The following is a 55,979-nucleotide window of genomic DNA, read 5'->3' as shown; positions in this document are numbered from 1 at the left end:
TGGTGGCGCGCGGGTGCTGGCATCGCTTGAGGTGGTGACGCGCTCGGGCGAGATGGTGCGCATCCAGCCCGGTGCCCTGGGGCACGAGCGGCCCGGGCACGAGCTGTTGCTCCCGCCCGAGACGCGGATATTCCTGCGCGATTGGCGGGCGGAGGCGCTTTACGGCGCGAAGACCGCCCTTGTTCCGGTGCACCGTTTGGTGGATGGCGAGTTCGTCACCTGCGTCAGTGTTGCGCAAAAGCGGGTCTTCATCCTCGGGTTCGAGAGCGAGGAGATCATCTACGTCGATGGCGTCCAGCTTGCGACCGAGCCTGTGCGCGTCGGCGCAAAGGTCTGATCGTCAGGACAGAAGCGCGCGCAGCACCTTGGGCAGTTCGTCGGGCAGATCCTCGGCGATCAGCCCGGGGCCGAAGCTGCGCGCAGCCTCGACATGGAGCCAGGCGCCGGTGCAGGTCGCGTCGAAGGGCGCAAAGCCGCGCGCCAGCAATCCGCAGATGATCCCCGCCAGCACATCGCCCGATCCGGCGGTCGCAAGCCAGGGCGCCGCGCGTTCGCCGCGCGAAAGATGAACGGCGACATCGCCTGCGGTGGTGGCGATGGCGGTTTCCGGCCCCTTGAGGAGCACCGTGCAATGCGCGCGCGAAGCGGCCTGATCCGTTGCCTCGGCAAAGGTCAGCTCCCCCGCCGTCAGCGCCGTCTCCAGGTCGGGGAAGAGCCGCGCGAACTCGCCCCGATGGGGCGTCATCACCACGTCTTTGTGCAACAGGGCAAACAGCCGTTCGGGGTCTGGCATGAAGGCCGAGATTGCATCGGCATCCAGAACCGTCGGGCGCTCACCGCGAAGCGCTGCCGGCACCATCGCCTCGGCGCGCGCGATGCCAAGGCCCGGACCAAGGCAAAGCGCGGTGATGCGCGGATCTTCCAGCATCCCGCGCAGCGAATAGGCGTCGGGCAGGCATTCGAGCATGATCGCATTCAGATGCGCCGCGTTCTCGCTGATCGCGGTTTTCGGCGCCAGTAGCGTGACCAGCCCGGCGCCAACCCGCAAGGCTGCACGCGCCGCCAGCCGCGCCGCGCCGCCCTTGCCATGCCCGCCCGCCAGAACAAGCGCGTGTCCGTGCCCGTATTTATGCGCCTCGACCTGCTTGTCGAGAGCGTTGCGCAGCGCGTCGGTCAGGATGAATTCGTTGGGCATTTGAGGCTCCGTTCGGGCGAAAGGTCAGGGCAGCGTAGCGCAGGAGTTTCAGGATTGGGTTAACAAGGGTCAGAGGCCAATATCCGTGTCGATGACGGGCACGCCAGGCGCCGGCACGCTCCGTCGGTTCCGGGCCCGTCACTGCACCTGACTCGATTGCGGCGAGTTCTGCGGCGCGCATTTGGGCGGATGTCAGAATTTCGGTCATTTTGGCGCCGAAAAAAGTTTTCAAACTGCTTGCCCTGTATGCGAAGCGATGAAAAATTAGGCATATATTGTGGAATCCCGCTGCACTCCGCATTGACCCAAGGCTACCCGATTGCGGCGCCTCAAGGAAAGTGGTCTGAGAGTGAGCGAACAACCTGACGGGGGAGTCGGCTGCATGAAAAAGGTCGAAGCGATCATCAAGCCCTTCAAGCTGGATGAAGTGAAAGAAGCGCTGCAAGAAGCCGGTATTCAGGGTCTTTCGGTGATCGAGGTCAAAGGCTTCGGCCGTCAGAAAGGCCACACGGAACTCTATCGCGGCGCCGAATATGTCGTGGACTTCCTGCCCAAGGTGAAAATCGAGATGGTGCTGCCCGACGATATGGTCGATGCCGCCATCGAAGCGATTACCTCCGCCGCCCGCACCGAGAAAATCGGTGACGGCAAGATTTTTGTCTCGCCCATTGAACAGGCGATCCGCATCCGCACCGGCGAAACCGGCGACGACGCGGTCTGAGACAGATGACATTCGGGCAACGCGCCCGTGACCCCATGCTCAAATGAAAGGGTAAAGTGACCATGAGCGATATTAAAAATGCTCTGAAGCTGATGAAGGACGAAGAAGTCGAATACGTTGATGTTCGCTTCACCGACCCCAAAGGCAAACTCCAGCACGTGACGCTGATCGTTGACGAAGTCGACGAGGACTTCTTCGAAGACGGTTTCATGTTCGACGGTTCGTCGATCGCGGGCTGGAAGTCGATCGAACAGTCCGACATGAAGCTCATCCCCGATGCGTCGTCGGTCTACATCGACCCCTTCTACGCGGAAAAAACCATGTGCGTGCACTGCACCGTGGTCGAGCCGGACACCGGCGAGCCCTATGCCCGCGACCCGCGCGGCACCGCACAGAAAGCAGAAGCCTACCTCAAGGCTTCGGGCATCGGCGACACCTCGTATTTCGGGCCGGAAGCCGAATTCTTCCTGTTCGACGACGTGCGCTTCTCGGTCGAGATGAACAAAGTTTCGTTCGAAGTCGACGCGATTGACGCGGCATGGAACTCGGACACCTCGTATGAGATGGGCAACATGGGCCACCGTCCGGGCATCAAGGGCGGCTACTTCCCGGTCAACCCGATCGACGACGCACAAGACCTGCGCGGCGAGATGCTGACCACCATGAAGCGCATGGGCATCAAGGTCGACAAGCACCACCACGAGGTTGCCTCGTGCCAGCACGAGCTTGGCATGGTGTTCGGCGGGCTGACCCAGCAGGCTGACAACATCCAGAAATACAAATACGTCATTCACAACGTGGCGCACGCATACGGCAAATCGGCAACCTTCATGCCGAAGCCGATCGCAGGCGACAACGGCTCGGGTATGCATGTGAACATGTCGATCTGGAAAGACGGCAAGCCGCTGTTCGCTGGCGACAAATACGCTGACCTCTCGCAAGAGGCGCTGTATTTCATCGGCGGTATCCTGAAGCACTCGAAGTCGCTCAACGCCTTCACCAACCCGTCGACGAACTCCTACAAGCGTCTGATCCCGGGCTTTGAAGCCCCCGTTCTGCGCGCGTTCTCGGCGCGTAACCGTTCGGGCTGCGTCCGTATTCCGTGGGCCGAGTCGCCCAAGGCCAAGCGCGTCGAAGCCCGCTTCCCCGATCCGGCAGCGAACCCCTATCTGGCATTCGCGGCCCTGATGATGGCTGGCCTTGACGGCATCAAGAACAAGATTGATCCCGGCCCGGCAATGGACAAGAACCTCTACGATCTGCCGCCCGAAGAGCTGGCTGGCATCGAGACCGTTTGCGGCTCGCTGCGTGAGGCTCTGGACGAGCTGCAGAAGGACATGGATTACCTGCTCGCAGGCGACGTGTTCACCAAGGACCAGATCCAGGGTTACATCGACCTCAAGATGGAAGAAGTGTATGCCTACGAGCACACCCCCCATCCGGTCGAATACAAAATGTACTACAGCTGCTAATCGGCACTGTCAGTGGTTCGGGAAGGGCGCCTTTGGGCGCCCTTTCTTTTTGCCGCGGCGCGGGGGCGGTGTTCACCAGATATTGTGTCGAAGGGGATTGGGCGCTACACCCTAACGTTAAGTCAGACACAAGAGGAGAGCGGCATGAGCCGAGCATTCGTATTCCCCGGTCAGGGCGCGCAGACCATCGGCATGGGCAAGGCGCTGGCCGATGCCTACGCGGGCGCGAAAGCTGTGTTCGAAGAGGTGGACGAGGCGCTCGGGCAAAAGCTCTCGGCGCTGATCTGGGAGGGCGACATTGCGGAGCTGACGCTGACCGCAAACGCGCAGCCCGCGCTGATGGCGACCTCGATGGCCGCGATGCGCGCGCTTGAGGCCGAAGGCTTTGCCGTGACGGATGCGGCCTTTGTGGCGGGGCATTCGCTTGGTGAGTATTCCGCGCTTTGTGCCGCCGGCACGCTAAGCCTGTCCGATACCGCGCGCCTTCTGCGCGTGCGCGGGCAGGCGATGCAATCGGCGGTTCCGGTGGGCGTGGGCGCGATGGCGGCTCTTCTGGGGCTTGGGTTCGAGGACGCGATGGCGGTGGCCGAAGAGGCCGCGCAGGGCGAGGTCTGTCAGGCCGCAAACGATAATGACCCCTCGCAGGTGGTTGTGTCGGGGCACAAGGCCGCGGTTGAACGCGCGGTCGAGATAGCCAAGGGCAGGGGTGCGAAACGCGCGCTGATGCTGCCGGTGTCCGCGCCCTTCCATTGCGCGCTGATGCAGCCCGCCGCTGACAAGATGGCCGAGGCTCTGGCGGGCGTCACGATGAATGTGCCCGCCGTTCCGGTGGTCGCCAACGTGCGCGCCGAAGCGGTTTCCGACCCCGAGGTGATCCGGCAATTGCTGGTCGAGCAGGTCACGGGATCGGTTCGTTGGCGCGAGAGCGTGGCATGGATGGCGGGTCAGGGCGTGACCGAGGTCTGGGAGATCGGTGCTGGCAAGGCGCTGTCCGGCATGATCCGCCGCATCGCCAAAGAGATCGAGTGCGCAGCCATCGGCGCGCCGGAAGATATTGCAAAGCTTAAAGGGTAATCCCTTTACGAAATTCAAAACCAGATCACACGAATCTGGATCAAGGAAGGATCGGAAATGTTTGATCTTACGGGAAAATCGGCGCTGGTAACGGGCGCCTCGGGTGGCATCGGCGGCGAGATCGCAAAGGCGCTCCACGCGGCGGGCGCGAAGGTTGCGCTGTCGGGGACGCGGGTCGAACCGCTGGAGGCTCTGGCCGCAGAACTGGGCGAGGGCGCGTTTGTCTGCCCCGCGAACCTCTCGTATGCGGGGTCGGTCGAGGCGCTGCCGAAAGCTGCCGCCGAGGCGATGGGCAGCCTTGATATTCTGGTGAATAACGCGGGCATCACGCGCGACAACCTGTTCATGCGGATGTCGGATGAGGAATGGCAGTCGGTGATCGACGTCAATCTGACCTCGTCCTTCCGGCTGATGCGCGGCGTGCTGCGCGGCATGATGAAGGCGCGTTGGGGCCGGATCGTGAATATCACCAGCATCGTCGGTGCGACCGGCAATCCGGGACAGGGCAACTATTCGGCGGCGAAGGCGGGCCTTGTGGGCATGTCGAAATCGCTGGCCTACGAGGTTGCGAGCCGCGGCATCACGGTAAACTGTGTCGCGCCCGGCTTTATCCAGACCGCGATGACTGACAAGCTGAACGACGACCAGAAAGGCAAGATCCTGACGCAGATCCCGGCGGGCCGCATGGGCTCGGCGCAAGAGATCGCGGCGGCAGTGCTGTATCTGTCGAGCGCCGAGGCCGGATATGTCACCGGCGCGACACTGCATGTGAATGGCGGGATGGCCATGATCTGAGGCGGTAAGCTTCCCCTGCGTCCACGGGCCGCGAATAAAGGCACGAAAAGCGTGTTGCCAACGGGCAAGACTGTGCTAGAAGCCTCTGGACGGCCGGGGGAGGAACCGCCTGCCGGCTGCCTTGCGTATGCGGGGCGCGCTTTGAACCGCTCGTAACGAGCAAGGACTGAGACAGGGCCGCAAGGTCCGCTGAGATTGAGGAACGAACATGAGCGATATCGCTGATCGTGTGAAAAAGATCGTCGTCGAGCATCTGGGCGTGGAAGAGGACAAGGTCACTGAGACCGCGTCGTTCATCGACGATCTGGGCGCTGACAGCCTCGACACCGTCGAGCTGGTCATGGCTTTCGAAGAAGAATTCGGCATCGAGATTCCGGATGACGCAGCCGAAACCATCCAGACCTTCGGCGACGCGGTGAAATTCATCACCGAAGCTTCCTGATCCCTGCGGGTCATTGAATGTCGGCGGCGTCCTTCGGGGCGCCGCTTTGCTTTTAGCCTCTTGCAAGCGGATTTTTGCCAGATCGGGCCGGGCGGGTCTTGGGGCTGACCAAGTTGTTTTTATGATGATTTTAATTGGCGTATTCGGGGCGTATAATAATCGCACGAGCAATTGCCAGACGCGTATAGGTATCCGGAAACGATGGTGTCGGCCTACAGGGTAACATATCTGATTTCCTCGGCGTTCTTGTTCGGGGCGGCGCTGCTGGCGGTTCTGGCGCTGGTGCGGCTGTGGCTCGGCCTGCCCTCGGAGGCACTGCACCCGATGGAGCAGGCGGTGCAGATCGCGTTGGTGGTTGTCTATGCCGGTCTCGGGCCGCGGGTTTCGGGGCGAAGCCGCGGCATTGTCTCAGTCGTGCTGGCCGCGCTGTTGCTGGTGCAGATCGCGAACTGGGGCGGCGAGGTGCTGGCGCTGGAAGGCGCCTTGGCGGTCGCGACCGGACCTGCGGCGATGCTGGCGCTTCTGGCCATCGCGGCACTGCTTTTCATGCAGGAAAAGGGTGTGCTGGCGCAGATGCTGGTGATGGTGGCGGTGCTTCTGGCGCTGATGGCGGTGATCTCGGAGGTCTTTGAGGTGCCGACGGTGCAAGCCCCCAATTCGATTCTTTCGGCGGGCTCGGGGCTGATGCTTGCGCTCGGTGCATTTTTGCGCAACGCGAACCGGGGCTTTTTGCGCGTGCTGCTGAGCCGTCAGTTGCTGGGCCAGCAGGTGCGCTATCTGCTGCTAAGCGCGATCCTCGGGCCGCTGGTGATCGGGCTGGTGTTCACGCAGATTTTCTCGGAATCGCTGCCTGCGGGCGCGGTCTTCGACATGATCTGGATTCTGATCCTGTTTCAGGCGCTGATGATCGCGGGGGGCGCCTACGTTGCGGCGCAACAGGACCGCACGCGCCGCAGGCTGGAGCGTAAACTGCACGATCTGGCGCTGCATGACGGGCTGACCGGTGTTCTGAACCGTGCGTCCTTTGATGAACGGTTCAAGCGGTTCCAGAAACGCGCCGATCTGATCGGTGAAGCCTTCTCGCTGGTGCTGGTCGATGTCGATTATTTCAAGAAAATCAACGACCGTGCGGGCCATGCCTGCGGCGACGAGGTGCTGCGAGAGCTGGCGCAGATCATGGCGGGGGGCTTACGCTCGGACGATGTTCTGGCGCGGATCGGCGGCGAGGAATTCGCGATCCTGCTGGGCGGGGCCGATGGAGCCGTCGCGTGCGAGGTGGCCGAGAGGCTGCGGCAGGCCATAGCCGCGCATGGCTGGAGCCATCCCGATTTGCGCGACATGCAGATCACGGCCTCGTTCGGGGTGGCCCAGTGGCAGGAGGGCGAGGGCGTGCGCCACCTTCTCGACCGCGCCGATCAGGCGCTTTACGGATCAAAGGATCAGGGGCGCAACCGCGTCACCACAGCCGCTTTGAGCATGTGAACATTCCTGTGAAAAGGCAGGCAATTCGCGGCCTTCGCGCCGATTTCCTGCGTGCAATGCGTTGCGTGCCCTTGGGGTAGCGTGTATCAGGTCAGGGACAGAATTCATCCGAAGAGGTAAGTCATGCGCCGGGTAGTTGTCACGGGTCTGGGGATGGTTTCGCCGCTGGCTTGCGGTGTCGAAGAAACCTGGAAACGTCTGTTGGACGGGCAGTCGGGTGCTGGCCCGATCACGCGGTTTGACGCGTCAAACGTGATTACCAAATATGCCTGCGAAATTCCGGTGGGTGATGGCTCGGACGGCACCTTCAATGCCGACGACTGGATGGAGCCGAAAGAACGGCGCAAGGTCGATGATTTCATCCTTTACGGCGTCGCCGCGGCTACGCAGGCGGTGAAGGATGCGGGCTGGGAGCCGGAGGACGAAGAAGAGCGTCTGCGCACCGGCGTGATGATAGGGTCTGGCATCGGCGGGCTGAGCACCATCGCGGAAACGGCTGTTCTGATCAAGGAACGCGGGCCGAAGCGCGTGTCGCCCTTCTTTATTCCGGCCTCGCTGATCAACCTCATTTCGGGGCAGGTGTCGATCCGGTTTGGCTTTAAGGGGCCGAACCACGCAGTTGTGACGGCTTGCTCGACCGGCGCCCATGCGATTGGCGATGCGGCGCGGTTGATTATGCTGGGCGATGCGGATGTGATGCTTGCGGGTGGCGCGGAAAGCCCGATCTCGGAGATTGGGATCGCGGGCTTCAACGCGTGCAAGGCGCTGTCCACCAAGGCCGAAGACCCGACCAAGGCCTCGCGCCCCTATGATGCGGATCGTGATGGCTTTGTGATGGGCGAGGGTGCGGGCGTTGTCGTGCTGGAGGAATACGAGCACGCCAAGGCGCGCGGCGCGAAGATCTACGCCGAGATTCTGGGGTATGGCCTGTCGGGCGACGCCTACCACATCACGGCGCCTTCCGAGGATGGGGATGGCGGCTATCGTTCGATGAAAGCGGCGATCGAGCGTGCGGGGCTGACGCCTGCGGATGTGGATTACATCAACGCGCATGGCACCTCGACGATGGCGGACACGATCGAGCTTGGCGCGGTTGAACGCCTGATGGGCGATGCGGCGGCGAAAGCCACGATGTCTTCGACGAAATCCTCGATCGGGCACCTTTTGGGGGCGGCGGGCGCTGTTGAGGCGATCTTCTGTATTCTGGCGCTGCGTGACCAGATCGCACCGCCGACGCTGAACCTTGATAATCCGGCGGTGCAGCCGAAGCTGGACCTTGCGCCGAACAAGGCCGTGAAGCGCGAGATCAACGTCGCGCTGTCCAATTCGTTCGGGTTTGGTGGCACCAATGCATCGCTGGTGATGGGGAAGGTCCGCGACTGATGTGGCGTAACATCGTCTCGAATTTCCTGACGATCCTGATTGTCGGGCTGGTCATGATTGCTGGGCTTGTTGCCTGGGCGCAGCGCGAATACGCGCAGCCGGGTCCGCTGGCGAATGCGGCGTGCTACCGTGTGGAGCGTGGGGCAACCATCGGGCGCGTGTCGCGCGATCTGGCGGATATGGGGGCGATTTCCTCGGCCTATATTTTCCGTGCGGGCGCCGATTACGCGAAAAAGGCGGATCAGTTGAAATTCGGCTCTTATCTGCTTGAGCCGTCGGCCTCGATGGAGGGGATTGTCGAGCAGATTACGCGCGGCGGGCCGTCGACCTGTGGCTCCGAGCTGAACATGCGGATCGGGGTGCGCGCGAATGACGCGGTGCTGCGCGAACTGGACCCGGCAACGGGTAGCTTTGTCGAGGTGGCCAAGTGGCGCCCGGCGGAGGAAGAAACGCCCGCTGCCGTGACCAAGGCGCGCGAGAAGGGCGATTTGCGCCTGCGCGTGACCATCGCGGAAGGTGTGACAAGCTGGCAGGTGGTGCAGGGGCTGAACGGGATTGAGGCGCTGACGGGCGAGGTTTCATCTGTGCCTGCGGAGGGGACGCTTGCGCCCGACAGCTATCAGATTTCGAAGGGCGATGACCGGAATGCGCTGATTGCCGAGATGGTGGGGCGTCAGGCGAAGCTGCTTGCGGACGCATGGGCCGGACGCGATGCGGATCTACCCTATCAGACGCCGGAAGAGGCGCTGGTGATGGCCTCGATCATCGAGAAGGAAACCGGCGTTCCGACCGAGCGTAAACAGGTGGCGAGCGTTTTCGTGAACCGCCTGCGTCAGGGGATGAAGCTACAAACCGACCCGACGGTGATTTATGGCGTGACCAAGGGCGAGGGCGTTCTGGACCGCGGGCTGCGCCAATCGGAGCTGAAGCGCGAAACGCCCTACAACACCTATGTGATCGAGGGGCTGCCGCCGACGCCGATCGCGAATCCGGGCGCGGCCTCGATCGAGGCGGCGATGCATCCGGACGCGACTCAGTATCTGTTCTTTGTGGCCGATGGCTCGGGCGGACATGCGTTTGCGACGACGCTGGACGAGCATAATCGCAATGTGGCCGCCTGGCGAAAGATCGAAAAAGAAAGCGCGGCGCAATAGTTAGCGTATTGATATGATTATAAAACCGGGTTTGTAGCCCGGTTTTCTTTTGAGAGCGAAATACAACCTGTGATTTTATCGCTTGACATTGCGAACGCTTTAAAGTAGAGATATGTCATGCTAGGAGAAGTGGGCAAGCGCCGGGGGGAAACTCGACGGCGTTTTTTCATTTCGCTCGTGCGGGTCCACGGCATGAGAGGCGGGTTCAAAACAGATGGATATGACTTTCCCTGAGGAGGAAGGGACGTCTTCGGTCGATATGCTGAAGGCGACGGAAGAGATGTATCGCGAGGTCACAGAGGAGCTGGCGCTGGCGATACGCAATATTCGCGAGGGTGATGTGGCAGAGGCGAAGGCGGCGCGGGCCGCGGTTCGCGATCTGCGCGCGGCGCTCCAACTGGCAATGGAAGAAAGGAATCGCGTTGAGAAACTCCGCAGAGAAGCTGCCGGGGTCGTCCGGGGCTATGCCCTCGACTTCGACGCAGCACGACTTGAGATCGGGCGCCGGCTGGCTCGCCTGCGCGACGCCTGAGGATGTTGACGAGTTTCTGGCGGGGCTGGGGGAGAATGCTCTTCTGGCCCTGCCGTGGGTGTTCGAGTTCTGGGCGCTGCCGCATCAGTTGCCCCCCAAGGGCGGCTGGAAAAGCTGGGTCGTCATGGGCGGGCGCGGTGCGGGCAAGACGCGGGCCGGGGCCGAGTGGGTGCGTGCGCAGGTTGAAGGCGCACGCCTGCTCGACCCCGGCAGGGCGCGGCGCGTGGCGCTGGTGGGGGAGACCTTTGATCAGGTCCGCGAGGTGATGATCTTTGGCGAGAGCGGGATACTGGCGTGCTCGCCCCCAGATCGGCGGCCGGTGTGGGAGGCGGGGCGCAAGCGGCTTGTCTGGCCAAATGGCGCCACCGCGCAGGCGTTTTCGGCGCATGAGCCGGAGGGGCTGCGCGGGCCGCAATTCGATGCGGCCTGGGTGGACGAGCTGGCGAAGTGGAAGCATGCCGAGGAGACTTGGGACATGCTGCAATTCGCGCTTCGGCTGGGCGAGCATCCGCAGCAGGTGATTACCACGACGCCGCGCAATGTGGGGGTGCTGAAGACGATCCTGAAGAACCCCTCGACAGTGATGACCCATGCGCCGACCGAGGCGAACCGGGCCTATCTGGCCGAGAGCTTCCTTGAAGAGGTGCAGGCGCGCTATGGCGGCACGCGGCTGGGGCGGCAGGAGCTTGAGGGTGTGCTTCTGGACGATGTCGAAGGCGCGCTTTGGACGAGCGCGATGCTGGAACAGTCACGGGTTGCGGCGTTGCCAGAAATGGACCGGATCGTGGTGGCGCTGGACCCTGCGGTCACGGCGAACAAGGGCTCGGACGAATGCGGGATCGTGGTGGTTGGCGCGGTCACCAAGGGGCCGGTGCAGGACTGGCGGGCCTATGTTCTGGCGGATTGCTCGGTGCAGGGCAAGCCGACCGACTGGGCGCGCGCCGCGATTGCCGCGATGGAGCGGTTCGGGGCTGAAAAGCTGGTGGCGGAAGTCAATCAGGGCGGCGATCTGATCGAAAGCGTGATCCGCCAGATCGACCCTTTGGTGCCGTTCAAGGCGCTGCGGGCCTCGCGCGGGAAATCGGCGCGGGCGGAGCCTGTGGCGGCGCTGTATGAGCAAGGCCGCGTGCGGCATCACCGCGGCGCGAACCTTGGCCCGCTGGAGGACCAGATGTGCCAGATGGCGGTGCAGGGCTATCAGGGGAGCGGCTCTCCCGACCGGCTGGACGCGCTGGTCTGGGCGCTGCACGAGCTGATGATCGAACCTGCCGCGCATTGGCGGCGCCCGCAGGTGCGCAGGCTGTAAACGGCTGAATATGGAACGCAAACGAGGGTCGGTTTTCCGGCCCTTTTTCTTTGCCCGAAGGCCCGCATGGGGCGCATGGCACGAGGAGACAGGAATGGTGATGAACTTCTTTCGGAAATCCGCGCCCGCACAGGTGCCCGAGGTGAAAGCCTCGCGCACGGGGCGGATTGTGGCGATGGCCTCGGGGGGCGGGCGCGCGGTCTGGGGGCCGCGCGATACCGCCAGCCTGACGCGCGCGGGGTTCAGCGGCAATCCGGTGGGATTTCGCTGCGTCAAGCTGATCGCAGAAGCGGCGGCGGCGCTGCCGCTGGTCTGTCAGGATGCCGAGCGGCGCTATGAGATCCACCCGATGATCGAGTTGATCCGCAGGCCCAATCCGGGGCAGGGGCGGGCCGAGCTGTTCGAGGCGCTGTATGGACAGATTTTGCTGTCGGGCGATGGCTATGTCGAGGCGGTTTCGGCAGAGCCGGGCCTGCCGCGCGAGCTGCATGTGTTGCGTTCGGACCGGATGAGCATCGTGCCCGGCGCGGATGGCTGGCCGATCGCCTATGATTACGCGGTCGGAGGGCGCAAGCACCGCTTTGCGATGGGCGCGGGGGCGGCTCCGGTCTGTCATATCAAGAGCTTTCACCCGCAAGACGACCATTACGGGCTGTCGCCGATGCAGGCGGCGGCGACGGCGCTGGATGTGCATAATTCGGCCAGCGCCTGGTCAAAGGCGCTCTTGGATAACGCGGCGCGGCCCTCGGGGGCGATTATCTATAAGGGCGCGGACGGTCAGGGCACGCTTAGCCCCGACCAATACGACCGCCTGGTCTTTGAGATGGAGACCCACCATCAGGGCGCGCGCAATGCGGGGCGTCCGATGCTGCTGGAAGGGGGGCTGGACTGGAAGCCGATGGGGTTCAGCCCCTCGGATATGGAGTTTCACCAGACCAAGGCCTCGGCCGCGCGGGAAATCGCGGTGGCCTTTGGCGTGCCGCCGATGCTGCTGGGAATACCGGGTGATGCGACCTACGCCAATTACGCCGAGGCGCATCGCGCGTTTTACCGCCTGACGGTTCTGCCACTGGCGACGCGGGTCACGGCGGCGGTTGCGGGGTGGCTCTCGGGGCATTTGGGCGAGGATGTGGGGCTGAAGCCCGACCTCGACCAGATCCCCGCGCTGGCCTCGGAGCGCGATCAGCAATGGAAGCGCATCGGTGAGGCCGAGTTTCTGACACAGACCGAAAAGCGCGCTTTGCTGGGGCTGCCGCCACTGGCGGAGGGCTGAAATGGCGGCGGGCGGGTCGCGGTTTCTGAAAGAGCCGTTCGAGGTTCATGAGCAGCGTTTCGAGGCAACCGAGAAGATCATGGAGCTGCAATTCTCGCAGGTCGAGAAGCGGTTGGAGAGGATCGAGATGATGATGCAGGGGCTTGAGCGGCGCTTGTGGATGACGGTCTACGGCGTGCTGGCGGTGATCCTGACACAGGCGGTTCAGGGCGTTCTGGAATATGCGCCAAAATAGGAAATAAACATGAAAACAAATGATTACGGTCTTGAGTTGAAGTTTTGCGCGCAAGAGGCGCAGCTTCGGGTGACGGGCGGGTGCAAGATCGAGGGCTATGCGAGCCTCTTCGGTCTGCCCGATCAGGGCGGCGATGTTGTCCAGCCCGGAGCCTATCGCAAGAGCCTTGAGGCGCTGCACTCGCGCGGTGGCTCGGTCAAGATGCTGTGGCAGCATGACCCGGCCCAACCGATCGGGATTTGGGATGAGATCCGCGAGGACGCGGTGGGGCTTTATGTCAAGGGCCGGCTGTTGCCCGATGTGGCGCGTGCGCGTGAAGCGGCGGCGCTGATCGAGGCAGGCGCGATTGACGGGCTGTCGATCGGCTATCGCACGGTGACGGCTGCGAAGGATGCGAAAGGCCAGCGGCTTTTGGCGGAACTGGAGCTTTGGGAGGTCTCGCTTGTGACCTTCCCGATGCTTCGCGAGGCGCGGGTCGCGGCCAAGGGGGAAACCCCGGACGCCGGTCTTTGGCGCGAACTGGCGCAGGCGTTTGACGCGGCTGCGGCTGAACTGGCGGGCCGCTGAGGCGCCCCGACCGGACCCATCTGGAAATGGAGAGACCATGACAACCGAGACGAAGGCTCGGGTCGGGGGGGCTTTGCCCGAGACCCCGGACCCCGCCACCGAGGCGAAAGCCGCGCTGAATGGATTTCTGAAAGAGATCAAAGGCTTTCAGGAAGAAGTGAATTTGAAGCTCAAGCAACAGGAAGAGCGAATGACGATGATGCAGACCAAAACCATGATTGCCGGCCGTCCGGCGCTTTCGACCGCAGCGACCGAAGAAGCCCCGCACCAGAAGGCCTTTGCGGCCTATCTGCGCTCGGGCGATGATGATGCGCTGCGTGGCCTGATCCTTGAGGGCAAGGGGCTGAATACGGCGGTGTCTGCCGAGGGTGGCTATCTGGTGGACCCGCAGACCTCGGCGACGATTTCGGGGGTGCTGAAATCGACCGCTTCGATCCGCGCGGTCGCGAATGTCGTGAATGTCGAGGCGACGTCTTATGATGTGCTGGTCGATCATTCCGAGATGGGCTCTGGCTGGGCCACCGAGACAGCCGCGCTGAGCGAAACCGCAACGCCGCAGATCGACCGGATTTCGATCCCGCTACATGAGTTGGCGGCGATGCCCAAGGCATCGCAGCGCTTGCTGGATGACGCGGCGTTCGATGTGGAGACCTGGCTGGCCAAGCGCATCGCCGAGAAATTCGCCCGTGCCGAGGCCGGCGCTTTTGTGAATGGCGATGGCGTGGACAAGCCGACGGGTTTCCTGACCCATACGGCGGTGGCGAATGACCTGTGGAGCTGGGGCAATCTGGGCTATGTCGCGACCGGCACGGATGGCGATTTCTCGGCCAGCAATCCGGCGGATGCGATTGTCGATCTGGTCTATGCGCTCGACGCCGAATACCGCGCGAATGCGAGCTTCGTGATGAACTCGAAAACCGCAGGTGCCGTGCGCAAGATGAAGGATGTCGACGGCCGCTTCTTGTGGAGCGATGGTCTGCAAGCGGGCGAACCCGCGCGCCTGATGGGCTATCCGGTGCTGATTGCCGAGGATATGCCCGACATCGGGTCGGGCGCCAGCGCGATTGCGTTTGGCGATTTTGGCGCGGGCTATACGATTGCGGAACGCCCCGAGATGCGCGTGCTGCGTGATCCCTTCTCGGCCAAGCCGCATGTGATCTTCTACGCCTCGAAACGCGTGGGTGGTGACGTGAGCGATTTCGCTGCGATCAAGCTCTTGAAATTCGCCATCGCCTGATTGGTGAACGGGGTCGGGGGGCGCTTGGCCCCCCGGGTCTGGACGGGGTGACCTGTTCAGGGCGGGCGCGGGCTGGCCGTTATCGCCTAGCTGCTCCCTCCGTCCGAGCGGTGGCGGCAGGGCTTGCGCCCGAACTGCGTAAACGTCGTGCCAATGGTGCGGCAGAATTTCCGGAGAGTTTTCATGATCTTGAAAGAGGTAACGGAGGTGCCCGTCGAGGCGCTTCCTATCGCGGCATTTCGCGAGCATTTGCGGCTGGGGACGGGGTTTTCTGATGTCGGCGCCGAGGATCTGGCGCTGGAGACTTATCTTCGCGCCGCACTGGCGGCGATTGAGGGGCGCACGAGCAAAGCCTTGCTGGCGCGCGATTTTCTGCTGCGGCTGGAGGGGTGGCGGGGTGATATGGCGCAGCCCTTGCCGATGGCGCCGGTGGTGACGGTGTCGGCTCTGCGGATGGTGTCTGTCGATGGTAGCGTGGCGGTGATCCCGCCCGAGCGCTACCGGCTGATCGAGGATATGGCACGCCCGCGTCTGGCGGCGGTCTCGGGGCTGTTGCCGCCGGTGCCGCGCGGTGGCGTGGCGGAGATCGCCTTTACGGCGGGCTTCGGGCCTGCGTGGAGCGATCTGCCGCGCGATCTGGCGCAGGCGGTGATGCTGTTGGCGGCGCAATATTTCGAGACGCGCCACGAGGCGGCGGGGGCACAGGCGGATATGCCCCTTGGCGTGCTGGCACTGATCGAACGCTGGCGCACCGTGCGCATGATCGGGGGGCGCTAGGATGGTGCCGAAACTGACACGCAGGCTGATGCTGGAGACGCCGGTGCAGGTGGCCGATGGTGCGGGCGGATTTCGCAAGACATGGGCAGAGCTTGGGCAGGTCTGGGCCGAGGTGAAGCCCGGAACCGGCGTTGAAAAGGCCGGCGAGTTTGTGACGCTGGCCTCGGTGCCGTTGAAGATCAGGGTGCGCGGCGCGCCCGAAGGCTCGCCCCAGCGGCCCAAACCCGAGCAGCGGTTTCGCGAAGGCGCGCGGATTTACCGCATTCTGGCGGTGACCGAATATGACGCGGCGGGGATGTATCTGACCTGTTTCGCCCGAGAGGAGGTGGTCGCATGAGCTATGCGGTTGCAGCCGCGCTTCAGGCGGCGGTCTATCAGACGCTTCTGGCCGATCCGGCGTTGCAGGCCTTGGTGGGGACGGCGGTTTATGACGCGGTGCCGCCCGGGACGGTGACGGGGACTTATGTGTCCTTGGGGCCGGAAGATGCGGTCGATGCCTCGGACAAGACAGGCGACGGCGCGCGGCATGACTTCGTTGTGTCGGTCGTGACCGATGCGGCGGGGTTTCAGGCGGCAAAAGAGGTGGCGGCGGCGATCTCGGACGCTTTGGTCGATGCGCCGCTGATGCTGGCGCGGGGGTCGTTGGTCGGGCTGTGGTTCGTGTCGGCAAAGGCGCGCCGCGTGCGCACCGGAGAGGCGCGGCGCATTGACCTGACCTTCCGCGCCCGCGTCGAAGGCTAATCCGGTCGCCCGCGCGGGCGGCTGGCAGTTTTACATATTTATCGGAGATAGATGATGGCGGCTCAGAACGGGAAAGACCTGCTTATCAAGCTGGACCTTACGGGGGCAGGGCAATTCGAGACCATCGCGGGGCTGCGGGCCTCGCGGATCAGCTTTAACGCGGAAACGGTGGATGTGACCTCGCTGGAAAGCCAGGGGGGGTGGCGCGAGCTACTGAGCGGGGCAGGCGTCAAATCAGCCTCAATCTCGGGGGCGGGGGTGTTCAAGGACGCCGCCACGGATGAGCGCGCGCGGCAGATTTTCTTTGACGGCGAGCGCCCCGATTTTCAGGTGATTATCCCCGATTTCGGCATCATCGAAGGGCCGTTCATGATTTCGGGGATCGAATACGCGGGCAGCCATAATGGCGAGGCGACCTACGAGGTGACGCTCGCCTCGGCTGGTGCGCTGGCGTTTGCGGCGATCTGAGATGGCGAACCCGATGGCTGGTGAGGTCGAGGTTGTGCTCGACGGGGAGCCTCATGCGGCAAAGCTGACGCTGGGCGCTTTGGCCGAGCTGGAGGCGGATCTTGGGGAAGAGACGCTGATGGCGGTGATCGAGCGTTTTGAGACGGGACGGTTTTCCAGCCGTGATGTGCTGGCGCTTTTGGTGGCGGGGCTTCGGGGCGGGGGCTGGCAGGGGCGTGGTGCAGATTTGCGCACGGTCGAGATTGCCGGTGGCCCCGTCGAGGCGGCGCGACTGGCGGCGGTGCTGCTGGCGCGGGCCTTCACCGTCCCGGGCGCGGGCGAGGCATGAGTGCGGGCGGGCTGGACTGGCCGGGGCTGATGCGGGCGGGGATCGTTGGGCTTGGCCTGAAACCGCCCGAGTTCTGGGCGCTGAGCCCGGCGGAACTTGCGCTGATGCTCGGGCAGGGAAGCGGGCCGCCCGCACTGACGCGCGCACGCCTTGAGGCGCTCTCCGCCGCATGGCCGGATCGTGAAATCAGGAAAGGACAGGAGTGATGGTCGATACCGACGGGATTGACAGCCTTGGGCGCAAGGCTGCCGAGCTGGAGCAGAGCTTCGGCAGTGCGGGCGCGATGGCGGCGGAGTTCAACGCTGAACTCGCGCGGATGCGGGAGAGCATGACCTATACCAACCGCGAGGTGCGCTCGCTTTCAACCAGTTTCGGGGGCGCGCTGCGGAACGCCTTTGATGGGGTGGTGTTCGACGGCATGAAGCTGTCGGATGCGTTGCGCTCGGTTGCGCGCTCGATGGCCGATAGCGCCTATAGTGTGGCGATGCGGCCCTTGCAGCAGGCGGCGGGCGGGGCGCTGGCCAACGGGATGAACGCGCTGTTGGGGGGGATGCTGCCGTTTGCGAGTGGCGGTGCGTTCTCTCAGGGGCGGGTGATGCCCTTTGCGAAGGGGGGCGTTGTGGCCTCTCCGACAAGTTTTCCGATGCGCGGGGGAACGGGGCTGATGGGGGAAGCCGGCCCCGAGGCGATTATGCCGCTGACGCGCGGGCCGGATGGTCGGCTTGGCGTGCAGGCCCAAGGCGGCGGGCGGCCTGTGAGCATCGTGATGAATATTTCAACGCCCGATGTGAGCGGGTTCCAGCGCTCGCACTCGCAGATCGCCGCGCAGATGGGCCGTGCTTTGGCGCGCGGTGATCGCAACCGCTGAGGAGAGACCAGATGGCATTTCATGAAATTCGCTTTCCCGCCAACCTGAGTTTCGGCTCGGTCGGTGGGCCTGAGCGGCGCACCGAGATCGTGACGCTGACCAATGGCTTTGAAGAGCGTAACAGCCCCTGGGCTCATTCGCGGCGGCGCTATGATGCCGGGGTGGGGCTGCGGTCTTTGGATGATGTGGAGCGGCTTCTGTCGTTCTTTGAGGCGCGCCACGGGCAGTTGCACGGGTTCCGCTGGAAGGATTGGGCGGATTACAAGTCCTGCGCGCCATCGGTTGCGGTGGACTACGATGATCAGGTGATCGGGACGGGGGACGGCGTGACCCGAGGGTTCCAGTTGGCGAAAACCTATGTCTCCGGCCAGCAATCCTACACCCGCCCGATCACCAAGCCGGTGCTAGGCTCGGTGAAGGTGGGGGTGCAGGGGGACCATCAGTCCGAGGCGATCGACTGGGATGTCGATCTGGAGACCGGCATCGTGACCTTCCGTGATGCACCCGCTGAAGGGGCGCGGATTACGGCAGGCTTTGAATTCGACGTGCCGGTGCGGTTCGATGCGGACAGCATCCAGGTGTCGGTGGCCTCGTTTCAGGCAGGTGATCTGCCGCAGGTTCCGGTTGTGGAGGTGCGGGTCTGATGGGTTATTCCGAAGAGCTTAAGGCGCATCTGGCAAGCGGATCGACGACGCTGGCGCGGGCATGGTCTGTCAGGCGGCGCGACGGGGTTGTGCTGGGCTTTACCGACCATGATGCGGGGATCACGTTTGACGGTATCCGGTTTGCGCCGGAAACCGGGATGACCGCGAAGGCGCTGTCGCAATCGACGGGGCTTTCGGTGGATAATACCGAAGGTTATGGCGCGCTTCGGTCCGATGCGATCTCCGAGGCCGATATTCTGGCGGGACGCTATGACGGGGCCGAGGTCCGTGTCTGGCTGGTGAACTGGGCTGATCCGGCGCAACGCGCAGAACTGTTTTGCGGAACGATCGGTGAGATGACGCGTGGCGAGGGGGCTTTTACCGCCGAGCTGCGGGGGCTGAGCGAGGCGCTGGGTGTAGAAACCGGACGTGTTTATCACGCGCGCTGTCCGGCGGTTCTGGGGGATCGCGAGTGCGGGTTCAATACGGTGCAGGCCGGGTATCGGGCCAAGGTCGCAGTGGAGAGCGTAGAGGATGCGCGCGTCTTCCGCTTCGCCGATTTTGCGGGCTTCACAGATCGCTGGTTCGAAAAGGGCCGTGCAACTGTTTTGAGCGGAGCAGCCAAGGGGCTGGTGGGCGTGGTCAAGAATGACCGGTTGCTGTCCGATGGCGCGCGGCAGGTCGAGCTTTGGCAGCGCTTCGGGGCGGAGGTGCGCAGCGGTGACATGATCCGGTTTGAGGCAGGGTGCGACCGCCGTGCCGAAACGTGTCGGCTAAAGTTTCACAACTTTCTGAATTTTCGCGGTTTTCCGCATGTTCCGGGTGACGACTGGCTGATGTCCTATCCGGTCTCGGGGCAGTCGAATACCGGCGAAAGCCTGTTCCGATGAGCGCGGGCGAAAAGGCGCTGGCCGAGGCGCGGGAATGGCTTGGGACACCCTATGTGCATCAGGCGAGTGTGAAGGGTGCGGGGACGGATTGCCTTGGGCTTTTGCGCGGTGTGTGGCGCGCGATCTATGGTGCCGAGCCTGAGCCTGTGCCCCCTTACACAGGCGACTGGTCCGAGGCTTCGCGCGAGGAACGGCTTTGGGTGGCGGCGCGGCGCCATCTGGTCGAACTGCCTGCAGCGGGCGGGGATGACTTGGGGCAGGTGATCCTGTTTCGGATGCGCGAAGGCAGTGTCGCCAAGCACCTCGGGATGATCTCTGAAACCGGCGCGGCGGCGCGGTTCATCCATGCCTACACGGGGCACGGGGTGATCGAAAGCCCGCTTTCCATCCCCTGGCGTCGCCGCATTGTGGCACGTTTCCAATTTCCAGAAGGAGCCAAGTGATGGCGACGATTTTGCTTTCTGCGGCGGGTGCCGCGATTGGCGGCGGTTTTGGCGGCACGGTTCTGGGTCTGTCGGGCGCAGTAATCGGGCGCGCGGTGGGGGCGACTTTGGGGCGGGCGATCGACCAGCGCTTGCTTGGGGCGGGCTCGCAGGCGGTGGAAACAGGCAAGATCGACCGGTTGCGCCTGACCTCGGCCTCGGAAGGGCAGACGGTCGGGCGGGTCTGGGGGCGGATGCGCGTGGGCGGCCAGGTGATCTGGGCCACCCGGTTCCTGGAGCATAAAACCACCGAGAAGGTTGGCGGCAAGGGTGCGCCAAGCGCGACCAATACCCAATATAGCTATTCGGTGAGCCTTGCGGTTGCTGTGTGTGAAGGCGAGATCTTGCGTATCGGGCGGGTCTGGGCCGACGGGGCAGAGCTTGACCCCGCGACGGTGACGATGCGCGTCTATCCGGGTTCACAGGACCAGTTGCCCGATTCGAAGATTTCCGCAGTTGAAGGGGCGGATATGGCGCCCGCCTATCGCGGGGTCGCCTATGTCGTGTTCGAGGATTTGCAACTCGCGCCGTTTGGCAATCGTGTGCCACAGTTTTCCTTTGAGGTCTCGCGCGCGGCACAGGGCGAGCTGATCCAGACGGTCCCGGACCTTGTGCGCGGCGTTCGTGGTGTCGCGCTTATTCCGGGAACGGGGGAATATTCTCTGGCCACCACGAAGGTGCGTGAAGGCAGTGCGTCATGGGTGAACGGGGTGCTGTCGGGCGATACCGTTGTCAATCAGCACGCCCCCGGAGACCGTTCCGATTTCGAGGTGACTTTGAGCGCGCTTGACGAGGAACTGCCCGCCTGTGAGGCGGTCTCTCTGGTGGTCAGCTGGTTCGGCAATGACCTGCGCTGCGGGACATGCCAGATTGCGCCGAAAGTGTCGGACGCGCAGACGGATAGCACAAATATGCCGTGGTCGGTCTCGGGTCTGACGCGCGCAACGGCAGGGGTGGTGCCGCGCCTGAATGGTAGCCCGGTTTATGGCGGGACGCCCTCTGACCAGTCTGTGATCGAGGCTATTGTCGCGATGCGGGAAAAGGGTAAGGCGGTGACCTTTTACCCGTTTGTCCTGATGGAACAACTGGCTGGAAACGGGCTGCCTGATCCGTGGAGTGATGCCGATAATCAGCCGGTTTTGCCGTGGCGGGGGCGGATTACCCTGTCGGTCGCACCTGGGCGGGATGGCTCGCCCGACCGGACGGCGATGGCGGATGCCGAGGTCGCGTCGTTTGTCGGGGCCGCGCGGGTCGGTGATTTCACGATCGGGGCGGATACTGTGTCCTACACCGGTCCCGAGGAGTTTTCGCTGCGCCGCTTTGTTTTGCATTACGCTCATTTGTGTAAACTGGCTGGCGGTGTTGATGCCTTTTGCATCGGCTCGGAGTTGCGGGCGCTGACACAAATTCGTGGGGCAGGGGATCGCTTTCCCGTGGTCGAGGCGTTGCGCGAGCTGGCGGCGGATGTGCGTGCTATTCTGGGGCCGGAGTGCAAGATCGGTTATGCCGCCGACTGGTCCGAGTATTTCGGCTATAAATCGCCCGAAGGGTTTCGCTATTTCCATCTCGATCCGCTTTGGGCCGATGAAAATATCGACTTTATCGGGATCGACAACTACATGCCGCTATCGGATTGGCGTGAGGGGGAAACCCACGCCGATGCGGATTGGGGCAGCATCTATAACCTCGATTACCTCCAGTCCAATATCGAGGGCGGCGAGGGGTTCGAGTGGTATTACGAAAACCAGGCGCACAGGGCCGCGCAAATCCGCACGCCGATAACCGATGGCGCCCATGGAGAACCTTGGATCTGGCGCTATAAGGATTTGCGCGGGTTCTGGGAGAACCACCATTTCGAACGCGTGGACGGGGGGCGGGCAAGCGAGCCAACGCGGTGGGTGCCGCGCTCGAAGCCAATCTGGTTTACCGAGTTTGGCTGTGCGGCCATCGACAAGGCGACGAACCAACCCAATAAGTTTCTTGATCCGAAAAGCTCGGAATCAAGCGTACCGCGATTTTCTGACGGGCGCCGCGACGAGCTGATCCAGATGCAATATCTGCGCGCGATGACGGACTACTGGTCGCGGGTCGAGAATAACCCGGTCTCGGATGTCTATGATGGGCTGATGATCGACATGTCCAAGGCGCATGTCTGGGCGTGGGACGCGCGCCCCTATCCGCAGTTTCCGGCCCTTTCCGGGCTGTGGGCGGATGCGGAGAATTATGCGCGCGGACACTGGATCAGCGGTCGCGCGGTTGCGCAACCTTTGGCAAGCGTTGTTGCGGAAATCTGCGAGTGTGCGGGTGCGAAACATATCGACGTTTCAGGGCTTTACGGGTTCGTCCGCGGGTATGTTGATGGCGGGGATGTTTCGGCGCGCGGTGTCTTGCAATCGCTGATGCTGGCCTACGGGTTCGAGGCGGTCGAGCGCGAGGGAAAGCTGGTGTTCAAGATGCGTGACGGGCGCGTTACGGCGTATCTGGGAGAGGATATGCTTGCCTATGGCACTTCGGAGGTTGCACTCCAGACGCAGCGCGCGCCAGAGGCAGAGCTGTCCGGTCGTGTGCGGCTGCATTACACCGAAGCCGACGGCGAGTATGGATCGCGTACGGTTGAGGCGATCTTCCCTGACGAACGTGCGGGTGAGGCCGCAGCCTCAGCGCTTCCGCTGGCGCTGACACGGGCCGAGGCGCAGCGGACGGTCGAGCGCTGGCTGACCGAGGCGCGTGTGGCGCGCGACGGGGCGCAGTTCGCTCTGCCGCCCTCGCTTGGGTATCTGGGGGCGGGGGATGTGGTCGCGCTTGAAACACCCCAGGGTGCACGACGCTACCGGATCGACCGCGCCGAACAGGCCGAGGCGATCAGCGTCGAGGCCGTGCGGGTGGAGCCTGCGGTCTATCAACCCTCGGACGAGGCGGAAGAAGAGGTGCGTGTCGCGGCATATATGCCGCCGGTTCCAGTCACTCCGATCTTTCTGGACTTGCCGTTGATGACGGGGCAAGAGGTGCCGCACGCGCCTCATGTCGCGGCCGTTGCTTCGCCCTGGCCCGGATCGGTGGCGGTCTACTCTGCGCTTGAGGATGACGGATATGCGCTGAATACCACGCTTGAGTCGGCCGCGATTGTCGGAGAGACACTGACGCCGCTAAGGGCCACGCGCACGGGGCTGTGGGATCGCGGCGCACCGTTGCGTATTCGGCTGGTGCGCGGCTCCTATTCCGGAGCGTCCGATGCGAGGGTCTTTGCGGGGGCAAACCTGATGGCGATCGGGGATGGGGTTTCCGATAGCTGGGAGCTGTTCCAGTTCGCTGAGGCCGAGCCGGTCCAACCGGGGGTTTGGGAAGTGCGGCGCAGGCTACGAGGCCAGTTGGGCACGGACGCGCTAATGCCCGAGGTCTGGCCCGAAGGTTCGGTCGTGGTGCTGATGAATGCCGCGGTCGAACAGATCAACCTCTTGCCAAGCGCGCGAAACCTTACGCGCCATTACCGGATCGGATCGGCGCTGCGTGGTTATGATGATGCGTCTTATTCCCATACGGTGCGGGCGTTTTCGGGGGTTGGTTTGCGTCCGCTCTCTCCGGCGCATTTGCGCGTGGTCGCGAACTCCTCGGGGTGGGATTTTTCGTGGCTGCGGCGGACGCGGATTGATGGCGATGCTTGGGAGGCCGAGGACGTGCCTCTGGGCGAAAGCGCCGAGCAATACCGCGTGCGGGTGCGCGATGATATGGGGGCCGTGCGCCGTGAGGTCACGCTGGGTACGCCGCTTTGGCACTATGCGGCGGCGGCGAAAGCGGGGGATGGGATTGCGGGGGCGTTCTCGGTCGAGGTGGCGCAGATTTCCGACCGCTACGGCGAGGGGCTTTCGCGGGTGGTGCAGGTTGCGGGCTGATTTTTCGGGGTTTTCACGGCATGGGCCTTCCCCTATTTCTCGCGGACCCTATGTGATAGGGTGGCCCGAGAAACACAGGAGGCGCTCATGCCCGGACCCAAAGCCAAGATTGCATCGCTGGACCCTGTCTGGTCGCGCATCTGCGACGAAGGGCGCGAGGCTGTCCGCAACGAGCCGCTTCTGGGCGCGCTGATCCATGCGGGGCTGTTGCACCATCCGACGATGGAGGGCGCGCTGGCTTATCGGTTTTCGCTGAAGCTGGCTTCGGGCGAGATGAGCGAGCAGATTTTGCGCGAGATCGCGGACGAGGCTTATCGCAAGTCGCCCGAACTCGGGAATGCTGCGCGCGCCGATCTGGTAGCGGTCTATGACCGCGATCCGGCCTGCCATCGTTTGCTGCAGCCGATCCTGTTTTTCAAAGGGTATCAGGCGCTTCAATCTTACCGGGTCGCGCATTGGCTTTGGAATGAGGGGCGCAAGGACATGTCCTATTTCATCCAGATGCGCACCTCCGAGACCTTTGGTGTCGACATCCATCCGGCCGCGAAAATCGGGCAAGGCGTGATGATTGACCACGCGCATTCGATCGTGATCGGGGAAACCGCGGTTGTCGGGGATAACGTCTCGATGCTGCACTCGGTTACGCTTGGCGGCACCGGCAAGGAAGAGGAAGATCGCCATCCGAAGATCGGCAACGGCGTTCTGATCGGGGCTGGTGCCAAGGTTCTGGGCAATATCAAGGTCGGGGATAACTCGCGTATCGCAGCAGGCTCGGTGGTCCTGGAGGATATTCCGTGCTGCAAGACGGTGGCAGGGGTGCCCGCGCGGATCGTGGGTGACGCGGGGTGCGACCAACCCGCGACCGAGATGGATCAGCTTTTGGGCAAGGGGGGGTAACCCCTCTGTCTTGCGGGTGGGTGCAGGCGGATCAACTCACGCACATACCCGAGCAGGCGCTCGGCAGATTTCGGAATGATCCGCCCGCGAGACCGCAGGATCAGATAGGGATCGACGGTAATCGGGCGGTTAAGCTCCAGCGTCCTGAAATTGGCCGAAACCGGACTTTTCAGCATCAGCTCGGTGATTTCACGCGCCATCGGGGCGATCGCATCGGATTGTGGCAAAAGCGCGAGAATCATCAGCAATGACGAGGTGGCAATGATGTTGTCGGGCCGCGTAAGGCTTTCGTCGCTAAAGGCCGTTTCGATGGCGTGGCGGATAGGGGCGCCCTGATCCTGCAAAATCCACGGAAAGTCTTGCATGGTGGCGAGCGACTGCGGTCCCTGCCCGAGGAGAGGGTGCCCGTCGCGCACCAGAAGTTGCACAATTTCGTCGCGGGCGGGTTCGATCGCAAAGTCGCGCCGGTCCAGATGGGGCGGCAGGCGCGCCAAGGCGAAATCCAGATCTCCGCGTTCAAGCAAGTGAATAAGGGTCGAGGAAGGGGCAATCTCGATCGAAATATCCAGCGAGGGCGCCTCGGATTTCAGGCGCTGGATCGCGGGCACCAGATGTCCGATGGCGGGGCCGGTAACCGAACCCACCCGCACGATCCCCCCGCGCCCTGTTTTCAGGTCATCGAAGTCTTCGGCCATACGGTCGAGATCGTGCACGAGGCGCGCGGCGTGTTGCGCCAGCAGATGCCCGGAGGGTGTCGGCTCCATCCCCTTTGGCGTGCGCTCAAAGAGGACCATCCCGAGCTGGGTCTCTAGTGCGGCGAGCATTCGCGATGCGGCAGGTTGCGTCATCTTGCAATGTAGTGCTGCAAGCTGAAGCTGCCCGCTTTCGGCAATGGCCGAGATCAGCCGTGCTTGTGCCGGACGCAGATTTTGAAGCTGATGTCCCATTTGTATTCCAGATATGATATGTAAATTTCTTATCTTGGTATTTGAGTGATATGTAAACTCCTTCTAGAAAAAGGTACGCCTCGTTCAAGGGGCAGTTTCTGGAGAGCTGGTGGAGAAGCTCTTCGTTCTGGGAGGAAATTATGAAACTTATGACTTACGCGAGCGTTCTCGCTCTTTCGTTGTCTGCTTTTGCTGCTCCGGCCTTCGCTGAAGGCAAGGGGCTGGTGGGCATTTCGATGCCCACGAAATCCTCGGCGCGCTGGATCTCGGACGGGAACTCGATGGTCGATCAGTTCACCGCTGCCGGCTACGACACCGATCTGCAATATGCCGAAGACGACATCCCGAACCAGCTTGCGCAGATCGAGAACATGGTGACGAAGGGCGTCGATGTTCTGGTGATTGCGGCGATTGATGGCACGACGCTGTCGAACGCGCTGGCGAATGCGTCGGCGGCGGGCGTTAAGGTTATCGCCTATGACCGTCTGATCCGTGACTCGGGCGATGTCGATTATTACGCGACCTTCGACAACTTCAAGGTTGGCGTGCAGCAGGCAACCACTGTGGTGGACGGGCTGAAAGCGCGCTTCCCCGAGGCCCATCCGTGGAACGTCGAGCTGTTCGGCGGCTCGCCCGATGATAACAACGCCTATTTCTTCTACAACGGCGCGATGTCGGTTCTGCAGCCGATGATCGACGCGGGCGATGTGGTGGTCCAGTCCGGCCAGATGGGTATGGACAAGGTTGGCACTCTGCGTTGGGACGGCGCGGTCGCGCAGGCGCGGATGGATAACATCCTTTCCGCCAATTACACCGACAAAGAGGTCCACGGCGTGTTGTCGCCCTATGACGGGTTGTCGATCGGGATCCTGTCCTCGCTTAAGGGCGTCGGTTATGGTTCGGGCGATCTGAAAATGCCGATCGTGTCGGGGCAGGACGCCGAAGTCCAGTCGGTCAAGTCGATCCTCGCGGGCGAGCAATATGCCACCATCTTCAAAGACACCCGCGAACTGGCCCGCGTGACCGTGGGCATGGTCAACGCGACGCTGGAGGGCGGCGAGCCGGAGATCAACGACACCTCGACCTATGACAACGGCGTCAAGGTTGTGCCTTCCTACCTGCTTGAGCCGGTTCCGGTCGATGCAAGCAACTGGGAAAGCATCCTGATCGGTTCGGGCTATTACACCGCAGACCAGATCAAGTGATCCTCCGCACTTGAGAGGGCGCCCGCGCCCGTGGTGGTGCGGGTGGCCTTTCGAGGGGACACAAAGATCGACGACCAGCCTGCGATAGTGGGCCAGAGTGAGGCGGATGCCATGACCACTCTTCTCGAAATGAGAAATATTACCAAAGAATTTCCTGGTGTTAAGGCGCTCGATCAGGTGAACTTGCGCGTTGAGGCCGGAGAGATTCACGCAATTTGCGGCGAGAACGGTGCCGGAAAATCGACGCTGATGAAGGTACTTTCGGGTGTCTATCCGGCGGGCAGCTATGACGGCGAAATCCACTATGACGGGGCGCTGGCCGAGTTTCGCACCCTGCGCGATAGCGAAGACCACGGCATCGTGATTATCCATCAGGAACTGGCGCTGGTGCCGCAGCTTTCGATTGCCGAGAACATCTTTCTGGGCAATGAGCGCGCCTCGGGCGGAGTGCTGAACTGGCGCGAGACTTTTGCCCGCACGACCGAACTTTTGCGCAAGGTCGGCCTGTCGGAAACGCCCGGAACGCTGGTCGATTCGATCGGGGTTGGCAAGCAGCAGCTTGTCGAGATCGCGAAGGCTCTGTCGAAAGACGTGCGGCTTTTGATCCTGGACGAACCCACCGCCGCACTTCAGGAAAACGACAGCCGCGCGCTTTTGGACCTGATGCTGGAACTCAAGGCGCAGGGCGTGACCTGCATCCTGATTTCGCACAAGCTCAATGAGGTGCGCTATGTCGCCGATACCGTGACGGTGATCCGCGACGGGATGACGGTCTCGACGCTGGATGCGAAGGCGGGGCTGTCCGAGGACGACATCGTGCGCGATATGGTCGGGCGCGATATGTCGCAGCGTTACCCCGAGCGTGACCGTCGGGCGGGCGATCTGCTGATGGAGGTCTCGGGCTGGAATGTCTGGCACCCTGAACACGCCGGACGGCAGGTAATCCGGGACATCTCGTTCAATGTGCGGGCGGGCGAAGTGGTGGGCATCGCGGGGCTGATGGGCTCGGGGCGGACCGAACTGGCCATGTCGATCTTTGGCCAAAGCTGGGGGCGCAATATCTCAGGCGAGGTGCGTCTGAAAGGGCAGCCGGTAGACCTGAGCGAAGTCACCCGCGCGATTGAGGCGGGGCTGGCCTATGTCACCGAAGATCGCAAGGAATTAGGGCTGATCCTCGACGAAAGCATCCGCTTTAATACCTCGCTGGCGAAACTGGAAAGCGTGTCATCGCACGGCGTGCTGGACGAGCGGCGCGAAACCGAAGTGGCCGAGCGGTATCGCAAGGCGCTAGCCACGCGCACGCCGAGTGTCTTCCAGAAGGTCGGGAACCTGTCTGGCGGTAACCAGCAAAAGGTCGTGCTGGCCAAATGGCTGTTCACCGACCCCGAGGTTCTGATTTTGGATGAACCCACGCGCGGCATCGACGTCGGCGCGAAATACGAGATTTATTCGATCATCAACGATCTCTCCGCGCAGGGCAAAGGCGTGGTGATGATCTCGTCCGAGATGCCCGAACTTCTGGGTATGTGCGATCGGATTTACGTCATGAACGAAGGCGCGTTTGTGGGTGAATTGCCCGCTTCTGATGCCTCGCAAGAGCGCATCATGTCGCTCATCGTTACGGAATGAGGGAACGGAAATGGACCACGAAACCAAAGGGTTGAAAGGCTATCTTGCAGCCCATATGCGTGAATACGGGCTTTTGTTCGCGCTGATCGCGATCATGGCGTTTTTCCAGATCGTAACCGGCGGGACACTGATGCGTCCGGTCAACATCACCAACCTGTTCCTGCAAAACAGCTACATCATCATCATGGCGCTTGGGATGCTGATCGTCATTGTGTCGGGCAATATCGACCTCTCGGTCGGCTCGGTGATGGGGTTCATCGGTGCTTTTGCTGCGGTGATGATTGTCGAGTGGAACGTGCCGGTTGCGGTGACGATCCCTGTTGCGCTGGTGATGGGGGCGCTGATCGGGGCGGCGCAGGGCTATTGGGTCGCCTATTGGAAAATCCCCTCCTTCATCGTGACGCTGGCGGGGATGCTGGTGTTTCGCGGGCTGTCCTTGTGGCTGCTGGAGGGGCAATCCGTCGGCCCGTTCCCCGGCTCGTTCCAGCTTTTGTCTACAGGGTTTGTGCCTGACCTCCTGCCGCGCGAGGCGACCGCCGCACTTGGCGAGGTTTTCGGCGCGCGCGCGTTCAACGTGCTGGCGATGGGCGTGGGGCTTATGGCGGCGGGTTTCGTGATCTGGCTTGGCCTGCGCGAGCGTGCGCACAACAAAGCCTATGGCATCAGTGGTGAACCCGCCAATTTCTTCTGGGCGCGCAATATCATCGTTCTGGGCGCGATGCTGTTCCTGACCTTCAAGCTGGCGACCTTCCGCGGGCTGCCAAACGTGCTGGTGACGATGGGCGTGCTGGTGGTGGTCTATGCCTTCCTGACCGAAAATACGGTGATCGGGCGGCGGGTTTACGCGCTTGGCGGCAATGAAAAAGCGGCGAAACTCTCAGGCATCAAGACCGAGCGCCTGACCTTCCTGTCCTTCGTCAACATGGGGCTGCTGGCCGCGTTGGCGGGGCTGATATTTGCCGCGCGCCTCAATACCGCGACGCCGAAAGCGGGCTTCGGGATCGAACTGGATGTGATTGCAGCTGTGTTCATTGGCGGGGCGTCGATGTCGGGCGGCTCGGGGAAAATCGTGGGGGCGGTTGTCGGTGCCTTCATCATGGGGGTGATGAACAACGGCATGTCGATCATGGGGATCGGTATTGATTATCAGCAGGTTATCAAAGGCCTGGTGCTGCTCGCTGCCGTTATCTTCGACGTCTACAACAAACGTAAGCAAGGTTAAGACCAATGCATCTGAGCCAATTGAAATCGGGCGGTGTGATTTGCCGCGAGGGCGAAGCTGCCCGCCTAGTTCCGGGGCGGACCTCGATCTTCGAACTGGCCTCCGAGGCTGTTGCGAAGGGGGCAAAACTGGCCGAGATCCTGCCTGCGGGCGGCGAGGCGGTGGATTTGCTGGCGTTGGCCTCGGCGGGCAAGCTTGATGTGCCGGTGCGCCATCCTGAACCGGCCCGGATGTATCTGTGCGGCACCGGGCTGACGCATCTGGGCTCGGCCTCGACGCGCAATGCAATGCACGCCGCCGCCCCCGAGCACGAGACGGACTCGATGAAGATGTTTCGTATGGGGATCGAGGGAGGCAAGCCCGCGCAGGGCGCGGTAGGGGTGCAGCCCGAGTGGTTCTACAAAGGGCCGGGCACCGAGGCGATTGCGCCGGGCGATCCGCTGGTTTCTCCTGCCTTCGCGCTGGATGGTGGCGAAGAGCCGGAAATTGCGGGGTTTTATCTGATCGGGGAAAATGGTATACCATTTCGCATAGGCTTTACGCTGGCGAATGAATTCTCCGATCATGTGACCGAAAAGATGAACTACCTCTTCCTCGCGCACTCCAAGCTGCGGCCGGCAAGTTTCGGGCCCGAGATCCTTATCGGAGAGCTGCCCGCCCATATCGAGGGGCGCTCGCGCGTCTTGCGCAATGGCGAGGCGATCTTTGATGCGCCGTTCCTTTCGGGCGAGGCGAATATGTCCCATACGCTTGCCAACCTTGAACATCACCACTTCAAATACGCGGCCTTCCGCCGCGCCGGAGACCTGCATGTGCATATGTTCGGCACGGCGACGCTGTCTTGCGGGGCAGGGGTCGTGACCGAACCCGGCGATGTGTTCGAGATTTCTGCGCCCGCCTTTGGATTGGCGCTGACCAACCCTCTTGCGACCGAAGACGGCGCGCCTGATCGCGCCGTGACGGTTCGTTCCCTCTGATTTTCTGGAGACCTAAGATGTCCGTCAACTCCTTCAAGCCCGCCCCCTGGCCGCGCCGCCTGCGTTCGCAGGAATGGTATGAGGGCACCTCGCGCGACACGATTTATCATCGGGGCTGGATGAAAAATCAGGGCTACCCGCATGATCTGTTCGACGGGCGCCCGATCATCGGCATCCTGAATACGTGGTCAGAGCTGTCGCCCTGCAACGGCATCCACATGAAAGAGCTGGCCGAGAAAGTGAAGGCGGGCGTGTGGGAGGCAGGTGGCTTTCCGGTGGAGGTGCCGGTGTTCTCGGCATCCGAAAACACCTTCCGCCCGACGGCGATGATGTTCCGCAACCTCGCCGCGCTGGCGGTAGAGGAAACCATCCGCGGTCAGCCGATGGATGGTTGCGTGCTGCTGGTGGGCTGCGACAAGACCACGCCCTCGCTGATGATGGGGGCGGCGTCGTGCGATATTCCCTCGATCGTCGTGACCGGCGGGCCGATGCTGAACGGCTATTACCGGAACGAGCGCGTGGGGTCGGGCACCCATCTGTGGAAATTCTCGGAAGCGGTGAAAGCGGGCGAGATGACGGCCGAAGAATTCCTTGAGGCCGAGCAGTCGATGAGCCGCTCGACCGGCACTTGCAACACGATGGGCACGGCGTCCTCGATGGCCTCGATGGTCGAGGCTCTGGGGATGGCGCTCTCGGGGAATGCAGCGATTCCGGCGGTGGACAGCCGCCGCCGCGTGATGGCGCAAATGTCGGGTCGGCGCATCGTTCAGATGGTGAAGGACGACCTGAAACCCTCTGATATTCTGACTAAAAACGCGTTTGAGAATGCTATTCGCACGAATGGTGCAATTGGCGGATCGACCAATGCGGTGATCCATCTGCTTGCGCTTGCAGGCCGCGTGGGGGTCGATCTGACACTTGATGACTGGGATCGCTGCGGGCGTGATGTTGCGACTATCGTCAACCTGATGCCGTCGGGCAAATACCTGATGGAAGAGTTCTTCTACGCGGGCGGCCTGCCGGTGGTTCTGAAACGTCTGGGCGAGGGCGGGCAGTTGCACAAAAATGCGCTGACGGTCTCGGGGCTGGCGATCTGGGATGAGGTGAAGGACGTCATTAACCACAACGATGACGTGATCCTGCCGCTGGAAAAGGCGCTGACGCAGCAAGGGGGGATTGCTGTGCTCAAGGGCAACCTTGCGCCGAAGGGGGCGGTGTTGAAGCCCTCGGCGGCCTCGCCCGAACTGATGCAGCATCGTGGCCGCGCCGTGGTGTTCGAGGACATCGACGACTATAAGGCCAAGATCAACGACGACGCACTTGATATTGATGAGACCTGTGTCATGGTCCTGAAAAACTGTGGCCCGCGCGGCTATCCGGGTATGGCCGAGGTCGGGAATATGGGCCTGCCGCCAAAGGTGCTGAAGAAGGGGATCACCGATATGGTGCGGATTTCGGATGCGCGTATGTCGGGAACGGCCTATGGCACGGTGGTGCTGCATACCTCGCCCGAAGCGGCGGTCGGCGGGCCTTTGGCGGTTGTGCGCGACGGCGATATGATCGAGATTGATGTGCCGAACCGCCGCCTGCATCTGGATATTTCGGACGCCGAACTGGCCAAGCGTTTGGCTGCATGGACGCCCGGTCACGAGCAAGCGGAAAGCGGCTATGCGTGGCTGCACCAGACCCATGTCGAGGGCGCGGATACTGGCGCGGATCTCGGTTTCCTGAAAGGCTGCCGTGGCAATGCCGTCGGCAAGGACAGCCACTAAACCGGACACCCCGGGGGGGGCCCCGGGCTGATACTCACGGCGGGACGCCGAAACCGAATAAGGACGATACGATGACATTCACACCTCATGGCAAGCACCTGATCGCGGGCGACTGGATTGCAACGGATATGAAATTCAGCTCGGAACCCGCGCATGGGCCCGCGCATGAATTCTCGGTCGGCACGGTCGATCTGGTGAATACGGCCTGCGAGGCGGCGGAAGAGGCGTTCTGGTCCTATGGCTATTCAACGCGCGAGGCGCGGGCCGAGTTTCTGGAGACCATCGCCGATGAAATCGAGGCGCGCGCCGCCGCGATCACCGAGATCGGCACGCAGGAAACCGGCCTGCCCGTCGCGCGTCTTGAGGGCGAGCGCGGGCGCACCACGGGGCAGTTGCGCCTGTTCGCCGGCCACATTCTGGACGGCGATTATCTGGACCGCCGCCACGATGTCGCGCTGCCCGAGCGCACGCCTCTGCCGCGCCCTGATATTAGGCTGATGCAGCGCCCGATCGGGCCTGTGGCGGTGTTTGGCGCCTCGAACTTCCCGCTCGCGTTTTCGACGGCGGGGGGCGACACGGCTTCGGCACTGGCGGCGGGCTGTCCGGTGGTCGTGAAGGGCCATTCGGCGCATCCGGGCACGGGCGAGATTGTGGCCGAAGCGATCCATGCGGCGATCAAGCGCTGCGGGGTCCATCCGGGGGTGTTCTCGCTGGTGCAGGGCGGCAAACGCGACGTCGGCACGGGGCTGGTGCAGCATCCGCTGATTAAGGCGGTGGGCTTTACCGGCTCGCTTGCGGGTGGTCGCGCGCTGTTTGATCTGTGCGTTTCGCGCCCCGAGCCGATCCCGTTCTTTGGCGAGCTTGGCTCGGTCAACCCGATGTTTTTGTTGCCCGAGGCGGTTTCCGCGCGCGGTGCCGAGATCGGCAAAGGCTGGGCCGGGTCGCTGACCATGGGGGCAGGGCAGTTCTGCACCAATCCGGGGATTGCGGTGGTGATGGCGTCTCAGGCCGATACGATTGCCGATGCGGCGCGCGAGGCGCTGTCAGCCGTGGGGGCGCAGGTGATGCTGACCGACGGGATCGCGGCAGCCTATCGTCAGGGGCGCGACCGGATTGCGGGTGCCGCAGGCGTGCGCGAGGTGCTGACCTCGATGTGCAACCAGCGCGACGCGACGCCCTATCTGTTCGTGGTGAAGGGTGCGGACTGGCTTGGCAATCACGCGCTTGGCGAAGAGGTCTTCGGGCCGCTTGGCCTGCTGGTAACGGTTGAAAACGCAGAAGAAATGCTGGCCGTTGCGCGTTCGTTCGAGGGGCAGCTGACGGCGACACTGCATCTGGATGCGGGCGACACCGATCTGGCGCGCCGCCTGATGCCGGTGCTGGAGCGCAAGGCGGGCCGCGTGCTGGCCAATGGCTTCCCGACGGGGGTCGAGGTTTGTGACGCAATGGTCCACGGCGGACCGTATCCGGCCTCGACCAACTTCGGGGCAACCTCGGTCGGCACGATGGCCATCCGCCGCTTCTTGCGTCCAGTCAGCTACCAGAACTTGCCCGAGGCGATACTGCCCGAAGACCTGTAAGGAGGGCGCAGCGTGGACGCTGTCGAGTGGATCGCCGTTGATTGGGGCACCAGCCATCTGCGTGCGTGGGCGATGGCGGGCCGTGCGGTTCTGGCCGAGGCGGGGTCTGCGAAAGGCATGGGGTCGCTTGAACCCGATGGCTTTGAGCCTGCGCTGCTGGAGCTGATCGGGCCATGGCTGGAAACGGCGCGGGTGCCTGTGCTGGCGTGCGGCATGGTCGGCGCGCGGCAGGGTTGGGTTGAGGCGTCTTACCGTGCGGTCCCCTGCGCGCCGGTCGAGGCGGGGCAAACCTGCAAGGTCTCTGCCCGCGATCAACGCGTGCGGGTTGAGATCGTGCCGGGGCTGTCGCAGGCCGACCCAGCCGATGTGATGCGCGGCGAAGAGACGCAAATCGCGGGGTTTCTGGCTGCGGAACCCGCGTTCGAGGGCGCAGCGATCCTGCCGGGCACCCATTCGAAATGGGTGCATCTGGCGGGTGGGCAGGTGCAGGGCTTTCACACCGCAATGACGGGAGAGCTGTTCTCGCTTCTTGCGACGCAATCGGTGCTGCGCCATTCGGTTGCGACAGACGGGTTTGACGCGGCGGCCTTTGATGCGGGCGTTCAGGCGGGGCTTGCGGGTGCGGCCTTGGCCGAATTGTTCGCGATCCGCGCCTCGGGTCTGCTGGCGGGAACGCGGCCCGAGGCGTCTCGGGCGCGGCTGTCCGGCCTTCTGATCGGGGCCGAGATCGCGGCTTTTGGGGCGGGCGTCTCAGAGGCTGTGGTGATTGGCGGGGCGGGGCTGTCAGCCCATTACCTGCGCGCGCTGGCTGTTGCCGGATGTAAGGCGCGGGCACTGGACGGGGCCGATCTCGTGCGCGAGGGGCTATGGTCTTTATACGAGGGGGCGACCCATGACTGAACGTAATCTGATCGCGATTTTGCGCGGGATTACTCCGGCCGAGGCGGTGCCTTGTGCCAAGGCATTGGTTGAGGCGGGGATCACCTCGATCGAAGTGCCACTGAACTCGCCTGATCCGCTGGTCTCAATCGCGGCGATGGCGCGGGCTTTCGCGGATCGTCCCGAGGTCGAGATCGGCGCGGGCACGGTGTTGACTGCGGCAGATGTGCAGGCGGTGGCGCAGGCGGGCGGGCGGTTGATCGTCTCGCCCAATTGCGACACCGAAGTGATTGCGGTGACGCGCAAAGCGGGGCTGGCCTCCTGGCCCGGCGTCTTCACCCCGACCGAAGCTTTCGCCGCGCTGGCGGCAGGGGCGAGTGGGCTGAAGCTGTTTCCGGGGGCGCAGATCGGGCCGCTGGGGCTTCGCGCAATGCGCGCGGTTCTGCCTGCGGGAACACAGGTTTATGCCGTTGGTGGCGCAGGGCCAGAGAATTTTGCGCAGTGGTTTGCGGCGGGCGCTGATGGTTTTGGCATCGGCACGGCACTTTATACGCCGGGGCTAAGTCTGGCCGAGGTTGCCACCCGCGCGCGCGCCATCGTTGCCGCTTATGATGCGGCCAAGGAGGCATGATGCAGTTCGACGCGCGGATTTGCGAATTGGGTGAGGGCGCGCTTTGGCACCCTTTGCGGGCCGAGCTGTTCTGGTTCGACATCACGGGGCGGCGGCTGCTCGCGCGCAAGCCCGGGACCGGCGCCACCCGCGAGGTATCCCTGCCCGAGATGTGTTCGGCGGCGGGCTGGATTGATGCGGAGCGCCTGCTGGTTGCCTCTGAAACCGCGCTGTTGGTGTTTGATATAGCGGCCGAAACCCTGACACCGCTTTGCCTGCTTGAGGCCGATAACCCCCTGACGCGCTCGAACGACGGGCGCGCGGACCCTTGGGGCGGCTTCTGGATCGGGACGATGGGGAAATCGGCAGAGACGGGGGCAGGGGCAATCTATCGTTTTGCCGGCGGAGAATTGCGCCGACTGGTCGGTCAGGTGACAATCCCCAATGCGATCTGTTTTGCGCCGGACAGGAGTGTCGCCTATTTCGCAGATACGGCGATTGCGCAGGTGTTCCGCGTGGCGCTGGACGGCGACGGCTGGCCTGCTGCCGCGCCCGAGTTGTTCCTCGATTGCGGACTGCTTGGGGTTTATCCCGACGGGGCTGTGACCGATGCCGAAGGGGCGCTTTGGATCGCACTTTGGGGCGAGGGGACGGTGCTGCGTATGGCCCCTGATGGCACGCTTGGCGCGCGGCTCGATCTGCCTGCGCCGCATACCACTTGCCCAGCCTTCGGGGGGGCGGATTTCACCACGCTTTACTGCACTTCCGCCACGCAAGGTCTTGATGCAGAAGCATTAAATTCCGCGCCGCAATCTGGCGCGACCTTCGCGATCATGGGCGCCGGACAGGGCCGCCCCGAGCCCGCCGTGACCCTCGTTTCTTTCGGCTCAGGAGACCAGCCATGACCTTTACCCTTGGCCTTGTCGGGCTTGGCACCATCGCACGCAACCAGCACCTCCCCTCGATCGAGGCGACGGAGGGTTTCCGCCTTGCCGCGATTGCCAGCCGCAACGCGGGGCTGGATGGGCTGCCCTGCTATCACGACATCGCGGACATGCTGGCCGCCGAGCCTGACCTTGCTGCCGTGTCGCTTTGCACCCCGCCACAGGGGCGGTTCCAGCAGGCAGTGCAGGCGATCTGCGCGGGCCGCCATGTGATGCTGGAAAAGCCTCCGGGCGCCAGTGTCTCCGAGGTCGAGACGCTGGTGCGGATGGCCCGCGCGGCGGGTGTGACGCTGTTTGCAACATGGCACTCGCGCGAGGCAGCGGCGGTCGAGGTTGCGCGTGACCTGCTGCAAACCCGCAGCCTGCGGCGCGTGTCGATTGCGTGGAAAGAGGATGTGCGCCACTGGCACCCCGGTCAGGAGTGGATCTGGCAGCCGGGTGGGCTGGGGGTGTTCGATCCGGGTATCAACGCGCTCTCGGTGCTGACGAGGATCATGCCAGAGCCGGTGCATCCGGTCTCGGCGCGGCTGGAGTTTCCGGCGAACAAACAGGCGCCCATCGGGGCAGAACTGGCGATGGTCTCGGCCTCGGGCGTGCCGGTCGATGCCGTGTTCGACTGGCGCCAGACCGGCCCGCAAACGTGGGATATACTGATTGAAACCGATGAAGGCGAGGTGCTTTTGCGCGAAGGCGGCGCGCGTCTGTTCATCGACGGGCAGGAGAATATCAGCGCACCGGATTACGAATATCGTCGCCTTTACAATCGCTTCGCCGCATTAATTGAAGCGGGTGAATGCGATGTCGATCTGGCGCCCCTACAGCTTGTTGCGGATGCGTTCTTGCTGGGTGAGCGGGTCGAGACCGAGGCTTTCCACGATGCCCCCTGAGCGCGCGCTGTTCGGCCATCTGCCTTCGGGCGAGCCGGTCGAAAGGGTCACGCTCCGGCGCGGGGATGTGACGGCGCGGATCATCACCTATGGCGCCTCGCTTCAGGCGCTCATGGTGCCTGACAAAGATGGCCGGCTCGACGACATCGTTCTGGGGCATGACGATCTGGCGGGCTATCTGAACCACCGGATGTTCTTTGGCGCCACTGTCGGGCGGGTGGCGAACCGGATCGCGGGGGGGCGGTTCACGTTGGACGGGCGCAGCTATGGCTTGTCGCAAAACGAGGGGACCACGACGCTGCACGGCGGCGCCGAGGGGTTCGATCGGCGCAACTGGCAGATCGTCGCGCTGGAGGATGCGCCCTCGGTGCGCCTGCGGCTGGTCAGCCCAGACGGCGATCAGGGGTTTCCCGGGCGCCTTGAGGTCGAGGTGGTCTATGCGCTGGAGGAGGCCGCCGACGGGGTGTCCTTAGCGATCCGCTACGAGGCGCGCACCGATGCGCCGACCCCTATCGCACTGACAAACCACAGCTATTTCGCGCTTGCAGGCAGTGCTGCGCTGGCCACGCGCCCGATGGCCGCGATCGAGGCCGATTTGACGGTGCCAGCCGCGCGCTATCTGCCGGTTGACGGCCATATGATCCCGCTCCCGCCAGAGCCCGTCGGGGCGACGCCCTTTGATTTTCGCGCGCCGCGCCCTCTGGCGGCCTCGATCCGTTCGGGGGCGGTGGCGGGCTACGACCATTGCCTTTGTCTGGATGGGCCGCTGATCGAGATGAGCGATCCTGTCTCGGGGCGGGTGCTGCGGATGCAGACCGACCAGCCAGGCGTGCAGCTTTACACCGGCAATTTTCTGGATGGCAGCGTGATCGGCAAAGCGGGCCACGCCTACCAAAAGCATGACGGCATGTGTCTGGAGGCGCAGGCATGGCCGGACCTTGTGAACGCGGCTGACCCACAGTGCGCGGCCCGCGTCATTCTGGCGCCGGGTGAGGTTTACCATGCGGCGATTGTTCTGGGCTTTGCAACCGACAGGCCGACCTCCTGACAGGGTGGGGCAACGCCGATAAAATCCAAGAGATTTTCAGGCTTTCCGGCTGTGACGGCGCGTTTCCCTCGCTCGCGCGTTAACGGATTTCCAAGCTCTTCCGACTACCTTCATTTACCGAAGTGGGTTCGGCGCGCGATTGCGTCGACTTTGTGTTGGGGCTGTGGTTCATGTGGATGACGGAACCCGGATGTGAGCAGGCTGCGCGGTGCAGGCAGGCAGGCAGGTGTGTCCACCTGCGGCCGATACTGCTGGTTTGGGGCGCCTTCGGGTCGATTTGCGCCGGCCGTGGCTCTGATCTGAGCGGGGTCTGAGATGGCGACGACCTGGGACGTATTCTACCTTGGCACAGCGCCTGCGATCGACCCGGCCGAGGGTAATGATAGCAGCGAAAACGCCTCGACGCTTGCTGGCCTGACCTACGGCGGGTCAACCGATCCACTGTTCCAGAACATCCAGACGCTTTCTCCGGGCAGCTATGGCGGTGGTCTGGCCACCTATTACGACACGAACAATTTCACGTCGAACGATACGTTCCGGATCGACGGCGGCGCGCTCCAGACCTTCGACGCGTTCGTTATTTATAACGCCACGATCACCTATGCCGATGGCACCACGGCAGCGATCACCGCTTCCGTGTTTCAGGATACCGCGGGCAATCTCTATCTCGCGCCCGAGATCTCCTATAATACCGATCAGACCGCGCTTGAGGCGGGGCCGATTGTCGCGCTCACCCTTGACAGTGTGAGCCTTTCGCCCTCCGGGATGGCGGCGGATCGCTATGCGGCCAGCTATGTTGCGCCTGTCGATGGCACCTCGGGTGCCGACAGCATGGGGCTTGGCTATACCGATGCCGATGGCGACCAGATCACCACCGGCAACGATCTGATCGATGGCGGCGCGGGCAATGACACGATCTTCGGCTCGTCGGGCAACGATACGATCTATGGCGGCACGGGCGACGACTCGATTGGTAGTTTCGCCAGCACCGATCTGGGCGATGACCTTATGTTCGGGGGCGATGGCAATGATACGATCATTGCTGGCGCCGGGAACGATACGGTCTATGGCGATGCAGGCGATGACCAGCTGTCCGGCGCGGATGGCTCGGACACGCTTTATGGTGGGGATGGCAGCGATACCTTCCTGATTACCGACGATCATGATTATGACCTGATCGTCGGCGGTGAGGGCGGCACCGATACTGACGCGATCTCGTTTGCAAACTATGCGTCCGCACTCGGGGTAAGTGTTACCTTCTCGGGCGATGGTGCGGGCGGCTATGACTACTTTGGCACCACGGGCTATGGCGACTTCTCCGAGATCGAGCAGATCTGGGGCACGAATTATGCCGACCTGATCGATGCATCGCTTGATAGCTCGGGGGTGCTTCTGGCGGGGCAGGGCGGCGATGACACGATCATCGGCGGCTCTGGCGATGACAGTTTGTGGGGCGGGGATGGCAACGACCGCTTCGATGTGGCCCAAGGCGGTTCCGATACGATCGACGGTGGCGCGGGGTATGATATTGTCGACGCCAGCGGGACTACCGACGCGAATTTTTTTGTCACCTTCACGAATATAGAGGAAATCGCCGGAAGCAACTTTGGCGACAGCTGGGGCTGGGATTCCGGTAGTGTCGTGTTTTATGGCGGAACCGGAAGCGACACCGTTTTCGCCGGAACTGGCGACGACACGATCTATGGTGGCGACGGGAATGACTCGCTCTCGGGGGGCGCCGGAAATGACAGCCTGAATGGCGGGGCGGGAGACGATACTCTTGCCGGTGGTGCCGGGGCGGATGCACTGGACGGTGGCACGGGCTTCGACACGGCCGACTATTCAGCCTCGGGCACTGCGGTCCACATCGAACTCTCTACCGGCAGCTTTAGTGGCGGGGATGCGACTGGAGACACCGCGGTCGGGATTGATGCGATCATCGGTTCCGATTTCAACGATACGCTGACCGGTTATGACGGGACATTCGACGGGGGGACGGTGTCGAACCTGCTCGATGGCGGGGCGGGGGATGACTTCCTTAGCGGTCTTGGCGGTGCGGACTGGCTGATCGGTGGGGCGGGCAACGACACGCTCATCGGTGGGGTGGGTGACGACACGTTCGTCTATTCGCTCGGAGACGGGAATGACACCATCACCGATTTCAACAGCGGCAATACGGGCACGCTGTCGGATGGCACGAGCACCAATAACGACTTTATCAACCTCACGGCCTTCTACGACAACCTTGCCGAGCTATATGCCGACCAGGCTGACGATGGCATCCTCAACCAGTCGAACACCCTTGATGCCAATGGCCGGACGGTCGACTATTCGGATAACACCTCGTTCGGCACGGGGTCGCTGACCTTTACCGGCGCGAGCGCCGACAACACCTTCTTCACCGCCGAGAACACGGGCGTCACCTGCTATCTTGCGGGCACCCGCATCCTGACCCCCGAAGGGGAGGTTGCAATTGAACGGTTGCGGGTTGGCGACAAGGTTGTCACCCGCGATCATGGGGCGCAAACGATCCGCTGGATCGGGGTTTCGCGGCTGCAATCCACGCCGGAAATTGCGCCGATCCGGATCGCAGCGGGGGCGCTTGGATCGGGGCTGCCCCTGCGCGACCTTTATGTATCTCCGCAACACCGGGTGCTGGTGCACTCGCGGATCGTGGCGCGCATGACCGGAGCGGAGGAGGTTCTGGTCGCGTCGAAAAAGCTATTACCCATGCCCGGTTTTCAGGCCATGCCCGCAGATGGGCAACTGACTTATGTGCATCTGATGTGTGACGCGCACGAGATTATCTACGCCGAGGGCGCCCCCTCCGAGACCCTGCTTCCCGGTCCGCAGGCGCGCGCGACACTCGGGCCGCTAGTCTGGGCAGAGCTTGCGGCGATCTTTCCGGGTCTGAGCGCAGAGCAGGGGGCTTTCGCTCCGGCGCGTCTTGTTCTTCGCGGGCCCAGGATCGCGCGGATGCTAGACCGCCACCTGCGTAACGCCAAATCCCTGCTCAAGGGAGAACCGGAAGGGCTTTGCGTCGAACCGGTCTCCGGTCAAGGGTAAACCCCGTCCGGTCGCGCCTGTCCGGAGGGCTCCACCTCTCCGCCGTCAACAGAGACGACCGTAAAGCCGCTGGAAGACCCCTGAAAACCATAGGTCGTTTAATCCCTTGCTCCGCGGCCGACCCGCGTTCCGTATCGTCGCAATCTCTGGTCGAGGTCTGGCGCGGGCGACAATCACCGACTGTTTGCACCATTGCCCTGATCCGGCCCAAGCCGATTGCAGGTTGCCAAAGCTGTTGGGGTCATTCTGCGGGATGAATTTCCCAGAGTGCAAAGATTGAACTGGATCATAGGCTTGTCGGGTCTTACCATCGGTTTTTGAAGCTTGCCGAGACTTCTGTTGTTGAGAGTAATGTTATGACCACCACCCTGCACCCTGTTCTTCTTTGTGGCGGGGCTGGCACGCGGCTTTGGCCATTGTCGCGCAAATCCTACCCCAAGCAATTCGTCAAACTGAGCGGAGAGGAAAGCCTGTATCAGGCGTCGGCGCGGCGTCTGACGGGGGAGGGGTTCGGCTCTCCGATGGTGATAACGGCTTCGGACTTCCGCTTTATCGTGATCGAGCAACTTGCGGCGCTCGAAATTGCGCCGGCCGAAATCCTGATCGAGCCTGCCCCGAAAAACACGGCCGCGGCGATTTGTGCCGCTGCTTTGGCACTTCATGCCCGTGCCCCCGGAGCCCTGATGCTTGTCGCGCCTTCGGATCATGTGATCCCCGATGCGGCCGGTTTCCGTGCGACCGTGCGTGCGGCAATTCCCGCCGCCGAGGCCGGGCAGCTTGTAACCTTTGGAATCCGGCCCAACCGGGCGGAAACGGGGTATGGCTGGCTTGAACTATCCGCACCAACACCGGATTTCGCGCCCGAACCGCAACCGCTTCGCAGCTTTGTGGAGAAGCCGGACGCGCAGACCGCAAAAGCGCTGCTGTCCAGCGGAATGCACCTGTGGAACGCGGGGATATTCCTGTTTTCGACACACACGATCCTTGAGGCGTTTGCCGCGTTCGCGCCCGAGGTTCTGGCTGCAACCCGCGCAGCATTCGAGGCGGCGCAGAGCGATCTTTCCTTCACCCGGCTCGATCCGGAAGCTTGGGATGATTTGCAAGATATTTCAATTGATTATGCGGTGATGGAGCGTGCTTCGAACTTGTGTGTTGTGCCCTATGCGGGGGGGTGGAGCGATCTTGGCGACTGGCAGGCTGTCTGGCGCGAGGCCGAGGCTGACGCCTCTGGCACTGTGACGTCGGGGGCTGCGACCGCGCTGGATTGCAAGGATACGCTCTTGCAGGCGACAAGCGCTGCGCAGGAGCTTGTTGGTATCGGCCTGTCGGATATTGTCGCTGTTGCCATGCCGGACGCGGTGCTTGTGGCGCATAAAGACCGCGCGCAAGAGGTCAAGCAGGCGGTTGCCGCGCTGAAGGCCAAGGCCGTGCCGCAGGCGGAAACACTTCCGCGCGATTATCGCCCGTGGGGATGGTATGAGAGCCTTGTCGTCGGCCCGCGTTTTCAGGTGAAGCGGATTGTCGTTCATCCCGGAGCGGCGCTCTCGCTGCAAAGCCATCGTCACCGGGCCGAGCACTGGATCGTTGTGGAAGGCGCGGCAAAGGTAACTGTCGATAACGAGGTGAAGCTCGTTTCGGAAAACCAGTCGGTTTATATTCCGCGCGGGGCCGTTCACCGGATGGAAAACCCGGGCAACGAGCCGCTGACTCTGATCGAGGTGCAGACGGGCGCTTACCTTGGTGAGGACGATATTATCCGCTATGAGGATGCCTATGCGCGGGGACAGGGAGCGAAAGGATAGCTCTTGCGAGGCCTGGGTGAGACAAGGGAGACGGTTATGAAAATCGAATATCTGCACACGATGGTCCGGGTGAAGGATCTGGAAAAATCGAAGACGTTTTACGAGCTTCTGGGCCTCAGGGAACGCCGCCGGATCGACAACGAGGGCGGGCGGTTCTCGCTCGTGTTCATGTGTCCGCCGGGGCAGGAGGATGGCCGTGCCGATGTCGAACTGACCTATAATTGGGATGGCGATGACGGGTTGCCCTCGGATAGCCGCCATTTCGGGCATCTGGCTTACCGCGTCGAGAATATTTACGATATGTGCCAACGGCTTATGGATGCTGGTGTCACCATCAACCGGCCCCCACGCGATGGGCATATGGCCTTTGTGCGCTCGCCCGACAATGTTTCGGTAGAGCTGTTGCAGATGGGGGAACCGTTACCGCCAGCAGAGCCTTGGGCAAGCATGGAGAATACCGGCCATTGGTAAGCGCTTTACCGGAGGCCGCTTTGGCCTTCGGCGGCCTTATCCGAACAGGATCAGGTTCGAGCGGAGGATCGCATAAAGGCAGGCCAGTCCGAACCCCGCGAACCCGCCAAGCGCAAGCCATGTCATCGACCGCAACAGCCGCGGGAGCGGCGCTTGCAGGCTGGGGATGCGCGCGAAAAACGACAGCATCCCCGCGCCAAGTCCGCTCGCCGTGCCAAGAAACAACGGCACATAAAGCGCGTAGCCGAAATAGCCGTATTCGGGTTTCAGGATGCAAAACGGGCAGTGGTGGTTCGGGTGCTCGTAGACATAGGACGAAATGACCGAAATCACCGCCATCAGCCCGACGCCGAACATGACCGCCGACAGCACCGCGAAAACCGCGTGAAACCGCCCGCTCCAGAGGCTTAGCGCCCCTGACAGGGCCACCAATACGCCGGTTCCCGCCAGCAGAACCAGCGCCATTGCGGGTGAGACCGAGGCAAGCTCGTCTGACAGCCCCTCGTTCGCGGGCACAAAGAGCTTCGAGCAACATGATGTAATCACGTCGGTTTTCAGGTTCAGGAAGTAGGTCAGTTCGGTCGCGCCATCGGCCAGCACCAGAACCGCGATACCAAGGATCGCGCCGTATTTCACTTTGGTTAACGGGTAATCGCGTGCCATTTTGTCGGCGCGGTCCAGCACCAGCCAGAGAACAGCAGCGAAAAACACCGCGATTTTCAGGTAGAGGGCAGGGAAACCATAGGGGTTCACGCCAAGTGTGCCAACCGCGCACATCGCCCCGACGAACAGCGCGGCCATCCGGTCTGCGTTGAAAACAAACAACAAAAGGGCTGCGAGTTCGGCGATCATCACCGCACCGAACAGGGTCGAGACAAGCTCGGTCATGCGCTCGCGGCGCAATTGCGCGGGGCCGGTGTCGGACAGGTTCCAGCGCCGCAAAACCGTAACCGCGAACCCCGAGGACCAGAGCGCCACCAGTGCCGCCAGCGCCGCGACCAGCAAAAGCGCGAGGATTGGGACGCGGAAGATCATGACTGCGCCCCGGCAAGCTGCCCGTCGCGCATCTCGATAACGGTGTCTACGGCCTCGGCCGCCCAGATGCGCGGGTCATGCGACGTCATCACGATGGTCCGGCCCTCGGCGCGCAACTGCCCGAGCAAGCCCAAAAACCGGTCTGCCAGCGCGGTATCAAGGTTCGCCGTCGGTTCGTCCGCAATCAGGATCGGTGCGTCGTTGATCAGGGCGCGGGCAATCGCAGCGCGTTGGGTTTCGCCGCCCGACAGATGCTCGACCGGCATAAGCGCCTTGTCGCCCAGATCGAGCGAGGCCAGCCGCTCCATCGCGCGGGCGCGGACCTGCGTGTTCGGCTCGCCCAAGGGGGCGGCGGGCAGCATGACATTTTCCAGCACACTCAGCCCGCGGATCAGGTTAAAGCGCTGAAAAACAAAGCCGAAACTGGTGCGGCGCAGTTCTGTCTGGAACCGCTCGGGCAGGCCGGACACGGCCTCGCCGTTCAGGAACACGCGCCCCGAGGTCGGGCGCGCCATGCAGCCGATAATCGACAAAAGCGTGGTTTTGCCAGATCCGCTTGGCCCTTTCAGCACGGTGATTTCGTTTTTCGCGATGCTCAGATCAATGCCGCGCAGCGCCTGCACCTCGTTCGGGCGGCCCTCGTTATAATGCTTGGTGACGGCGTTCAGGGTAATCATCTTGGCACCTCAGCGCATGATGGCGTCAGGGTCGGCCGAGGCCGCGCGCCAGATCGGCACAAGGGTCGCGGCGACATAGGGCACAACGGTCAAAAGGGCGAGCGAGACAAGCTGTAGCGCGTCGATATGTGGCGTCAGGCGGAACTCGGGGTAGATCACGGCCCAGCCTTGCAAGACGGGGGCGAACAGCTTGCCTCCAAAGATGAAGACATGAGTGTAAGCCGCTGTTGTTCCGAATAAAAATGCGCCGACTGACACCAGTAATCCTTCCCAAAGCTTCATCGAAATCACATCGCGCGTGTCCCAGCCGATTGCCTTCAGGATGCCGATTTCGCGCGCCTCTTCGGCAGACAGCCCCGAGGCTTTCTCGGCGGCGAAAATCGCGAATGCGAGGATGGAAATCCCGGTCAGTGCCGCCAGCAGCCCCTCACGCCAGTCGAACAGTTTCTGATAGGTGCGCAGGATGTCATCGCGCGAGACAAAGCGCATCTCGGGAAGGTCGCGGCCTGCTTTCTCGACGATCTTGGCCACCTCGTTCGGGTTACGGATCGTGGCGACGACATCGGTGTAAAGCCCCTCTTCGATGCCGAAGAAGTCGCGGAAATCGGCCTCGTTCATCAGCATCAGATCCGCCGTCATCAGAGCCGAGTCCGTGCCGAAGGTGCGCGCCACATCGAAACGCTGTAAATCACCCACAAAGCGCGACAGAAACAGTGCGGCGCCCTCGAAGGTGAAGCCCCGCGCGCGCGGGATACCCTCGCCCAGAATGACATGGCGGGGCGGCGGGACCAGCTCGGGGTCGTTTGGGACCATCACGGTGTAATTCGCGCCGCTCACCCGGTCGTAGTAATAGCCCCAAAGCCGCCCGTGCGCGCCGCGAACGCCGCGGATCGCGGCGATGGTGTCCACCGTTTCGGCGCCGATTAGGTCCTGGCGGCCAAGGATCAGGCGTTGCACCGTCAGTTCGGGCGCGTCTTTCAGGACCAGCGCGGCCTCGTTGCGCATCGCGGTCGAGAAGAACATCACCGAGGCCAGCAGGAACACGACCAGCGCGTAAACCACGATCAGGGCTACGTTTTTACCTTTGCGCCGTGCCAGTGCAGACAGCGTGTAATCGGCAAGAGAGCGTTGGCGGTTCCACCAGCTATTCATCTGGAGATCTCCTCCGGCGTAAGACCAAGCGCGGTCTGCGGCGGAATGTCGGGGCGCGGCATCAGCGTGCCCGAAGGGAAGTGGTCGAACCCCGCCGGATGGTCCTGAAACGGCGTGTTCAGGTCCGCCAGCGAGGGGTGGCGGGTGTAGCGCGCCTCGGTGAAAAGCGCGATGTCGGTCAGGCCAAGCGCGCGGGTGATGTCGGCCTCTTGCGCAAGCCGCGCCGCATCCGCGCGCCGCGTCAGGGTGGCATGGGTCAGCTCAAGCGCCAGCACGCCCGCCAAAAGCGCAAGGGCGATGAAAACAGGAGTGCTGGGGCGGGCGGGCGTCATTCAAAGCGCCCCTGATCGAGATTGGCCAAAAGCGCGGGTGTGACCTCGGCAAAGGTCAGCAGAGCCTTGCCCTTATGGTCGCGCATGTATTCCTCGGCGTCGGCCTCGTTCAGAAGCGGCACAAGTTCGTGCCCCATCGGGCCAAGCACATCCGACCCCACCGCGTATAGCGCGGCTGTCGCCTCGATCCGCTCGATCCCGTAGTAATCGGTCACGCCCATGCCGGTGATCTGCGCGGCGGTGCGGCCTTGTGCGTATTTCGGCATGTCATTGAGGTATTTGAAGAAATCCTTGGCGCCGTCAAAGTGATCCGCTGATCCGTCGTCAAAGGCGACGGTGGCGATCCATTCGGGGTATTTCGCGACAAACATGCCGCAGACGGGGCAAATGTTGCCGGGCGCCGGTTCGGGCAGGTCGATGCGCGGCGCATCCGTGGCGCGCGCGCGGGCAGGCAGCATCATGCTGGCGGCAGAGACGCCCGCCAGAAGGCCCAAAGCCCGGCGCCGCGATGGGTGGTGATTGCACATGAGGGTATCCTTTCCGCTAGGCGGGCTGGCGCCCGAAAACGCCAGCCCGACAAAGGGTTATTGCGCTTTCTTCGCGGCTGCGCGCTTTTCGCCACGGCGTTTGCGAATAGCGATCGTGTCTTTTGCCATATCGGCATAGGCCAGCGTCAGCGCCTCGTCGAAAGACACGAGTTTCGCATTCGGACCCGCCGCAGCCTTGGCCTTTTCGGCATCGGTAAAGGCGAATTTCGACACCGCCGTCATCGTGCCCATCTTGTCGGGATCGACGACATAGGTCATCGCCAGCGCGTCACCAAGCGGCTTCATATCGCCGTCTGCGCCTGCGTCGCCCGCGTAAATCTTGACCGGCCCCTGATCCATGTTCAGCGACAGCGAGATCGCCGCGCAATGCAGCGAGCAGGTGCCGTCCACCGTGTCGTTTGCATAAACGATCAGGTGGCGGCTGTGGCTGAACATCTGGCGCATCATGCCGCAGTAGGGGCAGCGCGGGTATTTCTCGAACTCGCCGTTCAGCGGATCGGTATCGGTTTTCAGAAACCGCGTCAGGCCGTTTTCATCGGTCCATTGCATCGGGCTGAGCGGTTTCATGGCGGTTTCGGCCAGTGCGCCGGTGGCGGCAAAGGCAAGGCCGGTCGAGGTGGTCAGCAGAAAATCACGACGTTTCATGGTATTCCTCCATCTCACGCGGGCCACGCGGGAACGCAGCCTCGGGCGAGGGGTAAGTTTCGGGTTTTGTTTGGAAATCAGCGGAGAGCGTTGGGAAACGCTACCGCAAGGGACGCGGATCAGGCGAGGGGAGGGCCGCGGATTTCCGGTCTGATACTGCGGGCCTGTGCGGGAATGTGCTGATCGACGAGGGCATATGCGACCGGCACGATCACAGGGGCGGCAGCAAGGGCGACCGAAACCTCTGAGGGGTCATCGAAGCTGCAAACACTGGCCGAGGAGCAGACCGCGCAAGAGGCGGTCTTGCTGGTGGCCGGTTCGGTGGGCGCTTGCACCGGGCGGCCATCGGGGGTGACCCAGATGACACCTTCTCCGGTACAGATCTGCAAAAGGCCAAGGCGCGCCTCAGCCTCGCCGCGTCCGATGCTTCGGGCGGCGGTGGCGCCAAGGTGGTCGGTGGCCAGCAAAATCTGGAACAGCATGGCGGTAATCGCCAGGCTGCGCGCCGAGAACATCGCAGCGATCCACGCAAACACGCCGCGCAATAGCGCGGGGCTTCGGCCCTTGAGGGGCGCGGCAGCCTGTGATGCGGGTTTCGATGCGGTGTTCATGGTTCCTCTGCTAGCAGCGCGCGGGACGCAAAACATTGACCTTTATCAAATGCGCATCCGCAATGTCGATGATGCCGCGCGGGTGAGTTTGACTTCGCTCAATGTTATTTCGCGCGCGCGGGCTAAGGTTCTTGCGACATAGCGAAGGAGAACTGCCATGCGAGTCTTCACCGTCCTCGGCCCGTCGAACTCGGGAAAAACCAAACTTGTCGAGGCTTTGGTCGGGCTGGATGGGGCGCCGGGAAAGGCGCTTGCGGTTCCCGGTGTGGCCTCGGTGCAGAGCTTTGATTTCATGGGGGAGCCTTGGGCCGCGATCGACATCGCGGGCGGGGCCGAGAACCTTGCGCCCGTCGGGCCTGCGCTGGCGGCCTCGGATATTGCGGTGATCTGCGTGCCTGCGGATGCCGATGCGGCGGTGCTGGCCGCGCCCTATATGCGCATGGTCGAAGAGGCGGGCGTGCCCAGCATTATCTTCATCAACCGCATCGACGCGCCGCAAAGCCGCATCTCCGAGGTGGTCTCGGCGCTGCAAGCCTATTCGCGCCACCATATCGTGCTGCGCGAGGTGCCGATCCGCGAGGGCGACACGATTGTCGGTTTTGTTGATCTGGTGTCAGAACGCGCGTGGAAGTTCGAGGATGGTAAACATTCGACACTGATCGAAATGCCTGCCAGCGTGAAAGACCGCGAGGAAGAAGCGCGCGCGGAACTCCTTGAAAGCTATGCTGATTTCGACGATACGCTGATGGAAGAGCTGATCGAGGACAAACAGCCGATGGTCGAGGAGATCTACGACATCGCCTCGAAAACCATGCACCACCATGATCTTGTGGCCTGTTTCATGGGCTCGGCCGAGGAACGGCACGGCATCACCCGACTGATGAAGTCGCTGCGCCACGATGCGCCCGCGGTCGAGGTTGCGGGCGAACGTCTGGCGGGCAGTGCAATCGCCATTGGCGCGCTGGCCGATGTGGTCAAACACCTTGGCAAGATCGTGCTTCTGCGTGCGGTCGGCGGAGTAGTCGCGGGCGGCAAAGAGCTTGGCGGTGGCAATGTCGGTTCGATCACCGATCTGGATGCGAAAACGGCGCTTGGCACGCTGGAGCCGGGGCAGCTTGGGCTGGCGGTCAAATCCGATCACCTCTCGGCGGGGCGCGCCTTTGCGGGCGAGGCGGCGGCGCTGCCCGACTGGGCGCATGTCCACGCGTCGTCCTATCGGCGGATCATTACCCCCGAGCACGAGAAAGACGACAGCCGCCTGCTGACCGCGATTGAGCGGCTGGCCGAGATTGACCCGGGGCTTGTGGTCTCGCAGGACGAAAAGACAGGCAACCCCGTTCTGGCGACGCAAGGCCCGCTGCATCTGCGCCGGATGCTGGCGAAAATCGCGGATGATTTCGGGGTTGCGGTGCAAGAGGCCCGCGTGCCGCCCGCGCTGCGCGAAACCATCCGGCGCGGCACCGAAGTGCAGCATCGCCACCGCAAACAGACGGGCGGGGCGGGGCAGTTTGCCGATGTTGTGGTCGAGCTGCGCCCCGAGGCGCGCGGCTCGGGCTTTGCCTTTAGCGAGACCGTCAAGGGCGGCGCGGTGCCGCGCAACTATATCCCCTCGGTCGAGGCGGGTGCGCGCGATGCGCTGGCCGAAGGGCCGTTGGGCTTTCCGGTGGTCGATGTCTCGGTCGAGCTGAAAGACGGCAAGACCCATTCGGTCGACAGCTCGGACTACGCCTTCCGCACGGCGGGCAAAAACGCGATCCGCGAGGCGCTGGCCGAGGTCGGCACCGTGCTGTTGCAGCCGATCATGAAAATCGACATCCATGTGCCCTCGGTCTTCTCGGGGGCGCTGATGCCGCTGGTTTCGGGGATGAAGGGGCAGGTTCTGGGCTTTGAGGCCCACCCGAGCGCGGCGGGCTGGGATGTGTTTCAGGCGCTCTTGCCGATGGCGGCCGAAGACGATCTGTTCTCGGCGCTTGCGGGGGCGACGCGTGGCACGGCATGGTTCACCAGCGCCTTCGACCACTATCAGGAGGCACGCAAAGAGGATTTGGGCGATCTGGTTGCCGGATAGATCAGGCTATAGATCGTGATAGATGACGGGCCGCGCCGCGAGGGGCGGCCCGCGTTCATTTGTCAGCGCCTCCAGATCGCGTTTACGCAGGAACGGGCGGACGGGCGCGCCGTAATTGGTGCTGATCCGCTGCGGCGACAGCCAATAGGAAAACACCTTCGGGAAAACCCTGCGCAATTCGGCGATATTCGGGCCGGTCAGCATGATCTGCGCCATCACGCCAGGGTAGAAGGACTCGGCGGCAACCCCTTCGGCAAAGATTATCTGGTGGGCATCGAACATCAGATGGATATAGCTCACCTGCCGACACCCTTTTGCGATCCGCACCCCTGATCCGGGCCGCGCGGCGAGATGTTTGGCGCGCATAAGATGCCCGTCGGGCAGCAACAGCCCGTGCTGCTGCGAGACCAGAAGATCGCGCCGCGCACCAAGGGTTCCAGCGCCTATGCGCACGGGGCAAAGCTGGGGATGCGCGCGCAATTCGGACAGGCCGATCTCGCGCCGTCCGATCCAGCGGATCGGCTGCGCTCCGTGATCGAGCGTCGTGACCAGATCACCGACGCGCAGATCGTCGATCGGAACCTCTCCGCGCGGGGTTTGGATGGTGGTTCCGGATGCGAAACAGGTTGCGAAACTTGCCGAATACCGCTCCGCCTGCACCACGAAATTATTGTCGAGAAGGGAGTCGAGGGTGATCGAGCGGATCCCTTGTGCCTCAAGCGCGATCTGGTCGGCGTTATAGTCAAGCTCTGGCGCGAGATAGAGATTGCCGTTTGTATCCTGAAACACGATGGCCGAAATCGTCGCTGTCGTGCCATCGACATAGGTGATCGTGGCGCTGTATTCGCCTGCGCCGTCCATGGTCTGGTTCGGGCCGCCGTTGATCGAGAACGTGTCGTTGGCGAAGTTGTTGTCGATGTCATAGGCGGTCGGAGAACCCGCGCTATAGCCCGTAGAGCCCGGCGAAAATGTCTGGATATGGTTCACGAGCGGATCGCCCGCCGCGCCAAAGGTCGCGCCGACCAGCGCCGAGGCATTGTTCGAGAAAGCATCCCCCTCGGTCGGGTCGATGCTGGTCGCCGTGCCCAGAGAGAAGACGCTGAACGTCGTTGCCATCGTAAACCAAGAATTACGCCCCGCCCTGCAACCGAACCGGCAGAGCGACGCCTCGCTTCATCAAATCCGCGCTCACAGCTTGCGCGGGCCAAGCCAGACTACGGCTGCACGGTTTCCAAAGTGTTGAGGCTGGCCGGTAAATCATGGGTTTTCCCTAAAAGTTGCAACTTATAGGTGTGTTTCTCGCCTGTCTGGCGGATGAGCGCGGCTGCACTTCGCGCCTAACATTGTCTCCGGTGGCTCTGGTTATCCCGTGGTGGGGCGGGGCCCGATAAACCGCCGGACCTCCGGCATCCAACTGGTGGAGACTGTTATGAAAAACTTTGTTCTGAAAAATCTGTCGCGCATCCGCAAGGACGAGGAGGGTGTCACGCTCGTTGAATACGGGATCGCGCTGGCTTTGGCGGTGACGCTGGGAACGGCTGCGCTGAATACTCTGGCGACCGAAGTTGGCGGCTCGATGACTGCGGCTGGCACGGTGATGCCGAACTGACCTGATCTCGCGGCGGCGCTTGGGGGTGCCGCCGCAGAACCCTTTGCCCGAACAAGGAGACCTCCCATGCGTGTCGCATCCCTTTTGACCTTTACGGCGGGCCTTGCGGTGGCGGGGGGCTCGGCCTGGCTGGCAAGTGATTTCCTGAACGCGAAATACGCCCGTGCGGCGGATCAGGGCGACGGGCTGGTGACGGTCGTCGTTGCGGCCCAGAACATCCCCTTCGGCCAGACCATCGACGCGCATAAGCTGGAGACCCAGCCCTGGCCCGTCGCCGCGCTGCCCAAGGGCAGCTTTACCGCCTATGACAAGCTGTTGCCCGCAAGCGGCAGCCAGCCGCGTCGCGCCCGCGCTGCGATTGCGCAGGGCGAATTGCTGCTGGCCTCTAAACTCTCTGACTTTGGCGAGAAGGTGACGATTGTGCAGTCGCTCGGGCCGAATGCGCGCGCGATTGCGATCAAGGTGAATGCGGAAACGGGGGTTGGCGGGCTGGTGACGCCCGGTGATCGCGTCGATGTGCTGCTGACCCAAGGGCGCGAGCAAAGCCTGAAAACCGTGACGATCTTGCAAAATATCCGCGTGATCGGCGTCGATCAGGAAACCAATGACGCGTCGAACACCCCCGAGGTCGCCCGCACCGTGACGGTCGAGGTGACGCCAGAGGGCGGGCAAAAGCTCGCGCTGGCGCAGAAGGCGGGCACGCTGAGCCTGACGCTGCGCACGCTGGAGGAAAGCGAGGAGGTCGCGCTTGAGGCGATCGGGTTGCGCGATGTGCTGCGTGAGCCGGTGGTCGAAACGGCAGATGGCCCCGAGGCGCCTGCCGCCCGCACGGTCATTGTGCGCCGCGCGATGGTTGCGACGGAAACGGAGCTGCGTTGAGGGGGGGGCAGATGTCGGTCAAGCGGGGGCATATCGGGCGTTTTGCCGCTGCAGAAGACGGGACGATCCTTGTCTTCTGGGGGGTGAGCCTTGGTGTGCTTCTGGGGATTGTCGCTATGTCCTTTGATCTGGGGCGCACTGGTATCACCCGCACCGAATTGCAGGCTTTTGCCGATAATGTCGCGCTGTCGGCGGCGGGCGAGCTGGATGGCGGCGCCGATGCGCTGACCCGCGCCGCTGCCGCTGCCGCGCTGATTTCCGACCGTCAGACCTTTGGCGCGGCTGATCCTGATCTGGTGGGGGAGGCGGATTACACGCTGACCTACTACGCCGAGTTGCCTGCGTCCGATGCCAGCGCGCTGTCAACGCCCACGACCGATCCGGCGAAGGCGGCCTATGTGCGCGCAACCGTCTCCCCGACCACGGTCCCCGCGACCTTTGGCGCCGCCTTTGCCGCGCTGACGGGGGTGGATCACCATGATGAAAGCGCCACGGCTTCGGCGGTGGCGGGGTTCACGCTGCTGGCCTGCGACGTGACGCCGCTGATGTTTTGCCTGCCCGACGCCAGCTTCAAGGCCAAGGACAATATCGGCACGATGATCCGCCTGCGCTCGGGCGGCAGTGGCGCGGCCTGGGGACCGGGGGATTTCGGCTTTCTCGATCCGGGCAAGATACAGGTCGATGATAGCGGCGCTTGCGCGGGGCTGACAGGGGTGCAGCTTGACGCCTGCCTGATAGGGGCGGTCAGCAGCATCACCCAATGCTTCAACCAGCGCGGGGTGGATATTGAGCCGGGGCAGAAGGTGGGTATCGAGGACGCGATCTTCAATGTCCGCTTCGACATCTACCGCTCGATCATGAACGGCAAGCGCAATAATCCCGACTACGCGCCTGCACCCAATGTTATCAAGGGGATCGTTCCAAATGGCGGGGGCGCGTGTATCGGCGGCACGGCGGATGTTTCGCCCGATACGGTGGCGCTTCCGCGCGATGACTGCTTCGCGGCGGGCACCTGCACGCGCTACGGCGACGGCGGCTGGAGCACAGGGCGCACGAGCTATGTGAATGCGAATTACGCGGGCGACGACCCCTATCCGGCGGCGCTCACGCGGTATCAGTATTACCTTTCGGAAATCGCGGGCGCGGCGGGGGGCGATATTCTGTCGGGGCTGGCCGAGACCGGCTTGCCCTCCTGCTCGCACGCCGCGCCCGCTGGCCCTGACCGGCGCGTCATCATCGTCGCGGGGGTCGATTGCGCCGCGAACGAGATCAAGGGCGCGGCCACGGGCATTCCCGTCAAGGAATTCGTCAAGGTATTCCTGACGGAACCCGTCGGGCAGGATGGCTCTTCGCCGCCGCAACTGGATATCTGGGGCGAGGTCATCGGCTCGGCCAGCAACGGCGGCACGGGCGCAACAGGGGTTGGCGGCATCGTGCGCGATGTCGTCCAGCTTTACAGGTGATTGCGATGGGCGGGATGTTCCACAGGTTCCGGCGTGACGAGACAGGGGCGCAGCTTGTCGAGTTTGCGCTTGTGCTGCCGATGATGCTGCTGGTGTTTGCGGTGATCGTCGAGGGTGGTCGGCTGATGTGGTCCTATCAGGCGGTGGCTTCGGGGGTGCGCGATGCGACGCGCTATCTGGCCCGCGTGGCGCCGCGCGACATCTGCTCGGCTGGCGGGAGCGTGGCGGGCTACGAGGCAGCGCTGACGGGGATCGTGCGCAACTCGGCCTCGGGGGAGGCGCTGTTCCCGAGCGGGATTTCGGTCAATTCGGTCACGCCCTCGCTGGAGTGCTACACCGGCAGCTATCGCTCCTCCGAGGCGCCGATTGTCGGGGTGACGGCCGCGCTTCGGGTGACATTTCCGTTTGCGGGGCTGGTCAGTTTCGCAGGCGGCGGAACGCTTGGCACGATCGACACTTCGGTCTCCGATCAGGCGCGGGTCTACGGGTCATGAGCGGGCGCGCTGCATATCTGCTCCGCCGCTTCCGGCGCGATGAAAGCGGCGCGACGCTGGTCGAATTCGCGATGGTGATCGTGGTGTTTCTGCTCATCCTCTTCGGGCTGATCGACTTCGGGCGCTACGCCTTCCATCTGGTCGCGACCGAGCGCGCGATGCATGTGGCCGCGCGCGTTGCGGCGGTGCGCCCGCCCGCCTGCGCCGGTGTGCCCGCGATCCACAGGCGCTCGGCCAGTTCGACCACCGCGCCCGAGTTCGGCACAAGCTGCAATGCGGGCGCGGATATTTGCGCGAATGCGGGAATGATCACCTGCGCGGGCAGCGCGGGCAATGCCACCGCCGCCGAGGTCTGGGGGCTGGTGCAAGGCACGATGCCCAATGATGCGACCATTGCCGATCTGCGGTTCAGCTATGGCTACGACGCCAATCTGGGCTTTCTGGGCGGCCCCTATGTTCCTGTTGTTACTGTCGAATTGTCCAATGTCACCTTTCGCTTCGTCTCGCCTCTGGCGGCGCTGGTCGCGCTGGCAGGAGGGGCGGCGGACCCCGCGCTTGGCGCCGATATAACCCT

The 55,979-nt window shown here is 63.1% G+C and carries 57 protein-coding genes (2 of these 57 running past the window's edge); 47 read left to right on the top strand and 10 right to left on the bottom strand.

The window, feature by feature from the left end; genetic code table 11:
- Positions 1-337: the 3' portion of a Hint domain-containing protein gene (locus RYZ20_RS03715; protein WP_317670520.1), read on the top strand. Its footprint begins 179 nt before the window's first position; the window shows 337 of its 516 coding nt (coding positions 180-516); its start codon lies beyond the left edge, outside the window; its stop codon occupies positions 335-337.
- 3 nt (positions 338-340) lie between these two features.
- Here the strand turns inward: RYZ20_RS03715 and RYZ20_RS03710 are convergent, their stop codons facing one another.
- Positions 341-1,195, bottom strand: a complete 855-nt coding sequence (locus RYZ20_RS03710; protein WP_317670519.1) for an NAD(P)H-hydrate dehydratase — start codon at positions 1,193-1,195, stop codon at positions 341-343.
- Positions 1,196-1,577: 382 nt separating this feature from the next.
- On the opposite strand from RYZ20_RS03710, the gene RYZ20_RS03705 reads away from it, so the two are divergent.
- From RYZ20_RS03705 to cysE, 26 genes are all read left to right on the top strand, one after another.
- Positions 1,578-1,916, top strand: coding sequence for a P-II family nitrogen regulator (locus RYZ20_RS03705; protein WP_317670518.1), 339 nt, complete (start codon positions 1,578-1,580; stop codon positions 1,914-1,916).
- A gap of 62 nt (positions 1,917-1,978) precedes the next feature.
- On the top strand, positions 1,979-3,388 hold the full coding sequence (glnA, locus tag RYZ20_RS03700) for a type I glutamate--ammonia ligase (RefSeq protein WP_317670517.1): 1,410 nt from the start codon (positions 1,979-1,981) through the stop codon (positions 3,386-3,388).
- A gap of 144 nt (positions 3,389-3,532) precedes the next feature.
- Positions 3,533-4,462 carry an ACP S-malonyltransferase gene (fabD, locus tag RYZ20_RS03695; RefSeq protein WP_317670516.1) on the top strand — a complete coding sequence of 310 codons (930 nt, stop codon included), beginning with the start codon at positions 3,533-3,535 and terminating at the stop codon, positions 4,460-4,462.
- A gap of 57 nt (positions 4,463-4,519) precedes the next feature.
- Entirely contained in the window at positions 4,520-5,257 is a 738-nt protein-coding gene (fabG, locus tag RYZ20_RS03690; protein WP_317670515.1) for a 3-oxoacyl-[acyl-carrier-protein] reductase, read from the top strand.
- 208 nt (positions 5,258-5,465) lie between these two features.
- Complete coding sequence (locus RYZ20_RS03685; protein ID WP_096434201.1) at positions 5,466-5,699, top strand: acyl carrier protein; 234 nt, start codon at positions 5,466-5,468, stop codon at positions 5,697-5,699.
- Between the two features lie 201 nt (positions 5,700-5,900).
- A complete protein-coding gene (locus RYZ20_RS03680) occupies positions 5,901-7,181 on the top strand; it encodes a GGDEF domain-containing protein (protein ID WP_317670514.1) in 1,281 nt (426 codons plus the stop codon).
- Between the two features lie 123 nt (positions 7,182-7,304).
- Positions 7,305-8,564, top strand: coding sequence for a beta-ketoacyl-ACP synthase II (gene fabF / locus RYZ20_RS03675; protein WP_317670513.1), 1,260 nt, complete (start codon positions 7,305-7,307; stop codon positions 8,562-8,564).
- Complete coding sequence (gene mltG, locus RYZ20_RS03670) at positions 8,564-9,718, top strand: endolytic transglycosylase MltG (RefSeq protein WP_317670512.1); 1,155 nt, start codon at positions 8,564-8,566, stop codon at positions 9,716-9,718. The genes fabF and mltG overlap by 1 nt, the downstream gene beginning before the upstream one ends.
- A 214-nt stretch (positions 9,719-9,932) precedes the next feature.
- Positions 9,933-10,250 (top strand): hypothetical protein, encoded by a 318-nt coding sequence (locus RYZ20_RS03665; RefSeq protein WP_317670511.1) that lies wholly within the window; start codon positions 9,933-9,935, stop codon positions 10,248-10,250.
- Complete coding sequence (locus RYZ20_RS03660) at positions 10,210-11,556, top strand: DNA-packaging protein (protein WP_317670510.1); 1,347 nt, start codon at positions 10,210-10,212, stop codon at positions 11,554-11,556. Before RYZ20_RS03665 ends, RYZ20_RS03660 begins: the two co-directional genes overlap by 41 nt.
- Positions 11,557-11,650: 94 nt before the next feature.
- Positions 11,651-12,829 carry a phage portal protein gene (locus RYZ20_RS03655; protein ID WP_317670509.1) on the top strand — a complete coding sequence of 393 codons (1,179 nt, stop codon included), beginning with the start codon at positions 11,651-11,653 and terminating at the stop codon, positions 12,827-12,829.
- 1 nt (position 12,830) lies between these two features.
- Complete coding sequence (locus tag RYZ20_RS03650) at positions 12,831-13,064, top strand: GTA head formation protein, RCAP_rcc01685 family (protein WP_317670508.1); 234 nt, start codon at positions 12,831-12,833, stop codon at positions 13,062-13,064.
- Positions 13,065-13,073: 9 nt separating this feature from the next.
- Complete coding sequence (locus tag RYZ20_RS03645) at positions 13,074-13,631, top strand: HK97 family phage prohead protease (RefSeq protein WP_317670507.1); 558 nt, start codon at positions 13,074-13,076, stop codon at positions 13,629-13,631.
- Positions 13,632-13,668: 37 nt separating this feature from the next.
- Complete coding sequence (locus RYZ20_RS03640; RefSeq protein WP_317670506.1) at positions 13,669-14,868, top strand: phage major capsid protein; 1,200 nt, start codon at positions 13,669-13,671, stop codon at positions 14,866-14,868.
- A 183-nt stretch (positions 14,869-15,051) separates the two neighbouring features.
- Entirely contained in the window at positions 15,052-15,645 is a 594-nt protein-coding gene (locus RYZ20_RS03635; RefSeq protein WP_317670505.1) for a head-tail connector protein, read from the top strand.
- A gap of 1 nt (position 15,646) precedes the next feature.
- Complete coding sequence (locus RYZ20_RS03630) at positions 15,647-15,982, top strand: head-tail adaptor protein (RefSeq protein WP_317670504.1); 336 nt, start codon at positions 15,647-15,649, stop codon at positions 15,980-15,982.
- Complete coding sequence (locus RYZ20_RS03625) at positions 15,979-16,386, top strand: DUF3168 domain-containing protein (RefSeq protein ID WP_317670503.1); 408 nt, start codon at positions 15,979-15,981, stop codon at positions 16,384-16,386. Before RYZ20_RS03630 ends, RYZ20_RS03625 begins: the two co-directional genes overlap by 4 nt.
- 54 nt (positions 16,387-16,440) lie before the next feature.
- A complete protein-coding gene (locus tag RYZ20_RS03620) occupies positions 16,441-16,854 on the top strand; it encodes a phage major tail protein, TP901-1 family (RefSeq protein WP_317670502.1) in 414 nt (137 codons plus the stop codon).
- A 1-nt stretch (position 16,855) separates the two neighbouring features.
- Positions 16,856-17,182, top strand: a complete 327-nt coding sequence (locus RYZ20_RS03615) for a gene transfer agent family protein (RefSeq protein ID WP_317670501.1) — start codon at positions 16,856-16,858, stop codon at positions 17,180-17,182.
- Entirely contained in the window at positions 17,179-17,388 is a 210-nt protein-coding gene (locus tag RYZ20_RS03610) for a rcc01693 family protein (RefSeq protein ID WP_317670500.1), read from the top strand. The genes RYZ20_RS03615 and RYZ20_RS03610 overlap by 4 nt, the downstream gene beginning before the upstream one ends.
- Complete coding sequence (locus tag RYZ20_RS03605; protein ID WP_317670499.1) at positions 17,388-18,050, top strand: phage tail tape measure protein; 663 nt, start codon at positions 17,388-17,390, stop codon at positions 18,048-18,050. The genes RYZ20_RS03610 and RYZ20_RS03605 overlap by 1 nt, the downstream gene beginning before the upstream one ends.
- A gap of 11 nt (positions 18,051-18,061) precedes the next feature.
- Positions 18,062-18,694, top strand: coding sequence for a phage distal tail protein, Rcc01695 family (locus RYZ20_RS03600; protein WP_317670498.1), 633 nt, complete (start codon positions 18,062-18,064; stop codon positions 18,692-18,694).
- Positions 18,694-19,584, top strand: coding sequence for a DUF2163 domain-containing protein (locus tag RYZ20_RS03595; protein WP_317670497.1), 891 nt, complete (start codon positions 18,694-18,696; stop codon positions 19,582-19,584). Before RYZ20_RS03600 ends, RYZ20_RS03595 begins: the two co-directional genes overlap by 1 nt.
- The gene (locus RYZ20_RS03590; protein WP_317670496.1) at positions 19,581-20,027 is read left to right on the top strand and encodes a C40 family peptidase; all 447 of its coding nucleotides are present in this window, start codon (positions 19,581-19,583) and stop codon (positions 20,025-20,027) included. Before RYZ20_RS03595 ends, RYZ20_RS03590 begins: the two co-directional genes overlap by 4 nt.
- The gene (locus tag RYZ20_RS03585) at positions 20,027-23,956 is read left to right on the top strand and encodes a baseplate multidomain protein megatron (protein ID WP_317670495.1); all 3,930 of its coding nucleotides are present in this window, start codon (positions 20,027-20,029) and stop codon (positions 23,954-23,956) included. Before RYZ20_RS03590 ends, RYZ20_RS03585 begins: the two co-directional genes overlap by 1 nt.
- Before the next feature lie 87 nt (positions 23,957-24,043).
- Positions 24,044-24,853, top strand: coding sequence for a serine O-acetyltransferase (cysE, locus tag RYZ20_RS03580; protein WP_317670494.1), 810 nt, complete (start codon positions 24,044-24,046; stop codon positions 24,851-24,853).
- Here cysE and RYZ20_RS03575 read toward each other — a convergent pair.
- Positions 24,829-25,800 (bottom strand): LysR family transcriptional regulator, encoded by a 972-nt coding sequence (locus tag RYZ20_RS03575; protein WP_317670493.1) that lies wholly within the window; start codon positions 25,798-25,800, stop codon positions 24,829-24,831. The genes cysE and RYZ20_RS03575 overlap by 25 nt on opposite strands.
- A 149-nt stretch (positions 25,801-25,949) precedes the next feature.
- On the opposite strand from RYZ20_RS03575, the gene chvE reads away from it, so the two are divergent.
- The 14 genes from chvE to RYZ20_RS03505 all read left to right on the top strand — a co-directional run bounded on the left by chvE (position 25,950) and on the right by RYZ20_RS03505 (position 43,892).
- Positions 25,950-27,005 carry a multiple monosaccharide ABC transporter substrate-binding protein gene (gene chvE, locus RYZ20_RS03570; RefSeq protein WP_317671332.1) on the top strand — a complete coding sequence of 352 codons (1,056 nt, stop codon included), beginning with the start codon at positions 25,950-25,952 and terminating at the stop codon, positions 27,003-27,005.
- A gap of 111 nt (positions 27,006-27,116) precedes the next feature.
- The gene (gene mmsA, locus RYZ20_RS03565) at positions 27,117-28,634 is read left to right on the top strand and encodes a multiple monosaccharide ABC transporter ATP-binding protein (RefSeq protein ID WP_317670492.1); all 1,518 of its coding nucleotides are present in this window, start codon (positions 27,117-27,119) and stop codon (positions 28,632-28,634) included.
- 10 nt (positions 28,635-28,644) lie between these two features.
- Positions 28,645-29,856, top strand: coding sequence for a multiple monosaccharide ABC transporter permease (mmsB, locus tag RYZ20_RS03560; protein ID WP_317670491.1), 1,212 nt, complete (start codon positions 28,645-28,647; stop codon positions 29,854-29,856).
- A 5-nt stretch (positions 29,857-29,861) separates the two neighbouring features.
- Positions 29,862-30,833, top strand: coding sequence for an AraD1 family protein (gene araD1, locus RYZ20_RS03555; protein WP_317670490.1), 972 nt, complete (start codon positions 29,862-29,864; stop codon positions 30,831-30,833).
- Between the two features lie 17 nt (positions 30,834-30,850).
- Positions 30,851-32,605 (top strand): L-arabinonate dehydratase, encoded by a 1,755-nt coding sequence (gene araD, locus RYZ20_RS03550; protein WP_317670489.1) that lies wholly within the window; start codon positions 30,851-30,853, stop codon positions 32,603-32,605.
- Positions 32,606-32,676: 71 nt separating this feature from the next.
- On the top strand, positions 32,677-34,185 hold the full coding sequence (locus RYZ20_RS03545; RefSeq protein WP_317670488.1) for an aldehyde dehydrogenase (NADP(+)): 1,509 nt from the start codon (positions 32,677-32,679) through the stop codon (positions 34,183-34,185).
- A gap of 12 nt (positions 34,186-34,197) precedes the next feature.
- A complete protein-coding gene (locus tag RYZ20_RS03540) occupies positions 34,198-35,085 on the top strand; it encodes a 2-dehydro-3-deoxygalactonokinase (protein WP_317670487.1) in 888 nt (295 codons plus the stop codon).
- On the top strand, positions 35,078-35,695 hold the full coding sequence (locus tag RYZ20_RS03535; protein ID WP_317670486.1) for a 2-dehydro-3-deoxy-6-phosphogalactonate aldolase: 618 nt from the start codon (positions 35,078-35,080) through the stop codon (positions 35,693-35,695). The genes RYZ20_RS03540 and RYZ20_RS03535 overlap by 8 nt, the downstream gene beginning before the upstream one ends.
- Positions 35,695-36,579: an SMP-30/gluconolactonase/LRE family protein gene (locus tag RYZ20_RS03530; protein ID WP_317670485.1), complete on the top strand. Its 885-nt coding sequence runs from the start codon at positions 35,695-35,697 to the stop codon at positions 36,577-36,579. Before RYZ20_RS03535 ends, RYZ20_RS03530 begins: the two co-directional genes overlap by 1 nt.
- Complete coding sequence (locus RYZ20_RS03525; RefSeq protein WP_317670484.1) at positions 36,576-37,505, top strand: Gfo/Idh/MocA family protein; 930 nt, start codon at positions 36,576-36,578, stop codon at positions 37,503-37,505. Before RYZ20_RS03530 ends, RYZ20_RS03525 begins: the two co-directional genes overlap by 4 nt.
- Positions 37,495-38,553 (top strand): aldose epimerase family protein, encoded by a 1,059-nt coding sequence (locus RYZ20_RS03520; protein ID WP_317670483.1) that lies wholly within the window; start codon positions 37,495-37,497, stop codon positions 38,551-38,553. Before RYZ20_RS03525 ends, RYZ20_RS03520 begins: the two co-directional genes overlap by 11 nt.
- Positions 38,554-38,868: 315 nt before the next feature.
- A complete protein-coding gene (locus RYZ20_RS03515) occupies positions 38,869-41,619 on the top strand; it encodes a Hint domain-containing protein (protein WP_317670482.1) in 2,751 nt (916 codons plus the stop codon).
- A gap of 356 nt (positions 41,620-41,975) precedes the next feature.
- A complete protein-coding gene (locus RYZ20_RS03510; RefSeq protein WP_317670481.1) occupies positions 41,976-43,421 on the top strand; it encodes a mannose-1-phosphate guanylyltransferase/mannose-6-phosphate isomerase in 1,446 nt (481 codons plus the stop codon).
- A 36-nt stretch (positions 43,422-43,457) separates the two neighbouring features.
- Positions 43,458-43,892, top strand: coding sequence for a VOC family protein (locus tag RYZ20_RS03505; protein WP_317670480.1), 435 nt, complete (start codon positions 43,458-43,460; stop codon positions 43,890-43,892).
- Between the two features lie 36 nt (positions 43,893-43,928).
- On the opposite strand, the gene RYZ20_RS03500 is transcribed toward RYZ20_RS03505, so the two are convergent.
- The 7 genes from RYZ20_RS03500 to RYZ20_RS03470 form a co-directional block, all read right to left on the bottom strand.
- Positions 43,929-44,927: a hypothetical protein gene (locus RYZ20_RS03500; protein WP_317670479.1), complete on the bottom strand. Its 999-nt coding sequence runs from the start codon at positions 44,925-44,927 to the stop codon at positions 43,929-43,931.
- Entirely contained in the window at positions 44,924-45,604 is a 681-nt protein-coding gene (locus RYZ20_RS03495) for an ABC transporter ATP-binding protein (RefSeq protein ID WP_317670478.1), read from the bottom strand. Before RYZ20_RS03495 ends, RYZ20_RS03500 begins: the two co-directional genes overlap by 4 nt.
- Positions 45,605-45,613: 9 nt before the next feature.
- Positions 45,614-46,756: an ABC transporter permease gene (locus tag RYZ20_RS03490; RefSeq protein WP_317670477.1), complete on the bottom strand. Its 1,143-nt coding sequence runs from the start codon at positions 46,754-46,756 to the stop codon at positions 45,614-45,616.
- The gene (locus tag RYZ20_RS03485) at positions 46,753-47,088 is read right to left on the bottom strand and encodes a hypothetical protein (RefSeq protein ID WP_317670476.1); all 336 of its coding nucleotides are present in this window, start codon (positions 47,086-47,088) and stop codon (positions 46,753-46,755) included. Before RYZ20_RS03485 ends, RYZ20_RS03490 begins: the two co-directional genes overlap by 4 nt.
- Positions 47,085-47,615 carry a nitrous oxide reductase accessory protein NosL gene (locus RYZ20_RS03480; protein WP_317670475.1) on the bottom strand — a complete coding sequence of 177 codons (531 nt, stop codon included), beginning with the start codon at positions 47,613-47,615 and terminating at the stop codon, positions 47,085-47,087. The genes RYZ20_RS03485 and RYZ20_RS03480 overlap by 4 nt, the downstream gene beginning before the upstream one ends.
- A gap of 57 nt (positions 47,616-47,672) precedes the next feature.
- Positions 47,673-48,281, bottom strand: coding sequence for a nitrous oxide reductase accessory protein NosL (locus tag RYZ20_RS03475; RefSeq protein WP_317670474.1), 609 nt, complete (start codon positions 48,279-48,281; stop codon positions 47,673-47,675).
- Positions 48,282-48,400: 119 nt separating this feature from the next.
- On the bottom strand, positions 48,401-48,892 hold the full coding sequence (locus RYZ20_RS03470; protein ID WP_317670473.1) for a DUF2946 family protein: 492 nt from the start codon (positions 48,890-48,892) through the stop codon (positions 48,401-48,403).
- 157 nt (positions 48,893-49,049) lie between these two features.
- On the opposite strand from RYZ20_RS03470, the gene RYZ20_RS03465 reads away from it, so the two are divergent.
- Complete coding sequence (locus RYZ20_RS03465) at positions 49,050-50,960, top strand: elongation factor G (protein WP_317670472.1); 1,911 nt, start codon at positions 49,050-49,052, stop codon at positions 50,958-50,960.
- Between the two features lie 6 nt (positions 50,961-50,966).
- On the opposite strand, the gene RYZ20_RS03460 is transcribed toward RYZ20_RS03465, so the two are convergent.
- Positions 50,967-52,076: a Hint domain-containing protein gene (locus tag RYZ20_RS03460; RefSeq protein ID WP_317670471.1), complete on the bottom strand. Its 1,110-nt coding sequence runs from the start codon at positions 52,074-52,076 to the stop codon at positions 50,967-50,969.
- Between the two features lie 313 nt (positions 52,077-52,389).
- On the opposite strand from RYZ20_RS03460, the gene RYZ20_RS03455 reads away from it, so the two are divergent.
- The 5 genes from RYZ20_RS03455 to RYZ20_RS03435 all read left to right on the top strand — a co-directional run.
- Complete coding sequence (locus RYZ20_RS03455; protein ID WP_317670470.1) at positions 52,390-52,569, top strand: Flp family type IVb pilin; 180 nt, start codon at positions 52,390-52,392, stop codon at positions 52,567-52,569.
- Between the two features lie 66 nt (positions 52,570-52,635).
- Entirely contained in the window at positions 52,636-53,448 is an 813-nt protein-coding gene (cpaB, locus tag RYZ20_RS03450; protein WP_317670469.1) for a Flp pilus assembly protein CpaB, read from the top strand.
- A gap of 11 nt (positions 53,449-53,459) precedes the next feature.
- Positions 53,460-54,911 (top strand): pilus assembly protein TadG-related protein, encoded by a 1,452-nt coding sequence (locus RYZ20_RS03445; protein ID WP_317670468.1) that lies wholly within the window; start codon positions 53,460-53,462, stop codon positions 54,909-54,911.
- A 5-nt stretch (positions 54,912-54,916) separates the two neighbouring features.
- Positions 54,917-55,405, top strand: a complete 489-nt coding sequence (locus RYZ20_RS03440; RefSeq protein WP_317670467.1) for a TadE/TadG family type IV pilus assembly protein — start codon at positions 54,917-54,919, stop codon at positions 55,403-55,405.
- Positions 55,402-55,979, top strand: partial view of a TadE/TadG family type IV pilus assembly protein gene (locus RYZ20_RS03435; RefSeq protein WP_317670466.1) — the 5' portion only. The gene runs 58 nt beyond the window's last position; the window shows 578 of its 636 coding nt (coding positions 1-578); it begins with the start codon at positions 55,402-55,404; its stop codon lies beyond the right edge, outside the window. Before RYZ20_RS03440 ends, RYZ20_RS03435 begins: the two co-directional genes overlap by 4 nt.

Origin of the sequence: Pseudothioclava alba (assembly GCF_033100795.1) — a bacterium.
GTDB lineage: Bacteria > Pseudomonadota > Alphaproteobacteria > Rhodobacterales > Rhodobacteraceae > Pseudothioclava.
This window is presented reverse-complemented; position numbering and strand designations above follow the sequence as displayed.

Bases quoted from the DNA above. Each gene is read 5' to 3' on its own strand.
- RYZ20_RS03710 (WP_317670519.1), bottom strand. From the start codon at position 1,195: ATGCCCAACGAATTCATCCTGACCGACGCGCTGCGCAACGCTCTCGAC.
- mltG (WP_317670512.1), top strand. From the start codon at position 8,564: ATGTGGCGTAACATCGTCTCGAATTTCCTGACGATCCTGATTGTCGGG.
- RYZ20_RS03640 (WP_317670506.1), top strand. From the start codon at position 13,669: ATGACAACCGAGACGAAGGCTCGGGTCGGGGGGGCTTTGCCCGAGACC.
- chvE (WP_317671332.1), top strand. From the start codon at position 25,950: ATGACTTACGCGAGCGTTCTCGCTCTTTCGTTGTCTGCTTTTGCTGCT.
- RYZ20_RS03520 (WP_317670483.1), top strand. From the start codon at position 37,495: ATGCCCCCTGAGCGCGCGCTGTTCGGCCATCTGCCTTCGGGCGAGCCG.
- RYZ20_RS03545 (WP_317670488.1), top strand. From the start codon at position 32,677: ATGACATTCACACCTCATGGCAAGCACCTGATCGCGGGCGACTGGATT.
- RYZ20_RS03595 (WP_317670497.1), top strand. From the start codon at position 18,694: ATGGGTTATTCCGAAGAGCTTAAGGCGCATCTGGCAAGCGGATCGACG.
- RYZ20_RS03620 (WP_317670502.1), top strand. From the start codon at position 16,441: ATGGCGGCTCAGAACGGGAAAGACCTGCTTATCAAGCTGGACCTTACG.
- RYZ20_RS03460 (WP_317670471.1), bottom strand. From the start codon at position 52,076: ATGGCAACGACGTTCAGCGTCTTCTCTCTGGGCACGGCGACCAGCATC.
- RYZ20_RS03485 (WP_317670476.1), bottom strand. From the start codon at position 47,088: ATGACGCCCGCCCGCCCCAGCACTCCTGTTTTCATCGCCCTTGCGCTT.
- RYZ20_RS03655 (WP_317670509.1), top strand. From the start codon at position 11,651: ATGGTGATGAACTTCTTTCGGAAATCCGCGCCCGCACAGGTGCCCGAG.
- RYZ20_RS03610 (WP_317670500.1), top strand. From the start codon at position 17,179: ATGAGTGCGGGCGGGCTGGACTGGCCGGGGCTGATGCGGGCGGGGATC.
- fabG (WP_317670515.1), top strand. From the start codon at position 4,520: ATGTTTGATCTTACGGGAAAATCGGCGCTGGTAACGGGCGCCTCGGGT.
- glnA (WP_317670517.1), top strand. From the start codon at position 1,979: ATGAGCGATATTAAAAATGCTCTGAAGCTGATGAAGGACGAAGAAGTC.
- RYZ20_RS03585 (WP_317670495.1), top strand. From the start codon at position 20,027: ATGGCGACGATTTTGCTTTCTGCGGCGGGTGCCGCGATTGGCGGCGGT.
- RYZ20_RS03455 (WP_317670470.1), top strand. From the start codon at position 52,390: ATGAAAAACTTTGTTCTGAAAAATCTGTCGCGCATCCGCAAGGACGAG.
- RYZ20_RS03600 (WP_317670498.1), top strand. From the start codon at position 18,062: ATGGCATTTCATGAAATTCGCTTTCCCGCCAACCTGAGTTTCGGCTCG.
- RYZ20_RS03465 (WP_317670472.1), top strand. From the start codon at position 49,050: ATGCGAGTCTTCACCGTCCTCGGCCCGTCGAACTCGGGAAAAACCAAA.
- RYZ20_RS03705 (WP_317670518.1), top strand. From the start codon at position 1,578: ATGAAAAAGGTCGAAGCGATCATCAAGCCCTTCAAGCTGGATGAAGTG.
- RYZ20_RS03680 (WP_317670514.1), top strand. From the start codon at position 5,901: ATGGTGTCGGCCTACAGGGTAACATATCTGATTTCCTCGGCGTTCTTG.
- fabD (WP_317670516.1), top strand. From the start codon at position 3,533: ATGAGCCGAGCATTCGTATTCCCCGGTCAGGGCGCGCAGACCATCGGC.
- RYZ20_RS03665 (WP_317670511.1), top strand. From the start codon at position 9,933: ATGGATATGACTTTCCCTGAGGAGGAAGGGACGTCTTCGGTCGATATG.
- RYZ20_RS03505 (WP_317670480.1), top strand. From the start codon at position 43,458: ATGAAAATCGAATATCTGCACACGATGGTCCGGGTGAAGGATCTGGAA.
- RYZ20_RS03440 (WP_317670467.1), top strand. From the start codon at position 54,917: ATGGGCGGGATGTTCCACAGGTTCCGGCGTGACGAGACAGGGGCGCAG.
- RYZ20_RS03525 (WP_317670484.1), top strand. From the start codon at position 36,576: ATGACCTTTACCCTTGGCCTTGTCGGGCTTGGCACCATCGCACGCAAC.
- RYZ20_RS03605 (WP_317670499.1), top strand. From the start codon at position 17,388: ATGGTCGATACCGACGGGATTGACAGCCTTGGGCGCAAGGCTGCCGAG.
- RYZ20_RS03510 (WP_317670481.1), top strand. From the start codon at position 41,976: ATGACCACCACCCTGCACCCTGTTCTTCTTTGTGGCGGGGCTGGCACG.
- RYZ20_RS03495 (WP_317670478.1), bottom strand. From the start codon at position 45,604: ATGATTACCCTGAACGCCGTCACCAAGCATTATAACGAGGGCCGCCCG.
- RYZ20_RS03575 (WP_317670493.1), bottom strand. From the start codon at position 25,800: ATGGGACATCAGCTTCAAAATCTGCGTCCGGCACAAGCACGGCTGATC.
- RYZ20_RS03630 (WP_317670504.1), top strand. From the start codon at position 15,647: ATGGTGCCGAAACTGACACGCAGGCTGATGCTGGAGACGCCGGTGCAG.
- RYZ20_RS03515 (WP_317670482.1), top strand. From the start codon at position 38,869: ATGGCGACGACCTGGGACGTATTCTACCTTGGCACAGCGCCTGCGATC.
- RYZ20_RS03650 (WP_317670508.1), top strand. From the start codon at position 12,831: ATGGCGGCGGGCGGGTCGCGGTTTCTGAAAGAGCCGTTCGAGGTTCAT.
- RYZ20_RS03625 (WP_317670503.1), top strand. From the start codon at position 15,979: ATGAGCTATGCGGTTGCAGCCGCGCTTCAGGCGGCGGTCTATCAGACG.
- RYZ20_RS03535 (WP_317670486.1), top strand. From the start codon at position 35,078: ATGACTGAACGTAATCTGATCGCGATTTTGCGCGGGATTACTCCGGCC.
- mmsA (WP_317670492.1), top strand. From the start codon at position 27,117: ATGACCACTCTTCTCGAAATGAGAAATATTACCAAAGAATTTCCTGGT.
- RYZ20_RS03635 (WP_317670505.1), top strand. From the start codon at position 15,052: ATGATCTTGAAAGAGGTAACGGAGGTGCCCGTCGAGGCGCTTCCTATC.
- RYZ20_RS03475 (WP_317670474.1), bottom strand. From the start codon at position 48,281: ATGAAACGTCGTGATTTTCTGCTGACCACCTCGACCGGCCTTGCCTTT.
- cpaB (WP_317670469.1), top strand. From the start codon at position 52,636: ATGCGTGTCGCATCCCTTTTGACCTTTACGGCGGGCCTTGCGGTGGCG.
- RYZ20_RS03490 (WP_317670477.1), bottom strand. From the start codon at position 46,756: ATGAATAGCTGGTGGAACCGCCAACGCTCTCTTGCCGATTACACGCTG.
- fabF (WP_317670513.1), top strand. From the start codon at position 7,305: ATGCGCCGGGTAGTTGTCACGGGTCTGGGGATGGTTTCGCCGCTGGCT.
- RYZ20_RS03590 (WP_317670496.1), top strand. From the start codon at position 19,581: ATGAGCGCGGGCGAAAAGGCGCTGGCCGAGGCGCGGGAATGGCTTGGG.
- RYZ20_RS03645 (WP_317670507.1), top strand. From the start codon at position 13,074: ATGAAAACAAATGATTACGGTCTTGAGTTGAAGTTTTGCGCGCAAGAG.
- RYZ20_RS03530 (WP_317670485.1), top strand. From the start codon at position 35,695: ATGCAGTTCGACGCGCGGATTTGCGAATTGGGTGAGGGCGCGCTTTGG.
- RYZ20_RS03685 (WP_096434201.1), top strand. From the start codon at position 5,466: ATGAGCGATATCGCTGATCGTGTGAAAAAGATCGTCGTCGAGCATCTG.
- araD1 (WP_317670490.1), top strand. From the start codon at position 29,862: ATGCATCTGAGCCAATTGAAATCGGGCGGTGTGATTTGCCGCGAGGGC.
- araD (WP_317670489.1), top strand. From the start codon at position 30,851: ATGTCCGTCAACTCCTTCAAGCCCGCCCCCTGGCCGCGCCGCCTGCGT.
- RYZ20_RS03445 (WP_317670468.1), top strand. From the start codon at position 53,460: ATGTCGGTCAAGCGGGGGCATATCGGGCGTTTTGCCGCTGCAGAAGAC.
- RYZ20_RS03480 (WP_317670475.1), bottom strand. From the start codon at position 47,615: ATGTGCAATCACCACCCATCGCGGCGCCGGGCTTTGGGCCTTCTGGCG.
- mmsB (WP_317670491.1), top strand. From the start codon at position 28,645: ATGGACCACGAAACCAAAGGGTTGAAAGGCTATCTTGCAGCCCATATG.
- RYZ20_RS03470 (WP_317670473.1), bottom strand. From the start codon at position 48,892: ATGAACACCGCATCGAAACCCGCATCACAGGCTGCCGCGCCCCTCAAG.
- RYZ20_RS03500 (WP_317670479.1), bottom strand. From the start codon at position 44,927: ATGATCTTCCGCGTCCCAATCCTCGCGCTTTTGCTGGTCGCGGCGCTG.
- RYZ20_RS03615 (WP_317670501.1), top strand. From the start codon at position 16,856: ATGGCGAACCCGATGGCTGGTGAGGTCGAGGTTGTGCTCGACGGGGAG.
- cysE (WP_317670494.1), top strand. From the start codon at position 24,044: ATGCCCGGACCCAAAGCCAAGATTGCATCGCTGGACCCTGTCTGGTCG.